Annotated in this window: 50 protein-coding genes and 2 riboswitches (2 of these 52 cut by a window edge); of the genes, 28 read left to right on the top strand and 22 right to left on the bottom strand. The window is 46.7% G+C overall.

Features of this window, described 5'->3' with window-relative positions:
* Nucleotides 1-675 carry the 3' portion of a Gfo/Idh/MocA family protein gene (locus tag ACHA8N_RS14290; RefSeq protein WP_393966107.1) on the top strand. 234 nt of this gene lie to the left of the window's left edge, so the window shows 675 of its 909 coding nt (coding positions 235-909); its start codon lies beyond the left edge, outside the window; the stop codon is at nucleotides 673-675.
* Nucleotides 676-754: 79 nt separating this feature from the next.
* On the opposite strand, the gene ACHA8N_RS14285 is transcribed toward ACHA8N_RS14290, so the two are convergent.
* Together ACHA8N_RS14285 and ACHA8N_RS14280 are read right to left on the bottom strand one after the other, a co-directional pair.
* Nucleotides 755-1,393 (bottom strand): hypothetical protein, encoded by a 639-nt coding sequence (locus ACHA8N_RS14285; RefSeq protein WP_147510348.1) that lies wholly within the window; start codon nucleotides 1,391-1,393, stop codon nucleotides 755-757.
* Nucleotides 1,390-2,079: a zinc ribbon domain-containing protein gene (locus ACHA8N_RS14280; protein ID WP_393966106.1), complete on the bottom strand. Its 690-nt coding sequence runs from the start codon at nucleotides 2,077-2,079 to the stop codon at nucleotides 1,390-1,392. Before ACHA8N_RS14280 ends, ACHA8N_RS14285 begins: the two co-directional genes overlap by 4 nt.
* A gap of 383 nt (nucleotides 2,080-2,462) precedes the next feature.
* Here ACHA8N_RS14280 and ACHA8N_RS14275 point away from each other — a divergent pair, with 383 nt between their 5' ends.
* A complete protein-coding gene (locus ACHA8N_RS14275) occupies nucleotides 2,463-3,032 on the top strand; it encodes a hypothetical protein (RefSeq protein ID WP_147510350.1) in 570 nt (189 codons plus the stop codon).
* A gap of 126 nt (nucleotides 3,033-3,158) precedes the next feature.
* On the opposite strand, the gene ACHA8N_RS14270 is transcribed toward ACHA8N_RS14275, so the two are convergent.
* Entirely contained in the window at nucleotides 3,159-3,638 is a 480-nt protein-coding gene (locus tag ACHA8N_RS14270; protein ID WP_393966105.1) for a glutathione peroxidase, read from the bottom strand.
* 169 nt (nucleotides 3,639-3,807) lie between these two features.
* Between ACHA8N_RS14270 and ACHA8N_RS14265 the strand changes: the two genes are divergently transcribed.
* From ACHA8N_RS14265 to ACHA8N_RS14245, 5 genes are all read left to right on the top strand, one after another.
* Entirely contained in the window at nucleotides 3,808-4,002 is a 195-nt protein-coding gene (locus ACHA8N_RS14265) for a hypothetical protein (protein ID WP_147510352.1), read from the top strand.
* 240 nt (nucleotides 4,003-4,242) lie between these two features.
* Nucleotides 4,243-4,394: riboswitch (cyclic di-AMP (ydaO/yuaA leader) on the top strand.
* Between the two features lie 321 nt (nucleotides 4,395-4,715).
* On the top strand, nucleotides 4,716-6,356 hold the full coding sequence (gene kdpA, locus ACHA8N_RS14260; protein WP_393966104.1) for a potassium-transporting ATPase subunit KdpA: 1,641 nt from the start codon (nucleotides 4,716-4,718) through the stop codon (nucleotides 6,354-6,356).
* A gap of 17 nt (nucleotides 6,357-6,373) precedes the next feature.
* Nucleotides 6,374-8,437, top strand: coding sequence for a potassium-transporting ATPase subunit KdpB (gene kdpB, locus ACHA8N_RS14255; protein ID WP_393966103.1), 2,064 nt, complete (start codon nucleotides 6,374-6,376; stop codon nucleotides 8,435-8,437).
* A gap of 14 nt (nucleotides 8,438-8,451) precedes the next feature.
* Nucleotides 8,452-8,973: a potassium-transporting ATPase subunit C gene (locus ACHA8N_RS14250; protein WP_147510355.1), complete on the top strand. Its 522-nt coding sequence runs from the start codon at nucleotides 8,452-8,454 to the stop codon at nucleotides 8,971-8,973.
* Nucleotides 8,970-10,055 (top strand): universal stress protein, encoded by a 1,086-nt coding sequence (locus tag ACHA8N_RS14245; RefSeq protein WP_393966102.1) that lies wholly within the window; start codon nucleotides 8,970-8,972, stop codon nucleotides 10,053-10,055. Before ACHA8N_RS14250 ends, ACHA8N_RS14245 begins: the two co-directional genes overlap by 4 nt.
* 114 nt (nucleotides 10,056-10,169) lie before the next feature.
* Here ACHA8N_RS14245 and ACHA8N_RS14240 read toward each other — a convergent pair whose 3' ends face one another.
* On the bottom strand, nucleotides 10,170-13,334 hold the full coding sequence (locus ACHA8N_RS14240) for an SH3 domain-containing protein (protein ID WP_393966101.1): 3,165 nt from the start codon (nucleotides 13,332-13,334) through the stop codon (nucleotides 10,170-10,172).
* 198 nt (nucleotides 13,335-13,532) lie between these two features.
* Complete coding sequence (locus ACHA8N_RS14235) at nucleotides 13,533-15,566, bottom strand: thioredoxin domain-containing protein (protein ID WP_393966100.1); 2,034 nt, start codon at nucleotides 15,564-15,566, stop codon at nucleotides 13,533-13,535.
* 746 nt (nucleotides 15,567-16,312) lie between these two features.
* On the opposite strand from ACHA8N_RS14235, the gene ACHA8N_RS14230 reads away from it, so the two are divergent.
* Nucleotides 16,313-19,060, top strand: a complete 2,748-nt coding sequence (locus tag ACHA8N_RS14230) for a chitobiase/beta-hexosaminidase C-terminal domain-containing protein (protein ID WP_393966099.1) — start codon at nucleotides 16,313-16,315, stop codon at nucleotides 19,058-19,060.
* Nucleotides 19,061-19,087: 27 nt separating this feature from the next.
* Here ACHA8N_RS14230 and ACHA8N_RS14225 read toward each other — a convergent pair whose 3' ends face one another.
* Nucleotides 19,088-19,462: a hypothetical protein gene (locus tag ACHA8N_RS14225; protein ID WP_393966098.1), complete on the bottom strand. Its 375-nt coding sequence runs from the start codon at nucleotides 19,460-19,462 to the stop codon at nucleotides 19,088-19,090.
* 340 nt (nucleotides 19,463-19,802) lie between these two features.
* On the opposite strand from ACHA8N_RS14225, the gene ACHA8N_RS14220 reads away from it, so the two are divergent.
* The gene (locus ACHA8N_RS14220; RefSeq protein ID WP_393966097.1) at nucleotides 19,803-20,681 is read left to right on the top strand and encodes a CAP domain-containing protein; all 879 of its coding nucleotides are present in this window, start codon (nucleotides 19,803-19,805) and stop codon (nucleotides 20,679-20,681) included.
* Between the two features lie 285 nt (nucleotides 20,682-20,966).
* On the opposite strand, the gene ACHA8N_RS14215 is transcribed toward ACHA8N_RS14220, so the two are convergent.
* From ACHA8N_RS14215 to ACHA8N_RS14200, 4 genes are all read right to left on the bottom strand, one after another.
* Complete coding sequence (locus ACHA8N_RS14215; RefSeq protein WP_393966096.1) at nucleotides 20,967-21,782, bottom strand: MetQ/NlpA family ABC transporter substrate-binding protein; 816 nt, start codon at nucleotides 21,780-21,782, stop codon at nucleotides 20,967-20,969.
* A gap of 35 nt (nucleotides 21,783-21,817) precedes the next feature.
* Nucleotides 21,818-22,483, bottom strand: coding sequence for a methionine ABC transporter permease (locus ACHA8N_RS14210; protein ID WP_393966095.1), 666 nt, complete (start codon nucleotides 22,481-22,483; stop codon nucleotides 21,818-21,820).
* Nucleotides 22,473-23,486 (bottom strand): methionine ABC transporter ATP-binding protein, encoded by a 1,014-nt coding sequence (locus tag ACHA8N_RS14205; RefSeq protein WP_393966094.1) that lies wholly within the window; start codon nucleotides 23,484-23,486, stop codon nucleotides 22,473-22,475. Before ACHA8N_RS14205 ends, ACHA8N_RS14210 begins: the two co-directional genes overlap by 11 nt.
* Nucleotides 23,487-23,569: 83 nt before the next feature.
* Nucleotides 23,570-23,674, bottom strand: a riboswitch (SAM riboswitch).
* 62 nt (nucleotides 23,675-23,736) lie between these two features.
* Nucleotides 23,737-24,924 (bottom strand): aminotransferase class I/II-fold pyridoxal phosphate-dependent enzyme, encoded by a 1,188-nt coding sequence (locus ACHA8N_RS14200; RefSeq protein ID WP_393966093.1) that lies wholly within the window; start codon nucleotides 24,922-24,924, stop codon nucleotides 23,737-23,739.
* Between the two features lie 164 nt (nucleotides 24,925-25,088).
* Here ACHA8N_RS14200 and ACHA8N_RS14195 point away from each other — a divergent pair, with 164 nt between their 5' ends.
* A complete protein-coding gene (locus ACHA8N_RS14195; RefSeq protein WP_393966092.1) occupies nucleotides 25,089-26,702 on the top strand; it encodes an alpha-glucosidase in 1,614 nt (537 codons plus the stop codon).
* Between the two features lie 95 nt (nucleotides 26,703-26,797).
* On the opposite strand, the gene ACHA8N_RS14190 is transcribed toward ACHA8N_RS14195, so the two are convergent.
* From ACHA8N_RS14190 to ACHA8N_RS14180, 3 genes are all read right to left on the bottom strand, one after another.
* The gene (locus ACHA8N_RS14190; RefSeq protein WP_393966091.1) at nucleotides 26,798-27,526 is read right to left on the bottom strand and encodes an MBL fold metallo-hydrolase; all 729 of its coding nucleotides are present in this window, start codon (nucleotides 27,524-27,526) and stop codon (nucleotides 26,798-26,800) included.
* A gap of 105 nt (nucleotides 27,527-27,631) precedes the next feature.
* Nucleotides 27,632-28,435, bottom strand: coding sequence for an SMP-30/gluconolactonase/LRE family protein (locus ACHA8N_RS14185; RefSeq protein ID WP_147510367.1), 804 nt, complete (start codon nucleotides 28,433-28,435; stop codon nucleotides 27,632-27,634).
* A gap of 34 nt (nucleotides 28,436-28,469) precedes the next feature.
* A complete protein-coding gene (locus tag ACHA8N_RS14180) occupies nucleotides 28,470-28,997 on the bottom strand; it encodes a YceI family protein (protein WP_147510368.1) in 528 nt (175 codons plus the stop codon).
* 152 nt (nucleotides 28,998-29,149) lie between these two features.
* On the opposite strand from ACHA8N_RS14180, the gene ACHA8N_RS14175 reads away from it, so the two are divergent.
* Nucleotides 29,150-31,351 carry a phosphodiester glycosidase family protein gene (locus tag ACHA8N_RS14175; protein ID WP_393966090.1) on the top strand — a complete coding sequence of 734 codons (2,202 nt, stop codon included), beginning with the start codon at nucleotides 29,150-29,152 and terminating at the stop codon, nucleotides 31,349-31,351.
* A 116-nt stretch (nucleotides 31,352-31,467) separates the two neighbouring features.
* Here ACHA8N_RS14175 and ACHA8N_RS14170 read toward each other — a convergent pair whose 3' ends face one another.
* Complete coding sequence (locus ACHA8N_RS14170; RefSeq protein ID WP_114595009.1) at nucleotides 31,468-31,731, bottom strand: metal-sensitive transcriptional regulator; 264 nt, start codon at nucleotides 31,729-31,731, stop codon at nucleotides 31,468-31,470.
* Between the two features lie 226 nt (nucleotides 31,732-31,957).
* On the opposite strand from ACHA8N_RS14170, the gene ACHA8N_RS14165 reads away from it, so the two are divergent.
* The 3 genes from ACHA8N_RS14165 to ACHA8N_RS14155 all read left to right on the top strand — a co-directional run bounded on the left by ACHA8N_RS14165 (nucleotide 31,958) and on the right by ACHA8N_RS14155 (nucleotide 35,504).
* A complete protein-coding gene (locus ACHA8N_RS14165; RefSeq protein ID WP_393966089.1) occupies nucleotides 31,958-32,503 on the top strand; it encodes an RNA polymerase sigma factor in 546 nt (181 codons plus the stop codon).
* Nucleotides 32,503-33,255 carry an anti-sigma factor gene (locus ACHA8N_RS14160; RefSeq protein WP_393966088.1) on the top strand — a complete coding sequence of 251 codons (753 nt, stop codon included), beginning with the start codon at nucleotides 32,503-32,505 and terminating at the stop codon, nucleotides 33,253-33,255. Before ACHA8N_RS14165 ends, ACHA8N_RS14160 begins: the two co-directional genes overlap by 1 nt.
* A gap of 206 nt (nucleotides 33,256-33,461) precedes the next feature.
* Nucleotides 33,462-35,504 (top strand): putative bifunctional diguanylate cyclase/phosphodiesterase, encoded by a 2,043-nt coding sequence (locus tag ACHA8N_RS14155; RefSeq protein ID WP_393966087.1) that lies wholly within the window; start codon nucleotides 33,462-33,464, stop codon nucleotides 35,502-35,504.
* Between the two features lie 252 nt (nucleotides 35,505-35,756).
* Here the strand turns inward: ACHA8N_RS14155 and ACHA8N_RS14150 are convergent, their stop codons facing one another.
* Genes ACHA8N_RS14150 through ACHA8N_RS14140 form a run of 3 tightly spaced genes read right to left on the bottom strand, consistent with a single transcriptional unit; the run spans nucleotide 35,757 to nucleotide 37,789 of the window.
* Nucleotides 35,757-36,104, bottom strand: coding sequence for an iron-sulfur cluster biosynthesis family protein (locus ACHA8N_RS14150; RefSeq protein WP_147510373.1), 348 nt, complete (start codon nucleotides 36,102-36,104; stop codon nucleotides 35,757-35,759).
* Between the two features lie 51 nt (nucleotides 36,105-36,155).
* Entirely contained in the window at nucleotides 36,156-36,884 is a 729-nt protein-coding gene (locus ACHA8N_RS14145) for a TspO/MBR family protein (protein WP_393966086.1), read from the bottom strand.
* A 59-nt stretch (nucleotides 36,885-36,943) separates the two neighbouring features.
* A complete protein-coding gene (locus ACHA8N_RS14140) occupies nucleotides 36,944-37,789 on the bottom strand; it encodes a DegV family protein (RefSeq protein WP_393966085.1) in 846 nt (281 codons plus the stop codon).
* A gap of 187 nt (nucleotides 37,790-37,976) precedes the next feature.
* Here ACHA8N_RS14140 and ACHA8N_RS14135 point away from each other — a divergent pair, with 187 nt between their 5' ends.
* The 6 genes from ACHA8N_RS14135 (at nucleotide 37,977) to ACHA8N_RS14110 (ending at nucleotide 42,955) form a co-directional block, all read left to right on the top strand.
* Nucleotides 37,977-38,522, top strand: a complete 546-nt coding sequence (locus ACHA8N_RS14135) for a helix-turn-helix domain-containing protein (protein ID WP_147510376.1) — start codon at nucleotides 37,977-37,979, stop codon at nucleotides 38,520-38,522.
* Nucleotides 38,523-38,535: 13 nt separating this feature from the next.
* On the top strand, nucleotides 38,536-39,630 hold the full coding sequence (locus tag ACHA8N_RS14130) for an ABC transporter ATP-binding protein (RefSeq protein ID WP_393966084.1): 1,095 nt from the start codon (nucleotides 38,536-38,538) through the stop codon (nucleotides 39,628-39,630).
* Nucleotides 39,630-40,439: an ABC transporter permease gene (locus ACHA8N_RS14125; protein WP_393966083.1), complete on the top strand. Its 810-nt coding sequence runs from the start codon at nucleotides 39,630-39,632 to the stop codon at nucleotides 40,437-40,439. Before ACHA8N_RS14130 ends, ACHA8N_RS14125 begins: the two co-directional genes overlap by 1 nt.
* The gene (locus ACHA8N_RS14120; RefSeq protein WP_147510379.1) at nucleotides 40,436-41,236 is read left to right on the top strand and encodes an ABC transporter permease; all 801 of its coding nucleotides are present in this window, start codon (nucleotides 40,436-40,438) and stop codon (nucleotides 41,234-41,236) included. Before ACHA8N_RS14125 ends, ACHA8N_RS14120 begins: the two co-directional genes overlap by 4 nt.
* A gap of 3 nt (nucleotides 41,237-41,239) precedes the next feature.
* Nucleotides 41,240-42,313, top strand: coding sequence for an ABC transporter substrate-binding protein (locus tag ACHA8N_RS14115; RefSeq protein WP_393966082.1), 1,074 nt, complete (start codon nucleotides 41,240-41,242; stop codon nucleotides 42,311-42,313).
* Nucleotides 42,314-42,445: 132 nt separating this feature from the next.
* On the top strand, nucleotides 42,446-42,955 hold the full coding sequence (locus ACHA8N_RS14110) for a hypothetical protein (protein WP_393966081.1): 510 nt from the start codon (nucleotides 42,446-42,448) through the stop codon (nucleotides 42,953-42,955).
* A gap of 31 nt (nucleotides 42,956-42,986) precedes the next feature.
* Here ACHA8N_RS14110 and ACHA8N_RS14105 read toward each other — a convergent pair whose 3' ends face one another.
* The gene (locus ACHA8N_RS14105; RefSeq protein WP_393966080.1) at nucleotides 42,987-43,595 is read right to left on the bottom strand and encodes a YktB family protein; all 609 of its coding nucleotides are present in this window, start codon (nucleotides 43,593-43,595) and stop codon (nucleotides 42,987-42,989) included.
* Between the two features lie 129 nt (nucleotides 43,596-43,724).
* Here ACHA8N_RS14105 and ACHA8N_RS14100 point away from each other — a divergent pair, with 129 nt between their 5' ends.
* Entirely contained in the window at nucleotides 43,725-45,422 is a 1,698-nt protein-coding gene (locus ACHA8N_RS14100) for a GGDEF domain-containing protein (protein ID WP_393966079.1), read from the top strand.
* A gap of 147 nt (nucleotides 45,423-45,569) precedes the next feature.
* On the opposite strand, the gene ACHA8N_RS14095 is transcribed toward ACHA8N_RS14100, so the two are convergent.
* The 4 genes from ACHA8N_RS14095 to ACHA8N_RS14080 all read right to left on the bottom strand — a co-directional run bounded on the left by ACHA8N_RS14095 (nucleotide 45,570) and on the right by ACHA8N_RS14080 (nucleotide 49,764).
* Nucleotides 45,570-46,214, bottom strand: coding sequence for a homing endonuclease associated repeat-containing protein (locus ACHA8N_RS14095; RefSeq protein WP_147510384.1), 645 nt, complete (start codon nucleotides 46,212-46,214; stop codon nucleotides 45,570-45,572).
* A 270-nt stretch (nucleotides 46,215-46,484) separates the two neighbouring features.
* A complete protein-coding gene (locus ACHA8N_RS14090) occupies nucleotides 46,485-48,134 on the bottom strand; it encodes a peptide ABC transporter substrate-binding protein (protein ID WP_147510385.1) in 1,650 nt (549 codons plus the stop codon).
* 325 nt (nucleotides 48,135-48,459) lie between these two features.
* Nucleotides 48,460-48,909 (bottom strand): thioredoxin-dependent thiol peroxidase, encoded by a 450-nt coding sequence (gene bcp, locus ACHA8N_RS14085; RefSeq protein ID WP_393966078.1) that lies wholly within the window; start codon nucleotides 48,907-48,909, stop codon nucleotides 48,460-48,462.
* 12 nt (nucleotides 48,910-48,921) lie between these two features.
* A complete protein-coding gene (locus ACHA8N_RS14080; RefSeq protein ID WP_393966077.1) occupies nucleotides 48,922-49,764 on the bottom strand; it encodes a hypothetical protein in 843 nt (280 codons plus the stop codon).
* Between the two features lie 112 nt (nucleotides 49,765-49,876).
* Between ACHA8N_RS14080 and ACHA8N_RS14075 the strand changes: the two genes are divergently transcribed.
* The 7 genes from ACHA8N_RS14075 to gatB all read left to right on the top strand — a co-directional run.
* Complete coding sequence (locus ACHA8N_RS14075; protein ID WP_147510388.1) at nucleotides 49,877-50,161, top strand: HesB/YadR/YfhF family protein; 285 nt, start codon at nucleotides 49,877-49,879, stop codon at nucleotides 50,159-50,161.
* Nucleotides 50,162-50,290: 129 nt separating this feature from the next.
* On the top strand, nucleotides 50,291-51,835 hold the full coding sequence (gene pruA / locus ACHA8N_RS14070; RefSeq protein ID WP_147510389.1) for an L-glutamate gamma-semialdehyde dehydrogenase: 1,545 nt from the start codon (nucleotides 50,291-50,293) through the stop codon (nucleotides 51,833-51,835).
* Nucleotides 51,836-51,914: 79 nt separating this feature from the next.
* A complete protein-coding gene (gene putP / locus ACHA8N_RS14065; RefSeq protein WP_393966076.1) occupies nucleotides 51,915-53,426 on the top strand; it encodes a sodium/proline symporter PutP in 1,512 nt (503 codons plus the stop codon).
* Nucleotides 53,427-53,580: 154 nt separating this feature from the next.
* Nucleotides 53,581-54,798 (top strand): Nramp family divalent metal transporter, encoded by a 1,218-nt coding sequence (locus ACHA8N_RS14060; RefSeq protein ID WP_393966075.1) that lies wholly within the window; start codon nucleotides 53,581-53,583, stop codon nucleotides 54,796-54,798.
* 201 nt (nucleotides 54,799-54,999) lie between these two features.
* Complete coding sequence (gatC, locus tag ACHA8N_RS14055) at nucleotides 55,000-55,290, top strand: Asp-tRNA(Asn)/Glu-tRNA(Gln) amidotransferase subunit GatC (protein ID WP_026827487.1); 291 nt, start codon at nucleotides 55,000-55,002, stop codon at nucleotides 55,288-55,290.
* Between the two features lie 16 nt (nucleotides 55,291-55,306).
* Nucleotides 55,307-56,749, top strand: a complete 1,443-nt coding sequence (gene gatA, locus ACHA8N_RS14050) for an Asp-tRNA(Asn)/Glu-tRNA(Gln) amidotransferase subunit GatA (RefSeq protein WP_147510392.1) — start codon at nucleotides 55,307-55,309, stop codon at nucleotides 56,747-56,749.
* 13 nt (nucleotides 56,750-56,762) lie between these two features.
* Nucleotides 56,763-57,671, top strand: the 5' portion of a protein-coding gene (gene gatB, locus ACHA8N_RS14045) for an Asp-tRNA(Asn)/Glu-tRNA(Gln) amidotransferase subunit GatB (protein WP_393966074.1). The gene runs 525 nt beyond the window's last position; 909 of the gene's 1,434 nt are visible here — the first part of the coding sequence; it begins with the start codon at nucleotides 56,763-56,765; its stop codon lies off the right edge, out of view.

Here is a 57,671-nt window from a genome sequence, read left to right as displayed (position 1 = left end):
AAACAGTTGCTCGAGGCAGGCATTCATGTCTATATCGATAAACCGGTCTCACTCGAAGTCGAGGAAGTCCGATCATTGACAGAACAAGCAGCTGTCAAAGGCTTACATTTCATCACCGGTTTCAACCGCCGGTTTGCATCGGCACATCGGAACTTACTCGAAGTCAAAAATCCGAACATGATTGTCATGCAAAAAAACCGGACATCGTTCATCGAAGATGCCAAAACATTTATCTTTGACGATTTTGTTCATGTGGCAGATACACTTCGTTTTCTAACAGGATGCGGAAAAATCGAGAATCTGCATGTACGCGGTAAAAAGACGGACGGACTGTTGCATCATGTCACGATTCAATTTGAATCAAATGGGATTTTGGCCATCGGGATCATGAACCGGAACAACGGTGTAACAGAAGAGCGGGTCGAAGTGATGGGACCTGATGAAAAGCGTGTGGCAACAGATGTCACATCCGTGGAACGGATGACGAAAGAAGGAACGTTGCGGATGCCGCTTGATAACTGGGAACCGACGTTGCAGCGCCGCGGTTTTGTAGAGATGCTTGATGCTTTCATCAAGACGGTTCAGGGTCAGCCTTCGGTATCAGTGACAGCGGAAGACAGTTTGGCGACGCACGAACTGTGCGCAGCAGTCGTAAAGCAGTTGGATGAACAGTAAAATGGCACTGAAGTAAGGACAATCAGATGGATGCTAAAAAAACGAACGCTCTTCCTTAATTGAGAAAAGCGTTCGTTTGCTATGCTTCGTTTCCTTTAATTTTTTTCAGTTGATACGTGCATTTACCGTCAGGACTTTCGACCGTTATGAATAAGCCGGATGGGTTGAAATTGTAATAGACGACTCCTTCGGGTAACGGAAGACGGGCAGACAAATCGGGTTCAAAACGAACGTACTCCGTTCCGTTTCGGGGTGCGTCGCGTCTTCCAAAATGTTGATAATCGATTGTTGCAATGAGTCCATCCTGTTTATCAAAGACGACATCGAGCTGACCTGCAGCCGGAAGCGAGCGTTCTTCAAGACCCTTTTCGAAAGTACTTCGTTCGATTTGGTACGTTCCTTCCGCCAGTTTCAGCTGATTCAAGACGGCTTCTGCACTCAACTGGATCGACTTTGCCTGAAGCCGGATCGGATTGTCTTGTGCCAAGCCCAGCTGTTCAATGGTTTTGGCGAGTGTGACAGCTTCTTTCAGACGATAACTCGCCAAAGCAGCTTCCAAGCGAACCATCAGCCGGGCAGGAGCATGCATCGCGTCTTCCGCCGTGGAACGATCGACCGCCTGCGTATACTGATTTCGTTCAAGCTCGGTCTGAACACTGGAAGACGTTGTCGTGCAACCTACACAGAAAAAAAGCAAAAGCAGAACCCCTTTTTTCATGCATTCACCTCCGTTCGGACGACACGGATGATCTGCAGGTGGTCCGTATGTAAACGAACGTTGTACCGGACATCATAAGTGACGAGCCGTTGCGAGGTTTCTAGATCCAATTGATAGGTTTCTGTTGCATCGATTTGAAAGGACGTTCCCTTTGAAATAAATCGTGTAAAGTCAATGGTATAGGGGCGTGTCGGCAGTCGCTTGTTGGAACGGGTCTTGATCGATTGTAATGACGTAACTTCCGAGCGGAAAACATCCAATGTGGAAAACTGGATGGCAGAGAACGTTTCTAGTATGTCTGTTGTTTTCGAGTAGTTGGCGGTCTCCGGAAGCGTCTTCGTATACTGACGGACGAATTTCAACACATCGTATGAGGCCGGCGGACGATCCGGCGAATAGGTTTGATTGTAAGCGCATGTCTCATCCGACCATTCGGATGTGGACCAGGGCTGAACAGGAGGAAGAACGGAATCTGTCGAATGAAACGGATCAAGCGTGTACCATAGTCCGATTCCAAGTACTGCCGAAAGAATCAGAGTGACAGGATGAAACAGTGGATGTGATTTCGAAGACTGGACAGATTTAGTTTCTTCCGTTTGTTTTTTCATAAGGACAGGATGCTTACAATAAGAGCATGCCGTCTCATCTGGTTGTAAAGGTGTCCCGCAAAGTGAACAACGTGCCATTCGAAAATCCTCCTGTTCCGATCGTATCGATCATTTTAGTAAAAACATGGCTTTTTAAAATTTACATCAATAATAACATTAATTGGAAATCGAATCAAAAGTCTCCAAAACCAATCAATGTTCGATCCTCACGAGAATCTAACGGAAGACAGAAAGGAAGATCCCGATGCATCATTTTATCAAAATTAGGCGAGAATACGCCCACTTCTACACGAAGTGAAAGTGGGAGATGAATCGCCAGCCTACCTTTCGGGTATATTCCCTTTGAACCCGTCATGACTTTTCTAGTTTAGGGGAATGGTTAACCGGAACAGGAATGAAGCGATAGAGCTTAGGGTAAAAGAAACTATATTACTCTATCAATCGAAAGGCAGGCTGTGAACATGATCAACCAATCGATCCAACTATCGTTTCGGCAAGTCCGTGCACTCGTCGAACATACCTTATTGTTATTTAAAGAACTTGACCAACAACTCGCTAATCGGGGGTATGAACCGATCTTGCCGGACGTCGTCCAAACGGAACACGGCATCAGTATCCATCAGACGAAGGATAGTGCAGAATCACTTGTTCCGCATTTTTTGACCCGGTCATACACACGTCAAAATGAGAAAGTCTTGAATCATGCGCTGATTGTCTCAGTCCAATATACTCATCCGTTGCATGAACGGTTTGACCCGGTCGTCTTAGTCGGGGATGTTATGTTCAAACATCCGAAACAGACGACAAAATTGTTGCTTGATAAACCGTGGTTGCTGAAATATGCCGCGTTTGAATCGACGGCTGCCGGATCATTTGAGCCGACCGGCAAACGTTTTCGGACTCAACCGATTGAAGAAATAGAATGGCTTGATGTGTGGGGTCATCCGTTTACTGACATGCGCGATGTCGAAGATGTGAAAGTGTTGGCGGAAGAAATGATTAAAGGGCATTTGGATCCGGGTACACCGTGAGTATCCGAAGGTAGGAGTTGCATGAAGCGGGTGATCGTATCAAGAATCGAAAACGGGGGAACGGATCTTTGGTATCCGTTCCCCCGTTTGTATGATCAAACTACTTGATTCCCGTACTGACTGCCGTCAGACCGGAACGACGATCCGTTCGATGGCTGCGACGAGATCCGTCGGATTTGTTTTTGGAGCAAAACGTGTCACTTCACCGTCACGCGTTACTAAAAACTTCGTGAAGTTCCATTCGACCTCCTGTTCGCCCGTCGTGTTTGGTGCAAGTGCCTTCAGTTCTGCGAACAACGGGTGTGTTTCTTCCCCATTCACTTCGATTTTTGAGAACACCGGGAAGGTCACCCCATAGTTCATCTGGCAAAAACTTTGGATTTCTTCGTCCGTTCCCGGATCCTGCCCCGCGAACTGATTACACGGAAAACCGAGGACAACGAGTCCTTGTTTCCGGTAGTCCTGATGGAGTTGTTCGAGGCCTTCGAATTGTGGTGTCAAGCCACATTTACTTGCAGTATTGACAATCAGCCAAGCTTGTCCCGGATAATCTGAAAGCGTTGCGTCTGTTCCGTCAATCCGTTGAAAAGTATGTTCCTGTAACATATGAATTCCCCCTTATCGTCTTAGAACCAGTGTATCAAATGGAGTTGCTTTTCGCCTGAAATAGGGGGTGTCAGATGACAATCCGTTCACAATCGGGTGTCAAGACATCCAAATCTCTGAAAGTTTTGGTAGACTACAAAAGACTTTGGAAGGAAAGGAGAGATGCCACATGAGAAAGATGCTGAAACAATCGCGTTTAGTCATGATCACGACGCTTTATCTCGTCTTGGCTGCAAGTATCATTACATTGCTGACCCTTGGATTCGAACGTGATATTGTGATTCTTGTTTCTGGAGTGGTCGCCCTTTGGGTGACGATGCTAGCTCCTTTGACGGTCCAGACCAAACTGAATGAACAATCCTAAACGATGTTTGTTCAAAAAAACCGCAGCCCGATTTCCTGCTGAAGGATGTTTTCCATTCAGATGAAGGAATCGGTTCCTGCGGTTTTTTTTCTTCTATAGCATATGTTCCAAAAACACTATTTTTATAAAATAAGTCATCAAAAAGTCTGATTATATTTTTTTTAGAAATTCGCTTTACAACCGCAAATAATCGGAGTAATATCCATCTCATCAACGAACACTAACATGTTAATGCTTCGATCTCAAAGTACGCCGAATTCATGATTGAAGCGGGGGACCCAACCGTCACGATATGTGACACGGGGTGAATCTTCTCCAAAAGAGAAGTAGGGCGAAATCCTAGGTATGCCCGAATCCGACAGCTAACCCCGCAGGCGTTTTAGGAGGGAACGACTCTTTTTCAGTGCTGCCAATTTTTAAAGGCGATGCTGGGGCCGTTACTGCCTCACATCGTCTTTTTGTCGTGTTTAATTGTAAAAATATTGAATAATATGGAGGTAATTGTATCATGGGTGAACTGTGGGTGCTTCTTGTACTGGGATCATTTTTTGCCGTCTCATTTGGTCTGATCCGACTGATTGAACGCGTACAGTGGAAAGCTGGTGATCGGAAATGACTTGGTTTTTACTCGCTACCGGTTGTATCGTCTTTTTATATTTAAGTTATTGTCTGATGTATCCTGAAAAATTCTAACAGCATAGGAGAAACAAATCATGTGGACTCAATTCATCGTACAATTTTGGATTTTACTCGTCATTGCGCTCATTTCTGCGGTACTGCTCGGACGCTACATCGGCACATACTTCGCACCGGTTCATCTGCGGAAAAGTGATTCGCTCGGACGAGTCGAAAAACGTTTCCTGCGCATGCTGGGCGTTGATGAACGAAAACAAGAACAGTCGTGGGTCGGTTATGCGAAAAGCTTGCTGCTTGTCAATCTGCTGTTTTTCATCGGAGGGTATCTGTTGCTCCGTTTTCAAGGAATGTTACCTTTCAACCCGAACGGTGCAGCGAACCTTGATTGGTCGACGGCGATGCATACGACGATCAGCTTTATGACCAATACCGATCAGCAACACTACTCAGGCGAAGCACTGTCTTACTTGTCACAGACCTTTGTCCTTGGAACGATGTTGTTCGTTGCACCGACGATGGCATTTACAGTCTGTATGGCCGTCATTCGTGGACTTGCGAATCAGCCGCTCGGTAATTTTTATGCTGATTTCGTCCGCTTCATCGTCCGGATCTTGTTTCCGATTGCGTTTGTATTCGGATTAATCATGATTCTACTTGGTGTACCACAGACATTTGGTGGTGCGGTCACGGTCACGACGCTTGAGGGGGCAAAACAATTAATCTACCGTGGTCCCGTTGCTGCATTTGAAGTCATCAAGCAGCTCGGGAACAACGGCGGTGGATTCTTCGGAGCCAATGGCGCGCATCCGTTTGAAAATCCAAACGGACCTGTTAATTTCATTCATATGTTCTTGATGTTGCTCATTCCAATGTCATTGCCGATTGCCTACGGAAAAATGATCAACTCGGCGAAACAAGGACGTTTGTTCCTTGGTGTGATGACGATCCTGTTCATCATGATGACCTTCGGAACGGCGGGCAGTCTCCTCGCAAATCCGACCGCTCATGGTCAGGAGCTTCGATTCGGACAAATTGGGACAGCATTATACAGTTCGATTACGACGGCCGCTGAGACGGGTGCTGTCAATGCGATGCACGATTCGCTCCATCCGCTCGCCGGATTAATTCAACTCGGCAATATGATGTTAAACGTCGTCTACGGCGGAACGGGTGCCGGCTTCCTGAACGTCTTACTCTACGCGTTCGTCGCTGTATTCTTGACAGGTCTCCTGATTGGTCGGACACCCACCTTCCTCGGGAAAAAATTGGAAACGTTCGAAGTCAAACTGATTGCGAGTACGTTACTCGTTCCACCGTTCTTGATCCTTGTCGGGACAGCCATCTCGATGTCTGTCGCTCCGGGACTCGGTGCGATTTCAAACCCTGGTTATCACGGTTTATCGCAAGTGTTGTACGAATTCACATCAGCAACGGCGAATAATGGATCTGGTTTTGAAGGACTGGGGGATGCGAATGTTTATTGGAACGTCTCGACCTCGTTTGCGCTGTTCTTCGGTCGCTACATTCCGTTGATTTTAATGCTGGCGATTGCGGGATCGTTAAAAGCAAAACCGTCCGTCCCACAAGATGAATTTTCGTTTAAGACAGATACACCACTTTTCGGGACAGTCTTCCTCGGTACGGTCGTACTCGTCGGTGCGCTGACATTCTTGCCAGTGCTCGTACTTGGACCGGTCGCGGATTGGCTGACGATGTGAACAGGAGCTAATGAGAAATGATGGAACAAATACAACACCAACCAACTGAGCAGGAACCGAACATTCCTGAAAGAGAAACAAAATCTGCCGTCAATCCATCGATTGCGAAACAAGCGACGCTCGATGCCTTTAAAAAGTTAAATCCGGTGCATATGGTGAAGCAGCCGATCATGTTCGTCGTTTGGATTGGGTGCCTGCTGGCAATCGGTTATACGATTTTCATCGATGAGATGCGCGGTTTCAACTTAGCCGTCAGCATCATCCTGTTCTTGACCGTCTTGTTTGCGAATTTCGCCGAGTCAATTGCCGAGGGGCGGGGGAAAGCGCAAGCAGACTCCTTGAAAGCATCCAAAGCGGATGTCATGGCCCGAAAACGTGTCGGACAGATGATTGAAAATGTTTCATCGGCGACACTACGAAAAGGCGATATCGTCTACGTCCGGACCGGCGAGTATGTACCGGGTGACGGAGAAATTATTAAAGGGCTGGCCTCGATTGATGAATCGGCGATCACGGGCGAGTCAGCTCCTGTCATCAAAGAAGCGGGCGGTGATTTTTCATCGGTCATCGGTGGAACACTCATCGTCAGTGATGAGATTGAAGTCCGGATTACGAGTAATCCCGGAGAATCGTTCCTCGATCAAATGATTGCCTTGGTCGAAGGGGCGAGTCGTCAAAAGACGCCGAACGAATTGGCGTTGTCGACATTGCTGACGAGTTTGACACTGATTTTTTTACTCGTCGTCATGACGTTACCTGTCTTCACGAGTTATTTGGGATTTGAATTATCCGGTCCGATTTTGATTGCCTTGCTCGTCTGTTTGATTCCGACAACGATCGGCGGATTGTTGTCTGCGATCGGAATTGCCGGAATGGACCGGGTAACCCGCTTCAACGTCATCGCGATGAGCGGGAAAGCGGTTGAAGCAGCAGGGGATATTCAAACGATCATCCTTGATAAAACCGGGACGATCACGTTCGGGAACCGGATGGCGTCCGATATCACGCCGGTCGGTGATGTGACGCAAGAAGCGGCGTTTGAAGGCGCGATCCTCTCCTCGCTCGCGGACGAGACGCCAGAAGGACGTTCGGTCCTGGAACTGGCTGGACTGCGAAACATGCCGATTGATCAGGATAAGTTACAAGGAGCGGAGATCATTCCGTTCCGGGCTGAAACCCGGATGTCGGGACTCGATTTAACAGATGGACGACGCGTCCGCAAAGGGGCAGGACAAGCGATTCAACAATGGGTCATGGAACAAGGTGGTGTGATTCCGGATAACCTTCAAACGACGGTCGATCAGATTGCCCGTCTCGGCGGCACACCGCTCGTCGTCGCCATCGATCAGACGATCTTAGGTGTCATCTATTTGAAGGATACCGTGAAACCGGGAATGCGGGAACGGTTCGACCGACTGCGTGAGATGGGCATCAAAACAGTCATGTGTACGGGGGACAATCCTCTGACGGCAGCGACGATTGCCCGGGAAGCGGGGGTCGATGACTTTGTCGCCGAATGTACACCAGAAGATAAAATTCGTGTCATCAAGCAGGAGCAGGCGGCAGGACATCTGGTCGCAATGACCGGAGACGGTACGAATGACGCACCGGCATTGGCGCAAGCGGACGTGGGTCTTGCGATGAACAGCGGGACCCAAGCGGCGAAAGAAGCGGCGAACATGATTGATCTCGATTCCAATCCGACAAAAATCATCGAGGTCGTCGAAATCGGCAAGCAGTTGTTGATGACGCGTGGCGCCTTGACGACGTTCTCGATTGCCAATGATGTCGCGAAGTATTTTGCAATCATCCCGGCGATGTTCATGGTAGCGATTCCGGAGATGGAGTTGCTCAATATCATGCGACTTGATTCACCGACGACCGCGATCCTGTCGGCCTTGATCTTCAACGCCATCATCATCCCGATGCTGATTCCGCTTGCGATGAAGGGTGTTTCCTATAAACCGATGACGGCGGATCAGCTGCTTGGACGGAACTTATTGATCTACGGTCTTGGTGGGGTTATCGTCCCGTTCATCGGCATTAAAATCATCGATGTCTTGCTCGCAAGCATCCTATAAGGAGAAAAAGGACAATGAAACAAGCCATACGTGTGACAGTTTTCATCACGGCATTATGCGGGATCGTCTTTCCCGCATTACTGACCCTGTTTGGTCAGCTGCTCGTGCCCGATAAGGCAGAAGGTTCACTCTTGCAACAAAACGGAAAATTCATTGGATCGGAATTGATCGCCCAACCTTTCACGTCGAAGCAGTATTTCCACGGACGTCCATCGGCAGTCGATCAATTAGCGGGAGCATCTGCTGGGGATAACCTAGCAGCATCCAACCCGGAGCTCACTACGAAGATCAACGAGCAACAGGAACAGTCCAAAGAGGACGGACGTTCGCTTCCGGACGATGCCCTCGTGACATCCGGCTCTGGCTTCGATCCGCACATCTCGCTCGACTATGCACGGGCACAAGTGAATCGTATTGCAACCGAACGGGAGCTCTCGCGTGACGAAGTCCGGCAGTTGATTGATCAAGAAGCAGGAAATCATGAGTACGTGAATGTGTTGCTGTTGAATTTAGCGCTTGATCGGAGTCAATCATGACACGCGGGAAGCTGAAGCTGTATATCGGCTCAGCTCCTGGTGTCGGAAAGACGTATAAGATGCTCGCCGACGCCCGAATGCTCGTTGAGGAAGGACGGGACGTCGTTCTCGGACTGATTGAAACCCACGGGCGGCGCGATACGGCGGAAATGATTGGAACGCTGGAGCAAGTGCCTTTACTGAAAGTATTGTACAAGGACAAAGTGTTTCTGGAAGTGAACGTCGAGGCGATCATCGCCCGGCAACCGGATATCGTTCTGATTGACGAATTGGCGCATACGAATGCGCCGGGATCCGTCCGTAAAAAACGTTATCAAGATGTCTCAGCGCTGCTTGACGCCGGCATCAATGTCTACTCAGCCGTCAATATCCAGCATTTCGAGAGTCTGTTGTTTAAAGTCAAGGAAGTGACGGGGGTCGAGGTCCGGGAACGGATTCCGGACCCGTTCCTCGGTGAAGCGGACGAAATTTTACTGGTCGATGTCACACCGCAGACGTTGCGCGAACGGCTCGAGCAAGGGAAAATCTATAAAAAGGAAAAAATTGAACAAAGCTTAAACTCGTTTTTCTCATTGCAAAATTTGGCGAGTCTGCGTGAACTGTCACTCCGGCAGGTCGCCGACGAGGTCGACGACCAAGTCTATCAGACACGATTGTTGATTGAAAAAGATCCAAAACTGTTGCAAGAACGGATTCTTGTTTGTGTTCAACTGAATGAGAATGCCCGGAAGTTAATTTACCGGGGGTTTCGGATGGCGAGCCGGCTGAAGGCGGACCTCTATATCCTGACGATTTTACCCGGGCCGGAAAACAAACTTTCCGCCAATCAAAAAGAAGTCCTCGCCATGTTGCGCGAGAGCGGTTCGTTATTTGATGCTGATGTCCTGATCCGGATCCAAGGAGAGCGTTCCATCGCTGCGACCATCACGGCAGCTGCGAAGCACCACCGCATCACCCAAATCGTACTCGGTCAATCCGCACGGACCCGTTGGCAGGAAATCCGGCGCGGTTCGATCGTCAATCAGATCATGCGTCAAAATCGGGGTATCGATCTGCAAATCGTCGCTGACGATCAAGTCTGACAGGATGTCTCTTCCGCGTAAATGCAGGAGATGTCTTCCGTCAAAAAAACGAGTGCTTCCTCTCGATCAGGAGAAGGAGCACTCGTTTTTTGTGTGTTCTGATCATTCAATCATTCAGCGAACGAAAACAGGAATATCAAAAACAGCGGTATAACTGTCCATTTGCTGATACAGATCGTATATGCGTGTCGTTTGTTTAGAAGCCCAGCCCATGTCTGTCGCGTATTGATGACGCCCTGGATTCATTGGATTCCAACGCATTTTATACAGCGTATTTTGATTGTAGGCATGGTGGATATACTGTGTTCCGATAAATTCTGCTCCGCCCATGATGGCAGCTTCCGGTGTAAACCATCCTTTTTCATAGGCCGTTCGGGCTCCACCATTGATTGGATCGGAATCGATTGCTCCAATCCCATACATGTTGTAGACCATCCGTCCGTTCCAGATGACACCGTTCGCCAGTTTCGAGGTTCCGTTTCCGGTCTCGAGTAAGGCGTGGGAAATCAAGTATACTTCATTGACCGAGTAGTTTTTTCCGGCATCAATGAAGGCCTGCCCACAACTTCCCGTTGTACATTTTCCGAAGATTCCTTTTGTACTGATGAGTTTATCGAGCGTCTCAGGTGTAGCGCCTGTCGTTTTCGAGAGATCCAAAAATTGATAGAACGCTTTAGAAGACCGACTTACGGTAGACGGATCAGAAGCATTTCTGACATCGGACTCGAGTGCATTCAACCAACCGATCGTCGAGTAACTGGTTGCTGAATAATGAACACGTGGATACGTCGTATAAAATCCGTTAATGTTCTGATAGACCTTGATCAATGTGTTCGGTTTAAACTGACCATAAATGTGACTGGATGTCGTAGCACCCGATCGAATATTTAACGGTGTGGAAGAAGTAACGGTTGCGAGTGTTCCGTTGATCGGATCGATACTGCTGCCGAACCGAAGATAACTATCACTCACATACATTGGTTTAGTTGCATACAAGTCTGTTTGTGGCGACGGATTCAAACGCATTTGTGCTGCGATGAAATCATCAAATGTATACGGGGTCGAGATGGAATTGTATACATTCAGTTTAGAAGATGTCGTCACGAAGGAAGCGCTATACAAATAACCGGATGTTCCCTCATAGCTTGTTTGATACCAAAGACCGATCTGTCCTTTCACGGACAGAACCGTGTTGGCCGGAATTCGTTTCAAGACAGCATAACCATCGCCTACATAAGAGCGGAGATAAGCGTCTGAAGAAGATCGGACGAACAGGGAATCTTTAGAACGGTAGGGAATGGATGTCAGGTTTTTTGTTAGTTTGATATAACCGGATTTTCCGTCAATCGTGACTTTATGCCACTGTTCGTTGGAAGAAGTCGTGATGAGTGAAGTCGTGTAATACACATTGCCTGCGTTCAGTGTAGAAACCGTTTGGGCAGTTTCTGCCGGTTGGCTTTTAATTCCTGTTTTTTCGCCCAAGATAAAACGACTGCCTGGAATTTTTTTAGTTTCTTGATATTCTTTCACAGAAGATGAGGCCACATAGCCGACTTTTCCGTTTTGGGAAACACGGAACCACTCTCCGATTTGACCTGAAATCGAAAGAACAGTTCCTTTTTCAAAAGGCGCCAACGCCTTGTACGAAGGACCGGCATAAGAACGGAGTGATGTAGGATCGGTCGTTATGTATCGTGTAAGCGGTAAGCTTTGATACGATGTCGAGCGGATTGAACCGACACGGACATAACCTGTGATGCCGTCCTTTGTCACACGGTGCCACTTTTCTGATTTTTCATTTGTCACGAGCTGTGTCGTGTAATAAATGTCTCCACCTTTAAAGGAAGCGACAGTTGCCGCACGTGCAGTGGGTTGCACTTTAATATCAGCTGATGCCGATAAAAGATAACGGGAACCGTTGATGGATTGTTTTGTGATGAACGGTTCGATCGCATCTGCAAGCACATAACCTGTTTTTCCGTCATACGTCATACGATACCAAGAGCCGATTTGACCCGTCACGCGTGAAGATGTGTTGGCAGGAATGGATTTGACGGTTGCATAGTCCTGTCCAGCATAAGAACGTAAAGCGGTTTTTGTCCGAATTTTGACGGCATAGCTGTCTGATACATAAGATACCGGTTGACCTTGATTGATGCGCACATATCCGGTCACAGTATCTTTTTTAATTTTGTGCCATTTGACTCCGAGTGAATCTGCATACAATTCTGTTGTGTAGTAGACGTTGTCTTTTTTTAACGTACCGATGGTTTTCGCAGTTTCGGAAGGACTGTTTTTAACGTCGGCTGTTTGCGTCAGTAAAATACGTGTAGAAGCGATAGCGCTTTTACTTGTGTATAACGTTAAGGTCGAGCTTGAAACAAAACCGACTCGATTGTTGTAAGTCACACGGTAGTAATTTCCAAGTTTTAAAGTGGACGTCAAAATCGTGTTGTTCGGAATGCTCAGCATGCCTTTTTTAGTCGAGAGTGTCGTATCATACATCGTCGTTGCCTTCGTTTTGAACGTAGTTTTCGGGATAGTTACACCCGTCAATGTCTGTTTTGAAGACGTGGCAAAAGCTGTTTTGTGCATGTATCCTGATTTGCCCGCATACGAGATGTTATACCAATCACCGATTCGTCCCGTAGTAGAAAGCGTCGTTCCGGTCGGAATAACAAGCTGGCGCGGGTATGCTGTTCCGGCATATTGACGCAGGATAAAGCTGTCTGTTGTTTTCAGTGTCGTTTTGGACAGCTTCGTGTAAGAGACGGATTTTGTGTTCAGAAAACGGGCATACGCTGTTTTTCCGTCATAGTTGACACGATACCAGACTTCTCCAATGGAGTTCGTGATTTTTTGCGAACTGTAATACACATCCTGTCCATTGAGTGTCGCGATCACAGAAGATTTTGATGAAGCGGATTGATGTAACGCTGTTTTCTGTGAAACGAGAAAACGTTGTCCTGTAATCGTTTGTTTCTTGTCGTATGCGACTAATTTTTTGGACGCGACATATCCCGTTTTTCCGTTATATGAGACTTTTTTGAAAGAAGACGACTCATATGTGGATGAAACGATAGTTCCGGTCTTGATCGTCAACAAGCGTTTCCGTGAAGATGTCGTTTTATCATACAGATCAGCATCAGCAGATAAACGGTAGGTCGTTGCTTTTGTCGTTGCAGCACTGGACGAAGGGCTATAAGAAATAAATAGACCGAGGACCAAGCAGAAACTGACCAGCATCTTCAAGGTTTTCGTGAATAGTGTCGTGTTCAAAGATCATATCCTCCTAGTTGGAATTCGTCCGAAGACGTATCGGGCTCTAGGATGTCGATTCTAAGGTGTGAAAGTAAATTGCCTACCCTTACTATCGACAATAAAATATTTATCTACAGTATATTTAGAGTTTTTTCAAAAAAAGGGGTTTTGTTTTTTAAAAAACCCTTCTACTTTAGAAAATAGAAGGGGAAGGAATTAGATATGAAGGGTGCGAAGAAGTAATTCGAGATTCGTTGTCGGTCGGTCACATTGAAAATCATGACAAAGATAAGCGGTCGGTACCCCGTCCATCTGTTCATAATCGGTCAAAAAAGGAGCGATTGGAAGAAGATCCGCCTTCGGACCAACGAGGAGTGACAATTCCGGTAGACGTTGTTTCAGAATGGATGATACGTAAGGTTCAACCGATTCGAGCGTATCGGTTAGAAGAATCAACTCTTTTGGCTGCATCAACGTCCGGACATACGCACTTACTAAACTGGCGAACCCCGTTGGTTGTGTTTTTACTTCTGCCGCAATCGATGAAAAGATTTGTTGTGCCCATTCGCGGTAACTTGTCCGACCGGTCAATTGAGACAGGCGGAGCAGATTCGAGACGGCTGTACTGTTTCCGGCTGGCGTGACACCGTCATAAAGGTCTTTCGGCCGGATCAGTAAGGGTTCGCCTTGTACGGATGTAAAGAAGAAACTGCCGGCCGGATCTCCGAAATCTTGAATCATCCGTTCTGTCAGACGCATGGCAGTCTGGAGATAGATCCCTTTTTGTGTCGTCCGATGTAACTCCAGGCAGGCTTCTGCCAAAAAGCTGTATTCATCAAGAAATCCGTTCCCTTGGACATGTCCCTCGCGGTAGCGGACGTTGACCGTATCCCCATCCATGAGGTGTGTCTCAACGAATGTCAGAGCACGTTCAGCAACATGTGTGTAGTGTGGGTCGGCAAAAGCACGTCCGGCCTTGGCAAAAGCTGAAATCATCAAGGCATTCCAAGAGGTCAATACCTTATCATCCCGAAACGGTCGGATTCGCTCGTTACGGATCCGGAGTAACGCCTGTCGCTCCTGTTCGAGCTGTGTCACGACGTCACGGACCGGCATCTTCTGTTCATCGGCAAAGGTTTGCAGGGACTGATCCGTCCGCCGAAAGATATTTCGTCCCTCAAAATTACCGGCAGGAGTGACTTGATAATACAGGGGGAATAATGCGGATTCACCAAGCTGATCGATGAGTTCTTCATAAGTGAAGGTATAGAACCATCCTTCACGCCCCTCACTGTCGGCATCTTCCGCCGAGTAGAAAGCTCCGTCCGGCGATAACATGTCCCGTTCGATGTATGACAATACTTCTTCCGCATACTGTTTAAACCGTTCCCTTCCCGACACTTGAAACGTTTCGATACAAACTGTTGCGAACAGTGCATTGTCATATAACATCTTTTCAAAATGCGGTGTTTTCCAACCGGCGTCGACGGTATAACGGTAAAGACCAAAGCCGATTTGATCGGTGATTCCACCGTCCCGCATTGCGGTCAACGTCCGCATGACCATCTGTAAAGCCGTCTCGTCTTCTGCATAACGATAGTAATCGAGCAAGAAAATCAACAGGGAGGGGGAAGGGAACTTCGGTGCTTCACCAAATCCGCCGTGTTGAACATCAAATTGCCGCATCGCTTGATCAAAAGTATCGTGAACGAGCGCATCATCAAATGGACTAACGGTATCATTTTGAAGAATATCGGTCAGCGCATGATTGATTTCAGTTCCGACACGTTTGATTTTTTCAGGATCCGTCCGGTAATGCTCACTGAGTTGCAACACGACCTGCCGGAAGCTGGGACGATTGAATTGCGGTGTTTTCGGAAAATAGGTCCCGATGTAAAACGGGGTTTGATCAGGAGACATAAAGACACTGAGCGGCCAGCCTCCTTGACCGTTCATCAGTTGGGCCGCCGTCATATAAATCTGGTCGATGTCCGGGCGTTCTTCCCGGTCGACTTTGATCGCGATGAAACGGTCGTTCAGCAGACGGGCGGTATCTTCATCCTCAAAGCTTTCGTGCGCCAAGACGTGGCACCAATGACACGTCGAGTAGCCGATTGACAGGAAAATCGGTTTATTGTTCGCCCGGGCCATCGCGAACGCTTCTTCTCCCCACGGATACCAGTCGACAGGATTCTCGGCATGTTGCAATAAATAAGGACTCTTTTCGTGGATCAATCGATTCGTAGCCATCTCTTTTGACCTCGTTTCTTCTATAGTAATGTCATCTCTCTAAAGATACCGATTTTTAAAGGGTGAATCAACGGTTCGTTCAGTCCGGTAAAAATAGGACGATGAAAAAAAGATTGACTTTATAAAATAAAATGTGTTATATTAATTTTTGTCATGAATCGGGGATGATCACTCATGTGAGAATCTTTCACTTAAATACACAATTTAATAATCAGGTCAGGATTTTTAGACCTTACTGACAAATGAGTCAGACATAAGTCATCGCTTTTATTTTGTCCTTCTTCTGTTCATCTAGAAGAAGTTGACCCAGCAAGATAAACCTTCCATTCGATACTTTTCAGCTCATTCCGAGCGAAACTCTAAAAATCCCAGTAAATACGCAACCCAACGCGTAACTTGATTCTTGCTAAAACGCTTGATTCAGCTGGCGCGGCCAAGGAGCCGTAACAACGAAAGAGAGGTAGGGCTTTCGTCGTTTCAGGTGTTTTGATCACCTGTATCCTCGATTCTCATGACACCTAAAAAACAGACACGCTGAAAAGGCGTTTTTTTTTATGTCTTTTTTTAAGAGATTATATGTTTTTAAAGTTTCTTTTTAACATAAAGGCGAACGATATGTATTTGTAAGCGTTAACAATTTATTCTTTTACGAATATTGTGGTCTTTTTTTACATAATAATCACACGATTTACGAAATAATCTGATAATATAAAGAAGTGTCAGAAAATTCATAGGGGGTTAACATCATGAAGAACGTCAGTACGTTTGGGAAGTGGGCATTGGTCGGCGCATTAACTGCGGGAATTCTTCCACAAGCAGGAATCACGGTCGGGGCAGAAGGCGAAGGCGTCATCTTGTCTGAGTACATAGAAGGGTCAAGCAACAATAAAGCGATTGAGATTTATAATGGTTCGGGGCAGATCATTAATTTAGCGGATTATACACTCGTACAATATACGAATGGTGGACCTTCGGAAGCGAAAATCACATTGTCCGGTACGATTGAACCGGGAAAAACGTTTGTGATCGCCAACTCAGGTGCGAACGCAGACATCAAAGGAAAAGCGCAACAAACAACCGGTTCACTGAACTTTAACGGAAATGATCCCGTTGCCCTGAAAAAAGGGGAAGAAGTTCTTGATATCATCGGGCCGGTCGGATTGAGCACGGACTTTGCGAAAGATACGACACTTGTTCGTAAGACAAACGTCATAGCAGGGTCGAAAACGTATGAACCGTCACAATGGACAAGTTTCCCGGTCGATACGTTGACAGATCTCGGTACACATGCTGCTGAAGCGGGAGACATCTTAGCTGCGCCAACAGCATCACCCGTCGGAGAAGTCGAACGCGGCGATCAAGTCACACTGACGGGTGAAGGAACGATCCACTTTACAGTCGACGGCTCGACACCGACGGCAGAAAGTCCGGTCTATTCTGAACCGATTACAATCAACGACGAAGTCACGATCCAAGCGATCGTTGTTAAAGACGGTAAAACATCTGCCGTGTCGACGTTCAAGTATTATATCGCACCTCCGATCACGAAAATCAGCGCCATTCAAGGTGTCGCGCATACTTCACCATACGCGGATCAACTCGTCCGGACGACCGGTGTCGTCACCTATATCGTCGATGCGAACAATTTCTACATGCAGGATCCAAATCCGGATAACAACAGCAAGACATCAGAAGGTGTGTTGGTGTACGCGAAAAACCACGGAGCAGCAGTCGGACAGACAGTTGCAACGACGGGGTACGTCAAGGAATGGTTGCTTGGCGGATACAGTGATAAGTTTGACACGGATCTTGCCGTCACGGAAATCAGTACAGTCAACCTTGTTAAAGGCGCATTGAACACAGGATTACCGGCAAGCGTCGTGCTTGGGGAGAAGGGTGTCTTGATTCCGACACAAGTCGTTGACAACGATTCGTTCGCGGCATTCGATCCGGCGGAAGATGCCATCGATTTATACGAGAGTGTCGAAGGAATGCGCGTCGCGCTTCCGAACGCCATCGTCACAGGTCCACAGGCCAACCGGACAATTCCAGTGCGGACACAAACAGCGAACAAAGTGTATACGAAGCGCGGGACGCCAATCTTAACGGCTGATAACGTCAATCCGGAGCGTCTGTTCGTTGAGATGGGCAGTAGCTCCTACCGGGCGAAATCAGGCGACCGTTTTGACGGAACGATTGAAGGGGTCATGAGTTATAACTACTCGGCGTATAAAGTTCTTGCAAAAGCAGCTGATTTACCAACGCTGATTACAAGTGAAGTCGATCGTCAGCCGACGAACATCGAAACAGGAGATTCACGTCTGACAGTCGCTTCTTACAACGTCGAGAACTTTGCGTCGACAGCGGATGCCGGTAAGATCGACCGGGTTTCAGAAGGAATCGCGACATTCCTGAAAACACCGGATATCGTCGGTTTGACAGAGATGCAGGATAATGACGGTGCGACAGACAGCGGTACGGTCGATGCGTCAAAATCGTTTGAGACATTGATTGCTGCGATTGAAGCAAAAACAGGTGTCCGTTATGCGTATACCGATATCGCACCGGAAGATAAAAAAGACGGCGGACAGCCGGGTGGAAACATCCGTGTCGGTTTCTTGTACAATCCGGCCCGTGTTTCGCTTGCGTCTGGTGAGAAAGGTGCGGCAACAGAAGCGGTTGCTGTCGAGAACGGCAAATTGACGAAAAACCCGGGTCGGATTCAGCCGACGGATCCAAACTTCGCCAGCTCACGGAAACCACTCGTTGGAGAGTTCATCTTCAAAGGGGAGTCGTATCATGTGATCGCCAACCACTTTAATTCGAAAGGCGGCGACGGGGCAGACTTTGGTAAAAATCAACCGGCCGTTCGTAAAAGTGAAGTCCAGCGTCATGCGATTGCTCAAATCGTCCAGAATTTCGTGAACGAATTGGAAACAGAAGTTAAAGATGCCAACGTCGTCGTACTGGGTGACTTGAATGACTTCCAGTTCTCAAAAACACTGGATATCCTAAAAGGGAAAAACCTTTGGAACACGGTGGACGATCTTCCGAAATCAGAGCGCTATTCTTACGTGTATAACGGAAATGCACAAGTCCTCGACCATGTCTTGATTTCGAAAAACCTGAAGTCATATACGTCTTCTGATATCGTCAATATTAACTCGGATTATATGGAAGCAGACGGCAGTGCGAGTGACCACGATCCGGCCATTATCTCGATTCAAGGAGCGCAAAGTGCTGTTCCAGTCAAAGGGAAAGCGGAAATCGGAAAATGGCGTGCTGTTCAAAAAGGGAAACACGTGACCGTCGAACGGAAAATCGCACATCATTGGTTTAAAGTTAGCGAGACACATGGTCACCAACAAGGCGAACTTTTGGAACTTCGTGTGACAAAAGGTCTTCCGTATCTACTCGTGCAAACTAAGAAAGACGGCAAAACATGGTTAGAACTTTCGAAAAGATATAAGCTCGTGGAGTCGGATAAATTTTAATGTTTTGGTAAATCAGTGAAAGCGGACTTAATCGTCCGCTTTTTTGTATGTTCGGATAAAAAGAGAGAAAAAGGACAGCAGACTGATGGAGAGCGTGAGCAGTAACGCGAGGTAAAGCGGGATAACGCGGAACATATACGTAAAATGAATGAGGATCAGCAATACAATGATGGCTAAGCCAGGTATGAATTGTTTACGTAACAGATGACCGACGCCGGGTACGAGAAGCTCAAAACCAAACCGTTGACCGATATGGACGTCTTCATGTGCATTGGCGAGACTAAATGAGACGGTTAACAATACTAAGATCAACCAGCCTGAAAACAAATACTGTTGGATGGGTAAAAACGTAATCGATTCGTAAATAAAATAAAGTAGAATCATGGCATACTCCTTTGACATAATGATATATATCGATGTTTCTTCGTTTTTTCCTTACGATTCATAATGATAACGAGCGTTTTCGGTAACGGCAATAACAATCGAATGAAAACGAAATAAAAGAATCTTCACACATTTTAACAAGAGGGAAAGAATAGTTCATTTTATGTAGAATAAAGTAAGGAGAAATGTGATGGATAAAGACGTCAGACTTCTTTTGTCCGAAAAAGCAGAAATGTGTCAAAAGTGTGAATCGAAATGGTGAATCATGTGATTTCCGTTGAAACGAAAGCTTAGACTGTTCGAACGGACGGCTTTCTTTTAAGATTAGGGTAATGGTAGACACAAGGAGGGAAAATACGTGAAAAAGTGGTTAATGCTCGGAGTAGCAGCAGTCGCTTTCTTCAGTTACGAGAACACTCCAATGGAACAGGCGGAGGCGGACTATCCGAAAAGCGGAGGAACGCTGATTGATCGATATACGAGTGAATATCCGGGTTACGACTGGGAAGTGAGACGGACGTCGACTGAAGAATTTGTGGCGTTGACAAAGGAGGGAAAAGACTACGGGAAGTATCGTTCAAAAAACGGTGTGACGACGCAAGGAGCCGTCTTGAACAAAGATACGGAAGCGACGCTTGCGAAAAAAGGCTGGAAAGCCGTCAAATCGTACCGGAAAGGCAATACGAATTATTTGCTGAACCTCGATCATGCAGCCGTTTATGAGAAAAAAGATCAGTACGTCACGTATTTCTTTGATCAGCATGACGGCAATAAAGTGAAAGCGACACTGGCGATACCAAAAGAGATCGAAGCGAAGAAAAGCGGATTTTATGGAAAAGCGTCTAGTGCATTACGGACAACCGATGAGAAACTGATGTTACGTTTAATGAACTGGGACCGGGCAGATTATAAGCGGAGTGCACTAACACCTTACAGCGCGCTTAAACCGGTCACGCGGGCACACAGTGAGAACATGGGGAAAAATAATTTCTTCTCGCATACGGATCCACAAGGGCGTGACCCATTCGACCGGATGAAAGAAAAAGGAATCCGTTTCTCGACAGCCGGAGAAAACCTGTCGATGGGATACCCGAACGTCTTTGCGGCACACTGGGGCCTGATGAACTCAAAAGGACACCGCGACAATATCATGAATAAAGACTTCAAACAGGCGGATACGGGTGTGGCATTCCGGGATAACGCCCCGTACTTTACGATTAATTTCCGGACACCTTGAAGCAACATTTAAAACGAAAGTTTATGTATCACCCCGATTTTGCGAAAGCAGAGTTGGGGTTCTTTTGTGTGGGTCAATCTGTAGATGGATGACAGTCTGTCTTCTTCACTCGCTTGTTCCTGACGGAAGCAGACGTAGAAGTCGAGCGGAAGACGTGACATCTCCAGGAGTCATCATTCAATGAAAAACCCCTGAAACCGTTCCACCTCCTGTTTGTAAGGGGAGGGAGCTGTTTCAAGGGTTTTATATCATCTTTAGATGAATTAATCGACAAAAGGAGTTATATCAGTTTGCCCACTCGGGTTTACTGAAACCTTTAAAGGACTTTTCGATGACAGCGTTAAAGTCGTCTGACTCAACGACAGCGGTCAAGTCTTTTGCGAGCTGTTTCTTTTCATCTGCTGTTTTGACAGCGACTAAGTTCCGGTACTGCTCGTCCATTTTCTCCAGTGCCAACGCATCAAGTAAATCAAATTTCGCAGCAAGCGCAAAGTTTCCAGGGACGGCAGAAATATCAACACTCTCGATGGCGCGTGGTAACTGTGCTGCTTCCAGAGGTTTGATGACGAGTTTTTTTGGATTCTTGACGATGTCTTTTTCAGAAACCGTCAACGGGTCAGCGTCCGGTTTCAATTCAATCCAGCCTTGTTCAGCGAGTAAGTTTAACGCGCGGGCTTGGTTGGTCGGATCGTTTGGTGTTGCGACTTCCGCGCCTGTCTTGACGTCATCAAGCGACTTATAGGATTTACTGTATAAGCCCATCGGTGCCGTCGGAACAGTGATCAGCCCTTTAAGATCGAGATTCTTTTCCTTCGCGAACGTCTTCAGATAGATCGAGTGTTGGAACAAGTTCGCGTCGATGTCGCCGCTGCCGAGCGCGATGTTCGGCTGGATATAATCGCTGAATTCAACGATTTCGATTTTGTAGCCTTTCTTTTCAAGACCAGGCTGAATCGCTTCTTTGACCATGTCGCTGTAAGGTCCGCTCGTCGCACCGATCTTGATCGACTTGGTTTCTTCTTTCGCGCTGCTGTCGCCACAGCCGGCAAGAATCCCGGCTCCCAGTAATCCTGTTGCTAAAAAGGCATATCGTTTTTTCATAGTCATTCTCTCCCTTAATGGTCTCTATTTTGGATTTAACGTTTATCAGCACGACGGGCAAGTTGATTGCCGAGTCCTTGAATACTTTGAACGATGACGACGAGCACGATGATCGTCACGATCATGATGACGTTATCGTACCGGTAATAGCCGAAGCGGATGGCGAGGTCGCCGACACCACCGCCGCCGACGATACCGGCCATGGCAGAAAAGCCGATCAAGCTGATTGTCGTCAATGTCACCGCTTGAATGATCCCGGGAAGAGCTTCGGGTAACAGGGCGCTGATGATGATACGAAATGGTGTTGCGCCGCACGCCTCAGCGGCTTCGATCAAGCCCGGTGGGATCTCACGTAGTGAGGTCTCGACAAGTCGGGCGAGGAACGGAATAGCGGCAACACTTAAGCTGACAGAAGCGGCCGTCGGGCCGATCGTATTGTCGAGCAACAATTGCGTCAGTGGAATCAGCGCGACGAGCAAGATGATGAACGGTAACGAACGAACGATATTGACGAAAAAGTCCAAGATACTGCGAACGAAGACGTTTTGGAAAAACAATCCACGGTCGGTGATGAATAAAAGAATTCCCAGCGGAATCCCGACGACGAGGGCAAAGCCGAGGGAAATTCCGACCATTAAGGCCGTTTCGCCTAAGGCTTTTGCTAGCTCCGGTAACATCGTTTGAATTCGATCAAGCCACATCCTGAATCACCTCAAGCGTATGGAGTTGCTCCTCCAGCCAAGTCAGAGACCGGTTGACGTGAAGCGTTGGACCGGTCAGGCTGACGATCAACACCCCAAAGGCGACGTCTTGAATATAATCGACCTTGCCGTGCAGGATGCTGACCGAGATATCAAATTGTTTGATCGCTTCTGACAGCGTACTCTCGCCGGTCTTTTCTCCCGTGAATTGGAGACGAATGATTTTTCCAGGTGTCGTTCGCAAAATCCGTTCCGGCAACTCGATTTGCAGTGCTGTATCGACGTAATGTTTCGTGACGTCATGGGTCGGCTGACTGAATATGTTGTATGTACTCGCGACTTCGACGACTTCGCCTTGTGACATGACAGCAACGCGGTGGCAAATTTGTTTGACGACATCGATTTCGTGGGTGATCAGAATGATCGTCAAGCCGAGTCGTTTATTTAAGTCTTTCAGCAATTCCAGAATTTGCAGGGTCGTGACCGGATCGAGCGCTGATGTTGCTTCGTCACATAACAGGACACTCGGATTATTCGCAAGGGCGCGGGCAATCCCGACCCGTTGTTTTTGGCCGCCGCTGAGTTGGCTCGGGAAATTCGTCTCAAATCCTTCCAGTCCGACCAAAGCGACGAGTTCTTTGATCCGGCTTGGGAAATCACTGCGTTTGACGCCGGCTGCTTTTAAGGCGAACGCAATGTTGTCGGAAACGTTCCGCGATTGAATCAATTGAAAATGTTGAAAGATCATTCCGATCTTCAGACGCAATTCTCTTAGACTGCCTTTGGATAGATCGGACAGTTTGACACCAGATACTTTGACCGTTCCTTGGGTCGGTGTTTCAAGTCCGTTGATCAAGCGCAGCAATGTACTTTTTCCGGCACCGGATTCACCGATGATGCCAAAAATTTCTCCTTGATGAATCGTTAAGTTGACGTCGCGCAGGGCGAAAATCGGTGTCCGGTCACGTACGAACCGTTTGGTGATGCCTTTAAATTCAATCATCTGTTGTTTCCTCCCTATACAAAAAAATCGCCTTTTTCCAGTTAAGAGCAACCAGAAAAAAGCGACGAAATGTAAGAATTCGTAACTTATCTCTCAGAATGAAAACATTCTGTAGGATGTGGCACCGTTCCTAAAAGGTGGTTGCCGGACGTCGTTGGGCCTAATCCCTCGGTCGCTCGCGATAAGTAGATATGCTGTTGGGACTTACTGTAACGGAAATCATTCCCACCTGTCAAATGTTTTTTCAGAATTATTCCGCAACGGCTTGCTGAAACAGATTGAGCTGACCGATCCGTTCGGCGGCCTCCACCAATCGATCGACGTCGGCAATCAAACTGATCCGGACATAGCCTTCACCATATTCACCAAAGAAATGTCCCGGTGTGACAGCGACATGTGCTTCATCCAGCAAGTGGTCGGTAAAGCTTTGTGACGTAAAGCCGGACGGGACCGGCAACCAGACGAAGAACGAACCACCAGGGATCGGTCCGTCCCATCCGATGTCCTGTAATTTGCCGAACAAGGCATCACGACGGGCTTCGTACAGTGCACTCAGCTCACGGACACACGTCTGGTCGCTTGAGAGAGCAACAGTCGCCGCATGTTGGATCGGTGTGAAGGCACTGACGTATAAGTGTTCCTGGTACGTTTCGATACTCGAGATGACGGATGGATTTCCGATTGCAAAGGCGATGCGGAAGCCGGACATGTTGAAGCGTTTCGATAACGAAAACAGTTCGATTCCGACGTCTTTCGCCCCTTCGGTCTGGAGGAAACTTCGGGTCGGACCATCAAAACTAATGCCGCCGTACGCCAGGTCATGAACGACACAAATGTCGTTTGCGTCAGCGAAAGCGACCGTCTGTTCAAAGGCTTCCGCTGTCGCCGTCGCGCCGGTCGGATTGCTTGGGTAGTTGAGGAACAACATCCGGGCTCGTTCGACATCCGTCGGATCGAGCAATGTGTAGTCAGGTAAAAAAGCATTTTCCGCAAGGAGAGGTAGCGTGATCGGGTAAGCACCTGCTAATGCTGCGCCAGACAGGTAGTCGGGGTAACCGGGATCGGGAACAATGACACCTTCACCCGGATTGACGATCGTTTGCGGCAAGGCGACGATACCGGCTTTACTGCCGAGCAAAATGGCGACCTCAGAAGCAGGATCAATCGTCACACCGAATTCGGACTGATAAAAATCGGCGACGGCCTGTTTGAGAAAATCATGTCCGCGAAACGGAGGATATTGCAGATTAGCGGCGTCGCCGATGGCCTCTTTTAAGGCGTCCAAAATATGTACGGGCGTAGTTTGGTCCGGCGTTCCTTGACCAAGCGTGATGACGTCGTGACCGGCTGCTTTGACGGCACCAATCCGCTGAGCGAGTTCAGCAAAGACCGGAGCGGGCAGCCGATCAATCGCAATCGATGGGGCGAAATGTTTCATCTGTGTTCCTCCTTGTTAGGTATTGTCGTCAAGGATAACGAATTTTCAGAAAAAAGAAAAGTGTTTTTTAAGAATTGCTTATAATTGGTAAAAAGAACCGATGCCTTTCGTGTTTTTGATACACTGGATGAGAAGACGATTGAATACATAAAGGAGATGATGGGATGAATCGAGCCTGGTGGAAAGAAGCCGTTGTCTATCAAGTGTACTGGCGCAGTTTTAAGGACTCGAACGGAGACGGAATGGGCGATTTACGGGGTGTAATTGAAAAGTTGGATTACATCGCGTCGCTCGGTGTGGATGTCATCTGGTTGAACCCCTGTTATACATCACCTGATATCGATAACGGATATGATATTTCCGACTATTATACGATCATGGAAAAGGCGGGAACGCTGTCCGATTTGGAGGAATTGATTGCGGCAGCCCATGAGCGGGGCTTAAAACTGATTCTTGATCTCGTCGTCAACCATACGAGTGACCAACACGCTTGGTTCGGGGAGTCGCGACGTGGCAAAACGGGCGAAAAGGCGGACTGGTACATTTGGCAGGACGGGGAAAAAGGAACACCTCCGAATAACTGGCGTTCCTATTTTGCACCGAGTCCGTGGACATGGGATGAGACACGCGAGCAGTATTATTTCCACTCGTTTGCATCGGAGCAACCGGACTTGAACTGGGAACATCCAGCCGTCCGCCAAGCCGTTTATACGATGATGCGGTGGTGGGCGGACAAAGGCATCGACGGATTCCGGATGGATGTCATCAATTTGATTAAAAAACGCGCCTCGTTTGCGGATGTTGCCGATCCTTTTGATCTGTCCTATCTCGGGAATCAACCGGGCATCCATTCCTTTTTACAAGAAATGCATGACGAGGTGCTCGCGGGAACTGATTTATTTACGGTCGGAGAAATTCCGTTCGTCGGTCCGGAAGATGGTTTGCTGTACGTCGGGGAAGAACGGAATGAATTACGGACGCTGTTTCACTTTGAAGTAGCGGATGACATGGAGACGATGGACTTACCGCGGTTCAAGCAGATTCAAAAACAGTGGTATGAAGCACTCTATCCAAGCGGTATCGCGTCCCAGTTCTTAAACAACCACGACCATACACGCCAAGTGACCCGGTTCGGAAGCGAACGGTACCGGGTCGAAAGTGCGAAATTACTTGGTTTGATGTTACACACGTTACCGGGTATCCCGTATATCTATCAAGGCGAAGAAATCGGCATGACCGGGATTCGTTTTTCTGATCCGGAAGCCTATCAAGACGTCGCGTTCCGGAATCAATACGCAGAACGGGTGGCAGCGGGTGAATCACCGGGGACTGTCCTGTCATCGATGCAGATGCGGGCACGGGACAATTCCCGGACACCGATGCAGTGGGATGCCGGTCCTTCAGCGGGATTCACAACGTCTGCGACACCTTGGATGACGGTGAATCCAAACTATTCCGAGATCAACGTGGAAACAGCAGAACAAGACCCGGATTCTGCTCTTCATTTTTACCGGAAATTGATTGCGCTTCGAAAACAACATCCGGTCATGGTATACGGCCTTTATCGGGATTTGGCCATTCAAGATCCGTATCTGTACGTCTATGAACGGGTACTGGATGGGACGACGTGGCGGATTGTACTGAACGTACACGATGAACCGATCACGATGACGTTCGGGTTGCCGGAAGACCAGTTGATGCTGATAAATTATGAGACGCATGACAGGAATCTTTTGGCTCCGTATGAAGCCCGATTGTATCAATATCAGGTGCGGTAAACGACAGGAATTATATCACTAAAAAATCCGGAAATCGTTTACTCTTCATCAAAAAATGAGGAGCAGACAGATTGCCGGATTTTTTTCGAATGACTTCAAGGATATCCATTTCGTTTTTTTGCGGACAAGACCTGTTCAAACCGATCGACTGCTTGACGCATGTCGAAACTTGGTGCGACCACGAGTGGACCGTGACCGACTGCGAGCACGTCCGGTGTCAGTTCTGTTAATTGATGGGCTGACTGAAGCGCCACTTCCTTATCCCATGTCGCAAGCGACGGAAAAGGAAACTGCCACCGGGTATCGCCCGAAACAGCCAAACCACCTTGTGTTTGAAAGGCATCACCGGCAATCAAGGTCCGGCTGCCCTCGTGCCAGAGCGAAATTGAGCCTGGGGTATGTCCGGGAGAGGCGATGACACTTAAGCTGCCGACCTGCTGACCACTTTCGAGCAACCGATCAGGACGGGTTTTAATGTTTTTCGGAATCCCGCCTTTGAGCGGTGTCGTTTCGCCTTCCCGTAATGATTCATCCCCGCTGAGCAATGCGGCGTCCCGGTAACTGATCGAGACTTCGGCAAGTGGGAAAGCACTTGCCAAAAAGTCGAGTGAACCGACATGGTCCGCATGCGCATGGGTTAAGACGATGGACTGTAACGGTTTATCAAATGATTTGATGACGGAATAGATAGCTCTGGCGTTCAGTGAAATCCCGGTATCAATTAAAGTAAGGCTGTCTGCTTCTTCAAATAAGTAACAGTTGACCGGAAAAAAAGACGGGGTCGTTTGCAGTTGATGAAGTCGTTCGATGGTTGATAGATGCATCTAGATACACTCCCTCGTCAAAGTATTCACTTTTCTTTTAGTATCGCCTGTTTTAGAACAGACGTCCATCAAAAAACTCCCTCTAAAAAAGAGGGAGTCCATCGATTAATAAGTTACTTCGAAAACAGCACCGGCATGTTCGGAATCGTCACCGTCTGCTGCCGTCGTGACAAGTAAACGGTCCTCGTACAAAATGGGACAAGTCGGATTGGATACAGGGAAGTCGACGTGAGCCAATTTTTCGCCTGTCTCAAGATTCCAGCGTGTCACGCAAGATCCGGCGTAATGGGCGATGAACACATGACCCTCCCGATCTTTTGTCATCCCGTCCGGAAAACCTTCTTCTTTTTCCAAATCGATGGCGACACGACGATTGGTCAACGGTTGGTCCGCAGCATAATCAAACGCATACACTTTTTTCGTTGGTGTATCGATGTGGTAAAGCGTTTTACCGTCTTCTGACCAGACCAATCCGTTTGAGTTCGTCAAATTTTCGAGCAGGACATCAACGGAACCATCATGACGCAAGCGATAAAGAGAAGCCGTCTCACCTTCTTCTTCATTAATGCTGCCGGCGACATATTGACCGGAAGGATCCAGTTTACCGTCATTCATTCGGTCTGAAGCAGGCAGTGTCAATTGCGTTTCAAGCGAGAGATGCCCTTCCTTTACATCAAATGTTCCGAAGCCGTGTGCCGATGTGACACGAAGAAAGTCCGGCGCGTCCGTCAAGGCAATCGAAGTGATGGCACTTGGCAGTTGATACGGTTTTAAGGCCTCTGTCGTCAAATCATATACGAAAAAAAGCTGATTCGGGATATCGACGAAATAAAAGCGTTTTGTTTTAGCGTCGTACACCGGAGATTCACCGGTCTTACATGCAACATCGATAAAAAGTGAAACTGTCATCTGTTTTCCCCCTACACATTGTATGATCTCTCTATTATTTTGCGTGAATGAACTCAAGATGAAGTTGGAACTTCACGTCACTGCCGACTAAGACACCACCGGCCTCAAGTGCGACGTTCCACGTCAAGTTATAGTCCTCGCGTTTAACTTTACCGTCCACTTCAAAACCGGACCGTGTATTTCCCCAAGGATCGACCCCGCTACCTTCATACTCGACCTGAAACGTTTCCGTCCGCGTGACATCCTTAATCGTCAAAGCGCCTGTCACTTCATATTCGTCACCGGACAGTTTTTTAAATGATGTCACTTGGTAAGTGATGTTTGGATACTGCTCGACATCAAAAAAATCGGCGGATTTCAAATGTGTATCGCGGTCTTTACTGCGCGTATCGATTGAAGCAACGGGAATCGTTACGACAGCGGAAGCATTCTCCAAATCGTTTGCCTCTCCGTTGACATCAAATGTAAAATCACGAAATTCTCCTTTAACTTTTGAAATCATCATATGCTTCACCGAAAATGTGATCGAGCTGTGGTCCTGATCGAGTTGATAAGTAGTCATGGTTCATTCCTCCTCATCTTCACTTCATTTTTTGGCATGCAATGTATTGTTCCTTTTTCTTTTGATTCTAAAACCTTGAAATAGTTATGTCATTTTTTACCTTAAAAAGGCATAATGTATGGTGGAGGTGCTTTATGAGAAGGAAATTATGTATGATATTGATTTTATTAGGTGCATCATATACCCCGCTAACAGTGGGAGCCGAAACGATTTCGAAAGGAATCGACTATACAAGCAAACAAGATCATTCGAGCGGTGTGCCGCAGACGATTCAACAAATCACTGTACAACCGGATCCGGGGAACTACTGGATGACGGGAAAAGGAAGGGATCATGTACTTGCGACGGAATCAGTTCCTTCGCAGGTCAATCGTTCGATGGCTGCCGGGAATCGTGTGGTAGCTGCCGTCAATGCGGATATGTACAAAGTCGCAAGCGGCTTGCCGATTGGTTTGCAAATTCAACAAAATGCCGTATTGGTCAGCCATAGTGTCAAGGAATCAGCGTTAAAATTTCCGTCATTTGTCACCAATGGTCAAGGGAAGCCGGAAATCGGATCATATGGTGTCATCGGAACGTTGAAATCCGCTGCGCGCTCGATGACGATCCATTCTGTCAATCGGAATGAAAATCTAGATAACCGTGTTGGTATTTTTACGAATGCACATCACGTATCTAAAACGATTAATTTTAGCGGGCTTTCGGATGCCATGAAAAAAGAAGCAGCCATTGTCACGTTAAAAGGAAATTCAATCAAAGCATTCAAACTGGGTCAATCCTATGATTGGACGGTACATCAGGTAGATACGACTTTCCGGTCAAACATTCCGATTCCGACAGACGGAGTCGTAGTAGTAGCGTTTGGAAAACAAAAGAAGCCGTTGCTTGACTTAGTCAAAGAAAATAAATTGACTACTCAAATCAATTTAATTCAGATGTCAAATTTACAAGTCAGAAATGATATCCAAGAAGCCGCTTCTGGATACAATTGGCTCGTGAAGGACGGGATTGGACTGGACTTAAATGCATTATCGGAAAATCACGACCGTTTCTTAATGATTGTGCGAAAAGCACGGACATTAATTGGTATAACAGCCAATCAAACGGTTCATATCATGACAGTCGATCAAGGAAGAACGACATCAAAAGGATTTACGATGCTTGAAGCCGTTGCGCAAATGAAACGATTGGGCGCAGTTTCCGCATTAGCCTTTGATGGAGGCGGTTCGACCGAGATGATGGTCCGCCGGGCGGGCGAGTCCCCGGTTCGTACGGTGAATGTACCGGCTGATGGAAGAAGCCGTGCGGTAACGAACAGCTTGATGATTGCGACACGCTACGTTCCGGAAACATCCGTTGCATATATGATTCTTCCGGAACAACCGGAACTATACGTAGGTGAGACACGTCAATTAACCGTCAAACTGACAGATCGAAACAGTCAACCGATTAACGCGAGTCAAAAGAAAATAAAATTGACGGGTCTTGGTGTAAGTGGCATGCAGGTGAAAGCACCGCTACAGCCCGGCAAATGGACAGGGCAGCTGTCTGTGGATCAGGCGAAGCGGTCGGTGACGATCAATGTGACGAACCGTTTATCAGGCATGACGTTTAATGGAGGAAAACCCTTCGCGCTTAAAGTGGGACAAACCGTGAAATTAACAAGTGATGGCTGGTTGAATGGAAGAAAAGTAATCATTCCATCATCAGAAAAAAAATATGGCATGCAGCAACCGATTGCTTCCATCACAAAAGATGTACTGACAGCTAAAAAAGCCGGCAAGACGATGCTGACATTATCAGCTGGCGGACAAACCGTTTCGCTTCCGTTAACTGTGACGGGATCGCAACCGGCATCAAAACCAGTGCCGAAGCCTTCAAACAAATCAATCGTTCTCGACTCGTTCGAAAGCGGGACGTATACGTCAACATCTCCTTACGTTTCAAGCTATACGACGACAGTGAGTACAGAACAAAAAACAGCAGGTCGTTCTTCGCTGAAGCTGACGTATGATTATTCAGGCTGGACGAAACAAAATGGAGCAATGTATATCACGAATCCGAAGTGGAACATCACTGTTCCGGCGACGAAGTTATCACTGGATCTCTATGGTGACCGCAAAGCACCTTGGTTGCGGGCACAGCTGAAGGACGCAAAAGGAAAAGTGCATACGGTCGATTTCGTCAAACGTGTTGACTGGACAGGATTTAAAACCGTTGAGGCGAAAGTGGATCCGGCTTGGCCCGTGCCGGTGCAAGTGCAATCGCTTTATTTCGTGGAAACAGACATGAAGAAAAAGGGACAAGTTCAAAAAAGTAAAGTCTATCTCGATCAATTCAAGGTATGGTACTAAACGACAGGGCAGACTGATAGAATGTGGACGCACCTCCTGTTCCTGTAAAGACTATTTGAATTTTAGATGAAGGCAGGGAGAGGATTTAAAAAATCCTCTTCCTGCCTTTTATAGGATCAGCGGCTTTTCACGAGAAGGTTAACCGCTTCCTTGACTAATTCTTCAGTTTGACCTTCACCTGTTTGTTCTGCTTCTTTCACACATTCGATAAGATTGGAACTCACGACAACACCGATCGTCCGGTCAATCGCGGAACGGGCGGCCGAGAGCTGCGTAATGACATCCCGACAATCCTGACCTTCTTCCATCATCCGTAAAATGCCGCGAAGTTGTCCTTCGATTCGGCTTACCCGATTCTTCATCTTTCGATCATAATCCATTTATTTTCCTCCATTCCAAGATACAATCCGTCTGTTCAATACCTTTATGCTATGCCCATCACGGTATTGCTGTCAATTGAGTCGCTTTTTGAGCTATATTTTTAGAGAGAACAGGGAATATGGATGTGGTGGACAAAAAAATGAAAAAATATCAAAAATTAAATCGATTTCGCGTCAGCTTGCGTATACTATATGATAAGGCTGACTGATCACAAGGAGGAGAAGGATGCATACTCAATCCGATGAATCGCTTTATCATGAGATGCGCAGTGGAGATGAACAAGCCCTCGAAGTACTGTATGACAAGTATGAAAGGCTATTGTTCTCGTTCGCTCATCGCTTTACGAATAACGATCGTTTATCTGAGGAAGTCATTCAAGAAGTGTGGATGAAAATATGGAATGGCCGCGTTGATTTTAATACCGACAAAGGAAAGTTTTCTTCGTGGATTTTAACGATTACCCGTAATGCCGCGCTTGACTGTCTCAGACGGGAAAAACGGCAACCGACGATTGAAGTCGAAGAACGGGACGGTGGATACGACGAACCTGTCGAGCGAACCGTCATCCAGCGTGAAACGGCAACTGAAGTCCGGGACGCTGTCAATGAGCTGAAACCTGATCAACAAGAGTTAATCGAACTTGTTTATTTTAAAGGACTTACCCAGCAACAAATTTCCGATCAATTAAATATGCCGCTCGGAACGGTAAAAACAAGAATCAGGAGCGCCATTCAGGCTCTTCGTAAATTATTAGATGGGAGGGAACGTTGATGGAAGAACGTTGTCATAACTTAATCGACTATTTCAACAACACATTATCAGCCGGAGACCGCGACGCGTTCGAAGCACATTTGGCGACTTGTGATGATTGCAAACAGGCGCTTCAAGACATGCAAGACCTGATGTTGCCCATCGCGGAGTCACTTCCAGCACGACCAGTACCGACAGGCATGAAATCAAGAATTCTTGGAGAAGTTCTCGGTTCGGCGAATGAACCGGTGGAATCGGCTCCGATGAAGGAGACGATTCAAGAAACTTTGCGTCCGTCCGACATGGAAGCCATGCGCGAAAAGAAAAATCAAAAACGTTCGGTTCCACTCGGTTGGCTGATGAGTATTGCAGCTGCGCTGATTTTATCCCTCGGGGCAAATGCCTATTTCTTGTCGCAAGACGATCCGTCTCCGGCGGACGAATTTGCGATGGATGAAGTGAAAGGAATCGGCAATTTTGAAAGTACCGCGTCCATTAAAGGGTCGAGTATGATTTTTACAAAAGATAAAAAAGAGTACATGCTTGTACAATTAAAAGATTTACCGCCGCTTCAGGAAGGTGAACTTTATCAGATGTGGACGATCCAAGGAGACACACCACGTGCGAACGGAATCATTGAAAAAGATGGAGAGGCAGCCGCAGTCTTCCCGTTAAAAGGGGACGGTACCATTGATGCAGTAGCCATTACGGTTGAGCCGGAACCGGATCTTGAGAAACCGACCGGTGAAGTTGTCGCTTCAGCCGTCCTATAAATTTCAGATTTTAAATAATCGAATAAACCGCAGCAAAAAAGAACGTAATCGTGGATTGCGTTCTTTTTTATCGGACTTTTTTAGGCTTGAATCTCTTTTTTATAAAAAAACTGTTCATTTTGGTGAAATTTGATGAGAAGACTGAAGAAATGAGGACAAGCAGACGATACTAATAAGAATGTCAGTCAAAAAGAGAGGCACTTATCATGAAGGAATGGATCATTTTAACGAAACATTATGAAGAGACACTGGTCATCCTGTCGGTCATCGTCGCCATCGTCGGATCCTATGCCTCACTTGAACTAAATCGTCGTCTGGCAAAAGCCGTATCTTTAAAAAAACGCGCCTTGTTTTTATCTTCTTTGACAATGGGATTGTCCATTTGGGGTATGCATTTTATTGGGATGGGTGCATTTGAACTTGCCGTACCGGTCCGTTATGACTGGGGGTTAATGTTTTTATCCATCATTCCCGCTGTGACAGCGGCATGGATTGCTTTTTATCTTTTATATTATTCTGAACTTACCCGCAGGAAGGTCATCGTAGCCGGAACCTTGATGGGAATCGGGATTGCGATGATGCACTATCTTGGAATGGCCGCAATGCGGTTTGAAGGGGATATCCGTTACGACATGCCGTTATTCCTGCTGTCTGTATTGATTGCGATAACCGTCGCGTATGTCGCCTTGTTGTTATTGTATATGACACGACACGTGAATAAAAAACGGATTTTGATTCCGGTTGCGATTTTAATGGGGTTCGGCATTTCGACGATGCATTATGTCGGCATGCTCGGTACGACATTTTGTGTCCCGGGCACTTCCGGGCCCGATAGTACGGCCAGTCCTGTCACATCAAACGTCCTCAGTGACGTCGCTATACCGGTCTTCATCTTCATGATTGTCATTGTTGGTCTTTATGTTCATTTGGAGCGGCGGGCCTTGCAGATGATGGCTTATGCCGATCACCTGACCGGTTTACACAACCGGCGTTGGCTCGATCACCATATGGCGAAGGTCGATGGACAATACAGTCGTACTAAAAAACAGATGACGATGGCGTTGCTTGATTTAGACGGATACAAATGGATCAATGATACGTTTGGTTTTGATCAAGGTGATGCTGTGATTTGTCAGTTTGCAGAGCGGGTGAAGGGGCTGCTCCGGGAAGATGAAGTATGCATCCGCTATAACGGGACCCAGTTTTTCTTAATTCAGGACATTGCCCCCGACGAATTAGAAGATGCTTTCATCGATGTACTCGAAGTAATCCGCCAACCGATTTTGCTGGACGGTCAGGAAATTCACTTAACGGCGACAGTTGGTATCATTGTCCCGAATCCAAATGATACGCTGGAAATGCGGATTGGTCAGATGGAAAGTGCTTTACGGGCCGGGAAAAACGAGGGACGTGACCGCTTCGTCATTTATGATGAGGCACTTCACTCGGATCGCCGGGAGCAACAAATCGTCGGTTCTTTACGCCGTGCCATGACGGATTTCAAGGAATTTAATCTCGTCTACCAACCGAAAATCGCATTAGCGACAGGGAAAGTCGAACAGGCGGAAGTGTTGATTCGCTGGAATCATCCGAAATTCGGTTTTATTTCACCGGCTGAATTCATTCCGCTTGCTGAAAAATACAGTTTGATCCACCGTCTGACACAATGGGTATTGCAGGAAACCGTAAATCAGATGGAAATCTGGCGGGAAGAAGACCACTTCATCCGGCAGGTTTCCGTTAACTTATCAGCGATGCATTTTCGATCGGAATCGCATAATTTGATGATTAAGGAGATTGTTCAACATTCTTTGAGAAACGGCGGTGAATTGCAGCTCCAACTTGAAATCACGGAAACGTCTGTCATGGAAAATCTGGAACGGGCCTTACAGATGCTCGGTGAATTGAAACAGTTGAGCTTGACGATTGCTCTCGATGACTTTGGGACCGGGCTTTCTTCCTTGACCCACTTAAAACACTTACCGATTGATATATTAAAAATTGATAAGTCTTTTATTGACGAGGTACCACATGACGAACGAGGGACGGCCATCACAGAAATGATCATTCAACTGGCGAAGAGTCTTGGCATCGAAGTCGTCGCAGAAGGCGTCGAGACGCTTGAGCAACATGAGTTTTTGAAGCGGCTTGGATGTGATTATGGTCAAGGTTATTATTACAGCCGTCCTGTTCATGTGAAGGACTTAAATCAACAAACGATTGAGCGAACCGTATTGAATGTGGTGTAAGAGCACATCCTATCAATCCAATAACCGATTTTTTACGTATACTGGATAAGCACACGAGGAATATGTGTGCGATGGGGGACGCAACGGCTTCATGAACAGATTCCGGGGAGGAATTTGTTCGACTTGTGCAAGATGCAGACAGAATCGCAGTACATTTAGATAGTCGTCTCTGCCTTCTACTCAATCCAACACCTGTCTGTCCATCACATTACAAAGGCAGCTTCCGCTGAGGGAGCTGCCTTTTTTGTGGAATCATCGATTGGCGGTTAACTGACAACCGGTTTGATCTGTCACAAGGACATTTGTATTAAAGTATTGACCATCACTTTTTAAAATCAATGATTTTTTCTCGGCATTGTAGTCAAGTGTCATTTCTTGATCGAGAAAATGACTCGACCACCGTTTAACGAGAACGGGACCGACATTTGAATCGATCGTCATATCTTCTTCGGTCGCAGCGGAAACGAGCCGGATGCTAAAAATACCGGAATTCCCGCAACCACAGCCTTCCGTATCGTAGTAAAGGTGTAATTGACCGGTTGTCTCACCGCGTAATTGATCGATTCGATGAAGCGCAGCTTCTGTAAATGTGATGTGCATGACATTCACTCCTTTAGTCTGATTATACGACGAATGGAGCCAAAAATAACGTTACTTGCTCACATGGACTTGACGACGCATCCGGACGAGCAAGAAGACATATCCTGCGAGGAGGACGACGACACTACCTAAAACGACGGTGTCGACAAGCCCGTTGTCCGACTGGAAATTGATCGCGATATAAGCCCAAACGAAGACGAGCGGATAAATAGGATCACGGTTCGCAAACATGAATAACAGGGCGACCACTACACCGACACCGAGCATAATCATCGTCCAACCGGCATCTCCGATTCCGAGCCATGAATTGATGTTTTCTGTGTCGATTGTCAAGAAGATATTGGCGATCGTCGCGACCGATACCCATCCGAGATAAAGTGAGAACGGTAACTTAAACCGCAATGCTTTTGTCTCACGGTCGATTTTTGAATAGATGACGATCAGCGAAAGCAGAAGACCGACGATAACGACGACCGACAACGGGAATAATTTGTAGGAGAAGGTAACAATCCATCCGGCGTTGAACAGACAGCTGATTAAAAACCAAGGACCGATTTTTTTAGCGATTTCATGTTCTTTGAATTTCGGGATCGTTTGCATGATGAGCCAAACGAATAATACAAGATAGATAAGTCCCCAAATCGAAAAAGCATAACCTGCAGGTTTAAAATATGTCGTGATTGTATCGGAAATTCGTCCTGTCTTTCCGCCGTCAAGTGCATTGATGGCAATCGTAAAGACGAATCCGAGCCAGTTGAGCCAAATCCATTTGTTTTTCAAAACAAAAACCTCCTTTAATCTCTAAAGGAGGTTTACCCGGATTGTTAAGTCTTTAGACATCAAAGTCGGCTCGTCGGATTTAAAAAGGACATGCCGATGGCCGGGTTTCCGGTATGAGAACCGAGAACAGGTGTTAAATCATCGATTCGGACCGTGACGTCAAATCGTTTTTCGAGGCTTGATTTCCATTCGAGCGCCAAGTCGTAGGCTGTCGCATGGAATAGGGAGACATCGGTCACTGCACCGCTCTCAAGCATTTCAACGAGGTGGTCATAAATCTTGGCATGGGCTTTCTTGAATGTTCGAACCGTTTGATACGGAACGATTTTGCCCTCTTCAAAATGAAACATCGGGCGTAACTGCAGTAAATTACCAACAAAAGCTTTCGTCGAGGAAATGCGTCCGCCTGCCTGCAATTGATTGAGATTTTCGACAGTAAACTCGATGTGGTGGTCGAAGCGGCGATCTAAAATGTACTGCTCGATATCTTCGATTGACATACCGTCTGCTGCCAGTTGCATTGCTTCCGCAAGCAATTGACCTGCCGGATAGATGCCGCAACGGGAATCGATGGCGATCAAGCGGAAACCGGCTATTTCAGCACCTTGAACGGAAGCATTATACGTCCCGCTCAGTTCACTCGATAAATGAATCGCAAAACCGACATCATACTTTTCCTTCAATCGTTCGTAGTGTTCCGTGAACGTACCGATGGATGGCTGGCTGGTCGTGACCTTATGTTTCGCGCCAATCCATTGATAGACGGTTTCCGCCTGCACATCGACGCCGTCCGTGAAGCTTTCCCCGTCCTTCATGACGAGAAGAGGAACGACGGTTAAATCGTCGTGCTGAGAAATCGAATCAGGTAAAATCGTTGTGCTGTCCGTAATCCACGCAATGTTCATACTGTTTCCTCCTTATTTTAGTACCTGATATTAATTGTAGGTGCAAGCATTATCGCTGTCAAATGAACCTTTAATTTTTTTGAACATTTTAGTTGATTAACTGAAGGAATACGCTATAATCGGTACGTGATTAGTAAACTTAAAGTCATCTTATACTAAACTGGACGTAGGGAATGGAGGGAACGGATTGCGGACGATTGGGAATAAGATTAAAAACCTGCGTCTTCAAAAAGGCTTGACGCAAGAAGAGCTTGGAGAAAGAACGGACTTAAGTAAAGGATACATCTCGCAAATTGAACGTGAAATCAGTTCGCCTTCGATTGAAACCCTGTTCAGTCTTCTTGAAGTACTCGGCATATCAGCGAAAGACTTTTTTGACGAAGGGACATTAAATCAGAAAGTCGTATATTCCGAAAAGGATGTTACGCGTTATGAAGACAGCGAGCAGGGATACCATGTCACCTGGTTGATTCCGGAATCAAACGAAAAAGAAATGGAGCCGGTTTTATTGCATCTGACACCAGGCGGGCATTTTAAGGAATATGAACCATCCGGTGCAGAAACTTTTGTTTATGTACTCGAAGGGACGGTTACGTTACGGCTTGGTCGCGAATCGTTTATGGCGACACAAGGTGAAACCTTGTATTATAAAGCTTCTGAAATTCATCAACTAAACAATGAATCGGATTCCGACACGAAACTACTTGTGACAGCAACGGATTCTTACTTATAAGGAGGAAAAACACTTGGCAGATCATACTATCATTCAATTCAACGATGTAACGAAACGGTTTGACGATCAAACGGTTCTAGAGCGGGTCAGTTTTGAAATCGAGCGTGGAAAATTCTATACGTTGCTTGGTCCGTCGGGCTGCGGGAAAACGACGATCTTACGACTGATTGCCGGTTTCACGGAAGCGACGGAAGGCGATATTCTGTTTAATGGAAAACGCATCAACGATGTTCCAGCCAACAAACGGCAGGTCAACACCGTCTTTCAAGATTATGCATTGTTCCCCCATCTAAACGTATTTGAAAATATTGCATTCGGTTTGCGGATTAAGAAGATGAAGGAAGCGGAAATCAAAACGCGTGTTCTCGATGCGTTAAAATTCGTCAACTTATCCGGCTACGAAAAGCGGGAAATCACGGAGATGTCGGGTGGACAACGTCAACGTGTCGCGATCGCCCGTGCCATCGTCAACGAACCGGAAGTCATCTTACTGGATGAGCCGTTATCGGCACTGGATTTAAAACTCCGGACAGAAATGCAGTATGAGCTCCGGGATTTGCAACGGCGCCTCGGGATCACATTCATCTTCGTCACCCACGATCAGGAAGAAGCACTTGCGATGTCCGACGAAATTTTTGTCCTCAATCACGGTTTGATTCAGCAGTCGGGTACACCGACGGATATTTATGACGAACCGATCAACCGCTTTGTTGCTGACTTCATCGGTGAATCAAATATCATTCCGGGAAAAATGTTGACGGATTACCGGGTCTCATTTGCTGAAAAGGAATTTGAGTGTGTTGACCGTGGTCTCGAATTGAATGAACCGGTCGAAATTGTGATCCGTCCTGAAGATTTGGAAATCACGAGTGTCGCCCATGGGAAGTTACGTGTGACGGTCGATTCGCAGTTATTCCGCGGTGTTCACTATGAGATTGCCTGCATGGATGAAGTCGGAAACGAATGGCTCGTCCACAGTACGAAAAAAGCGACGGTCGGTGAGCAGATTGGCCTGACGTTTGATCCGGAAGCGATTCATGTCATGCGTCTGAATGAGACGGAAGAGGAATTTGATAAACGACTTGAATCATATGATGGGGTGTTGTGATGCAAAAGACACGCAACTGGTATCTGATTCCGTATAGTTTTTGGATTGCGTTGTTCGTCATCGCACCAATCGTTCTGGTCGTCTATTATTCATTCCTTGACCTGGAAGGACAGTTCTCACTCGTCAACTATCAGAAATTCTTTACATCCACGTATTTGACGATGACGTTAAGTTCGTTTTGGTATGCGTTTTTGATTACAGTCTTTTCGCTCGCCATCGGTTATCCGACAGCTTACCTGTTGACGAAAACAAAGCATAAACAGTTATGGCTGTTGTTGATCATTCTCCCGACCTGGATCAACTTACTGTTGAAGGCATACGCCTTCATCGGTTTATTCAGCACATACGGGTGGGCGAACCAGACACTCGAAGCGATCGGAATCGGCCGGAAACAGATTTTATTCACCGATTTCAGTTTTGTGTTCGTATCCGTCTATATCTTTATCCCGTTTATGATTTTGCCGATTTTCAATGCGATTGAGAAACTGAATCCGTCGCTCGTTTTTGCAGCACGGGATCTCGGTGCTTCGAACTTCATGACGTTCCGCCGGATTGTCTTTCCGTTGACGCTTGATGGTGTGAAGTCGGGTTGTCAGCTCGTATTCATTCCGGCCCTGTCACTGTTCATGATTACACGTCTGATTGCCGGTAACCGGGTCATCACACTCGGAACAGCAATTGAACAACAATTTCTTGTCACGCAGAACTGGGGAATGGGCGCGACGATCGCCGTCTTCCTGATTATTGCGATGGCCATCATTTTAGCGTTGACGAGTACGAAGCGGAAGAAAGGAGCGACAACAGGATGAAACGATTAAAATTAGCGAATCTTTACTTGATCGGTGTGTTCATCATCTTGTATGCACCGATTCTTTATCTGGCTTTCTACTCGTTCAACAGTGCCGATAACATGACGAATTTTGATTCCTTCACGTGGGATTGGTATAAGGAAGTCTTTCAGGACTCCCGTCTTTTGATTATCGTTTTAAACACATTGGTCATCGCACTGCTCTCCGCTGCGATTTCGACGATTATCGGTGTACTCGGGGCGATCGGGATTCAAGCGGTCCGGAAAAAACGGATCGAAACTTCTCTTTTGACGCTCAACAGTATTTTAATCGTTAGTCCGGACGTCATCATCGGCGCATCGTTCTTGATTTTCTTTACGATGCTTGGGATTCAACTTGGTTTTACATCCGTCCTGTTGTCACACATCGCGTTTTCGGTACCGATTGTCGTCATTTTAGTCCTGCCGAAACTGCAGGAGATGAGTCCGACGCTCGTCGATGCGGCGCGTGATTTAGGCGCAAGCCGATTAGATGTTTTGACGAAAGTTATCCTGCCGTACATCACACCCGGTATCTTTGCCGGCTTCTTCACGGCATTGACGTATTCGCTGGATGATTTCGCAGTGACATTTTTCGTCACGGGAAATGGATTTACGACGTTGTCGGTTGAAATCTATTCCCTCGCGCGACAAGGGATTTCGATGAAAATCAACGCCTTGTCGACCGTGATTTTCCTGTTTACGTTTTTGCTTGTCATCGGCTATTACTTCCTGAACCAACGTTCTGCGATGAAGTTGTCCCGACCGGAGGTGAAATAAGCGATGAAAAAACTCATTCAGTTATTTGCAGCGATCTTCCTCATATCCGGTGTCATCTTATTTTCTTTGAACCGGTTAAATGAAACACAAGGGTACTCGGGAAAAAATGTCTTGAATATCTATAACTGGGGCGATTACATTGATCCGGAACTGATTGATCAGTTCGAGAAGGAATCCGGCATCAAAGTCGTCTATCAGACGTTTGATTCAAATGAAGCGATGTTGACTAAAATCGAGCAGGGGGGAACGACATACGATATCGCTGTCCCGTCCGATTACGCGATTGCGAAAATGATCGAGGAAGATCTCGTGTTGCCGATTGATCAGGCAAAAGTACCGAATCTGAAGAATATCGATTCGCGCTTTTTGAATCTATCGTTTGATCCGGGTAACCGTTACTCGATTCCTTACTTTTGGGGCACCGTCGGAATCGTCTACAATCAAAAATTGATTGGTGACAAAAAGCCGACGAGTTGGAAGGATCTTTGGGATCCATCACTGAAGAATCAGATTCTACTTGCCGACGGGGCACGTGAAGTGATGGGGATGAGCCTGAACAGTCTCGGTTATTCGCTAAACGAAACGGATGAACCGAAATTGCAGGCGGCGAAAGCCAATTTGATGAAGCTGACACCGAACATCAAGGCGATTGTCGGCGATGAAATCAAATTGTTGCTAGCAAACGAAGAAGCCGGTCTTGGCGTCGTCTGGTCCGGTGATGCGAATGAAATCATGAGTGAAAATGAAAACTTGAACTACGTGATTCCAAAGGAAGGATCAAACGTTTGGTTCGATAACGTCGTCATTCCAAAAACAGCTAAAAATGTTGACGGCGCACATGAGTTCATCAACTTTATGTTAGACCCGAAAAATGCTGCCAAAAATGCAGACTATGTCGGATATTCCACGCCGAACGAAGCGGCATTGAAGTTACTGGATCGTGATGTGCGGGAAGATAAGCGATTTTATCCGGACAAACAGGTGACAGACACACTCGAAGTATATGAAAATTTAGGTAAGGAAATGCTCGCACATTATAATGAGCTGTTTTTAGAGTTCAAAATGCATAAGAAATAACAGAAAAGTTGTTGCCCAGGCGGGTAACAACTTTTTTTGAACTATTTTTTAAAGAAATATATGTAAAGTGAATATTATTTTTAAAATAGGGGAATGAGATACTTATCAAAGTATTTCAAGGGGGAACATACCATGAAACAAATTTTTGGACTTATTTTAACTGCTGCACTGACGATGAGCTTGGTCTCAGGTCCTTCATATAACACATCTGTAGAGGCGGCTACACCGACAGACGTTGACTGGTTAAAACAAGTCAAGACAAGTGCAGTGACAGCCAAATCCATCGATGGTAAAGTAAAACTAGAGCAAACCACATTGGCGCAAGTACATAAAGCGTACAAAGGGGAAAAAAATTCAACATGGTGTCAAAGTGGCAAAGGATTGACCGTACCGAATCAAGCTGTCCATTACTGTTCGACATTCGGCGTCCCGGATCGTAAAGCAAAAGTATCTGCCGTCGTCTATAATCCCAAAAATATCAAGCGGACGATTTCTGTTCAAGAAGTAAAAAAAGCATATCCAACTGTAAAATTCGATAAAACTTTCAATTTGGCGACTGTTTCTGCAAAAGAGGTCAACATTTATCTAAATTTAAATTCTGACCGTACACAAGTCATGTCAATTCTAGTAAAATATAACTAATGAACAAAGGATGACCTTTTGGCCATCCTTTTTATTGAACCTTTTTATAGATCGGTACGAGTTGTTCGTAGGTATTTCGAATCAATTTTACTAAATCGTCGTGCGACATCGTAATGACTTGATCAGCAGAGACATGGCGACCGACTAAAAATTCAGCTTTTTTAACATCACGGAACCGGATCAATCCACGTTCAAGACTTGATTGTTCAATGGGTGCTGCTTCTTTCTTCATATGATCATAAGAAATGACGAAGTCAGATGGTAGCGCATGTAACAGTTCTTGTTGATGCAACAGCTTTGCCGCGTACTGCGGTTTATTCGGGAGTTCGTAAATATAGGCAAGCCAGATGAACAGATGGTCGTCAAACAAGCCGACTTGAAAATGGGGATGCTTTTTGTAGCCGCGCTTATTCGGCGAAAAGGCCATCCAAGTGTCGTTCGGTGGATTTACTTTACGACGTGCATGTTGTGCAATGTGGACGTACATATCCTCTTCTGCATGAACAGTTAAATCCGGAGATACTTCGAGTCCGATTTGAGAAAATACCGGTTGAATCCGTTTGCGAATGGCTTCCATCCGTTTTTCCAGTCCATCAATTTGAAACGTATCGAATGCTTCTTGTGTAAATTGTGTATTCATTGATTCATCACCTCAATCACTAGTGTAACAAATCAAAGCGTTAAAAATAGACCTCAGTGCTCAAATGAATGATAATTAAATTGTGTTTTCCATATATATACAAAAGTGTTTTGGGAAGGGGAAGTCAACGTGCGTCGTTTTCAACAATATCTCCTTCGGAGCTGGATTGTATTTTTCGTTGTCGTCATTGTAATCGATTTACTGGCGAAATCAAAAGATTACATGATTAGCATCGAGTTCTTTACCTTTGCGCTTGTAGTAGCGCTCGCCACGATTTTTGTGATTGATCCAGTTCGGAGACGGCATATGAGTTTTACATTCCATTTTGGATTTGTTCTTTTTACTTTTTTAACGTATGGATTACTTTCTGCTGTGTGTGTCGGACAAGTAACGATGTTGATTTACCAGTTACGGAGTGTTCATACGGCAATTGGTCGAAGACGCATGTTACATAATTATCCGTTCAACGTGACGCTCGAATTACTATTGATTTTACCAGCGGGGCTTGCTTACAATGCGTTGGGTGGAACGCATGGTCCATCGTTCACCTTGTTTGAAAATATTGGACCGCTTCTCGTAATGGTCTTCATTCTGTGGGCGGTCTTGCTTTTCCAATATAAATTATCGAATTTTCTGTTGGGTGAAAATATTCCAAACAGTGTCATGCTTCCCTTGTTACGGTTTGAAGCAGTCGTCATTGCGGCAGAATTATTATTTGGAATCTTCAGTACGTTGATGGTCCAAAATAACGGAAACAGCGGTCTAGTCATGACAGCGTTTGCGCTCTTCATCATCAAACGTTCACTTGGAAGTTCCGTACAAGCAACCGATCGAATTGAGCACTGGGAACAAATCGAACGTCTGAAAGAAGCTGCCTGGAAAGACGGGGATGCTCAGTTCATCATCGAGCGGTATCTCCGGCAATTGAATCATTTTGTGCGTCCTGATATTGCCTGGATCAAATTTGATTACGGTGACGACCATACGGTCTACTATTCGCTGAAAGATGGACGGAAATTAAAAGCCGATCATGTTCAAGGAATTATCATCGAAGAAATCATTGAAGAAAAAGAAGAAGTGTTATTGTATGGAATGCAACAGGAGTGGGATATCCGTTTATATGATTGTGTGCCGGAAGAGACGCAGTCCATTTTGTTCATCCGACCGGAAGCGACAGAAAAAATTAACTGTTCGTTATTCTTAGCTTCGGAAGCAAGCGGTGAATTCACAAAAGATTTTGGCTATGAGCTCTACCGGGCACTTCGTGTTCTCTCATGGGCAGTCGAACGGGCACAGGAACGTGAACGCCTGCTTACAGACAGCCGGACCGACGCAATGACCAAACTGCCGAACTATCGTGCCCTGCAAGAGTGGGGGGATCGCAGGATCCGCCAACGTGATTTGTATCCTTTCTCGGCGCTGATGATTGATTTGGATCATTTTAAACAGATTAATGATACGTATGGACACGAAGTCGGGGATGTCGTCTTGTTTGAAGTCGCCAAATTATTGATGCAGGCAACACGGATCACCGATCTCGTCGCACGGTATGGAGGAGAAGAATTTGTTGTCTTACTGCCGAATACGGATCTCGAGGCGGCGCAAATCGTCGCAGAGCGTATTCGTGAAACGTTACATGCAAACCCGATTCAAGTGGAACAGGCGACGCTGCGCATTACAGCCAGTATCGGAATCGACACATTAAATGAGCTGGGTGATCTAGCAAGCCTGATCCGTAACGCGGACCGTGCGATGTATATCGGCGCGAAGTTCCAAGGGCGGGATCGTGTCGCCTCCTATAAGGAATGGAAAGAACGGGTGGTTTAAGTCGGAAGAACTGTCGAGACAATCGACGGTTCTTTTTTAGTTGGAGAGAAAGGACGTTTTGAAAACGTAAAAAAAAGCCTCATTCGAGAAGAATCGAGGCTTTCTAAATATTCCTATATTTTAAAATAAAAAATAAGTTCTCGATGATTACGCTTGTTTACTTAGACGAATTTCACTTTCGATCGCATGGATGGCTGCCGACCAAGAGCCGTAACGATGTAATAAGGCTTTTGTCGAAGGTTTGTTGTTACGTTTTGCCCATTCCCGGTAAGCTTCGAATGAGAGAGAGAAGCCGACTTCTTCAATCGCTTGACGAAGTGAAGCTGCGAGTTCTGCTTTGGAATAGGTGACACTTGCTTCTAATCCAGCAGCCGTACAGGCATCGTGCCAAGATCCGAACATCTTCACGATATGATAATGACTCGGAGCATGATGAACCGATTTACGCCAGATTTGATATTTCTTTAATGTAATCGTCGAACCGACATCTTGGGCATACCGGTGGAACGACTTTAAAATTTCGTCTTTTGTATATTTTGGAGCACGCTCCAATTCTTCCGGCTGTTGGTCAATATGCCATTCGTATCCGGCTGCAGAGAGAGCTTCCGGCCAAGAACCGAATTGACGAATAATCGTCTCCGGTTGGGGCCAACCGTGTTCGATGGCATAACGACGGTAAATCGTCCGACGGGGACGATCTTGAATCAGCTCGCCTAATGCTTGGATGGCTTGAATCATTTCAAGCTGTTCTTCTGTCCATAGTTGCTGACTCGTGAGTACACGTTGTTTCAAGAGTGAGTCCTCCTTCCTAGTCCATTCATGATAGTTTGAGGCAAAAGTCCTCTGTATAGAATATATCGGCACATTTCCATTAATTATGAGTATTTAACGTGAAATATTGTAAATAAAGTAGAAATTTATCTTCAGCTAAGTATAAATAAAAGTAATTCAAATGAAAACAGAATGTTACCAATTTTTAATGATCTACCAAAAAACAGTACATTTGTCTCATATGGAAAAAAAGACCAGACGCGCACTTGGCGGTCTGGTCTGAAGTCCTGCTTATTTACCTTCGATGTATGTCCATTTGAATGATGTATCTGCACCGACTTTGTGGTTAACGATTCCTTTAACGTAAGGTTTACGTAGGAGAGAAGCACCACGTTGATACATGACAGAGATCGCTTGATCGTCTTCAAGCAAGACTTTCTCCGCATCTTTCAGTGACTGCCAACGTTTTGCGGCATCTGTTTCTTTCATCGCCGATTTGATGAGTGAATCGTACTTGTCGCTTGAGTACTTACCACGGTTGTAAGGTCCATCCGTCATCCACATGTCGAGGAAAGTCATCGGATCCTGGTAGTCAGGTCCCCAGCCGGCGAATGAAAGCTCAAACTGACCTTTAGACTCGAGGTCCAATTTGTTTTTGAACGGTTGCTGCTTGATTGTGACTTCGAGACCCGGTAGGTTTTTCTCCCACTCGCCTTTGAGGAACTCGGAGATTTTCTTCGAGTTGTCGTCATCATACGAGAGCAGTTCAAGTTTGACTGTTTTCTTGCCGACGTCTTTCAGACCTTTCTCGAACGAAGCTTTTGCTGATGAAGCGTCGAATGAGCCGAATCCTTCGTTGCCGTCACGGAAGTCTTTTCCGTCCGGACCTTTTGCGAATTCTTTAGGTACATAGTAGTACGCAGGGATTGATCCGTTGTTCAAAAGGACTGCTGCCATCTGCTCTTTGTCGTAACCAGAATCGATTGCTTTTCGGATGTCTTTGTTTTTGAGCAATTCATTTTTGAAGTTCATTTGGATGTAGTACATCGAAGCATCAAGACGTGTGTCGAACTCATCACTGTCTTTGTATTGATCGACGAACTCACTTGTCAGACCGACTGTGTCGATGTCGCCTTTTTCATAGAGGTTGACTGAAGTCGAGACTTCTTTGACGACCTTGTAGTTCACTTCTTCGAGTTTAACCGTGTCGGCATCCCAGTACTGATCGTTTTTCTTGTAGCTCCAGCCGACTTCCGTTTTCCAGTCCGTGAGTTGGAACGGTCCGTTGTAGAGGAAGTTTTCCGGGTTTGTCGCAAAGTCTTTTCCTTTTTCTTCGACGAATTCTTGTTTAAGCGGCATGAATGAACCAAAGCCTGTCAATGCTTTGAAATACTCGGCAGGTTGTGTCAATTTGACTTCAAGTGTTTTGTCGTCAACTGCTTTGACGCCGACATCATCCGCTTTTCCTTTTCCTGTGTTATATCCTTCCGCTCCATCGATGATATACATGATGTACGCATATTGTGATCCGCTTTTCGGATCAAGAACGCGTTTCCACGCATATTCGAAGTCTTTTGCCGTGACGTCGCTGCCGTCCGACCATTTTGAATCACGTAATTTGAATGTGTATGTAAGACCATCTTCAGAGACGTCTACACTCTCCGCAACACCTGGTGTCGGCTCTTGTTTTTCGTCAAGACGGAACAGACCTTCCTGCACGTTGTTTAATACGGTGAACGAAACGGAGTCCGTTGCGACAGTCGGGCTGAGTGCCGGGATGTCTGAACCACTCGTCAGGTTGAGGACCTGTTTGTCCGACGCCTTTTTCGTGTCTTTCGAACCTGAAGTATCTTTTGAATCATCTGTAGAAGAACAAGCAGCAAGACTTGATCCGGCGATAGCTAGAGCACCAACGAGTGCAAGTGTTTTTTTCTTTTTCATAATAATAAGTTCCCTCCCAAGAATGAATATATATGATAAAAAAATGAGTACCGATTAGAATAGCGATCCGGTGTCCTATAAAAAATAAGAGGGGTCATCGCCTTTTATTTGTTGAAGGAAAGCACCGGATCAACTTGTTACCAATAATAAATACAATATTCAGAAAAATCAATAGCTTATTTTCAGATTATTTCAAAATCATTAAATTTTTGTGTGTTATCAACGTTTTTTTTGTAAAAATATTTTTTTAGGAGAGGATAATACTGGGAGGTCAACCTGATAATCAAACAAAGACACGCTGCGTTAGCGGCGTGTCTTTGTTTGATTAATCGATCGAGTCGAGGAAGGAAAGGGCTTCTGCGACGTGGTCTTTGACTTTAACGGAACGCCACTCATGCATCAATTCACCGGATTCATTGATTAAAAAAGTAGAACGAACGATTCCATAATATTCCTTACCATAATTCTTTTTCAGTTGCCACACGCCATACTGTTCACAAACGGTATGGTCAACATCGGATAATAATTCGAAGGGTAGTTCATATTTTGAAATAAAATTCTGGTGCCGTTTTTGACTGTCGGCCGAAATGCCGAGGATTACAGTATTTTTTGCTGCAAAGGCTTCTGTTGCATCCCGGAAGTCACAGGCTTCCGTCGTACAACCCGGTGTCGAGTCTTTCGGGTAAAAGTAGACGACCACTTTTTTCCCACGGAAATCACTTAGTGAAATCATCTCTCCCTGCGCATTGGGCAGTGTAAAATCAAGCGTACTCATGTGTAGTCCTCCTCAACCGAGTTCCATATTTAACTGATCGGCGTATTTTTCAAGTTTCTTCTGTAAACTTTCTTTTAAAGGATCAAGGGCAATCAAATATTTTTTATAATCCGTACCAGCCTCAGCTGTTTTCGTCAGCAGAGCCTGTTCCTCCCGATACCAGTCGGCATAATCTTTATAATAGTCGACGAGCGTCTCCGGATTGCCCTTATTCCCAAGAGCAGGACCGTAAATCATCAAGATGTTACTGTTCATCTCAAGCGCCATGTAGTCCGTTTGGGCATTGACCCGCGTGAAGACCTCATCTTGCTCGTCTTCCTTCGTATTCCCGACTGCTTCCGCTGCTTTGGCATTGACGCCGTATTCATCGGCATTAAAGGAATCAAACAACGAAGCAAGTGTCGTGAAGACTTTCGGTTCAAATGTCGTCGGAACAATGACAATCTTCCATTCGCCGTTCTGTTTCAAGAACAGTTTTGACGCCCGATTCGGGAGGGGAGAGCCGTCCTTGCCGTTAAATTCATGGATGACGTAAGCGACATCACCTTCTTGAAAACTTTTAATGACCTTCCCCGGCTGGATGTTTAAATTTTTAGCACCCAGCATGGCAGGACGCAACAATTTCTCATCGCCTGAGTATTCGATTTCAGCGAGGTCCTTCGCATCCGCTGTTCCGGATTGTCCAACGGTCTGCTGATAGGTCTTGTACACCTTCAGAACATCTTGGTCCGCCTGCTTCGATTGTTTCGTTTCCGTTGACTTCGGGGATTCAGTATCAGTAGACGGAGCAGAATCGTTTCCACATCCGACGAGGATGATACTCGTTGACGCGAGTACCGTCAATAATCGTTTCATGTTTCAATTCCTCCTATATGAACAACATCAAGCATCTATGTCTTCACCATACAGGAAATTCGCTTTTTTGAGTAGGGAATAGGTACACTAACGTAAAGGAGAGTGGTTCAAGATGAAAATTCACGTAACAGACGAGGCATTACAATACTTCAAAGAAGAGATGGAAGCAAAAGAAGGTGATACGATCCGCTTTTTCGCCAAATACGGCGGATCAACTGATCTGACACAAGGATTCTCAGTCGGAGTCCACATGGAAGCCGTTGACCGGGCGGCGGTCGAGGAAGTCGTCGACGGGATTCATTTCGTCGTTTCCGATCAGGACGACTGGCTGTTTCAAGGGCAGGACGTTGAAGTATCTGTCCAAAATGAGGAAATCGTCTTTTCCCAAGCGAAGTAAAAACAGAGGATGAAGAGGACCGAAGTGGTCTTCTTCATTTTTTTGTCTAGAATAATTGTAAGCGGCGACATGCTTCTGTACAATGGAGAATGTAAGCGATTAAAAGCAAGTATAAAAGGGGGAATAGAGATGATTCCGTACAAACACGAACCATTCACGGACTTCTCACAGGAAGCAAACAAGAAAGCGTTCGAAGAGGCGTTAACTCTTGTATCGAAAGAGCTTGGGAAAGATTATCCACTCGTCATCGGGGGAGAACGTGTGACGACAGAGGACAAAATCGTTTCTGTCAATCCGGCAAACAAAGAAGAAATCGTCGGACGCGTTTCGAAAGCGACACAAGCACACGCTGAAGATGCGATGCAGGCAGCAGTCAAAGCATTTGAGACGTGGAAATTCGTCAATCCGAGTGTTCGTGCGGACGTCTTATTCAAAGCGGCGAACATCATCCGGAAACGGAAACATGAATTCTCGGCTTATCTCGTCAAAGAAGCGGGCAAACCATGGAACGAAGCGGATGCAGATACAGCAGAAGCGATTGATTTCCTGGAGTACTATGCGCGTCAGATGCTTGTCTTGAAAGAAGGTAAAAAAGTCGAGAGCCGTCCGGGTGAATACAACCGGTACGACTACATTCCACTCGGTGTCGGTGTCATCATCTCACCATGGAACTTCCCGCTTGCCATCATGGCAGGAACAGCGGTTGCTGCGATCGTGGCAGGTAACCCCATCCTCTTGAAACCAGCATCGACGACACCGGTTGTCGCTGCGAAATTCGTTGAAGTCATGGAACAGGCAGGTCTTCCAGCTGGCGTCTTGAACTTCATTCCGGGACCAGGCGCAGAAGTCGGAGATTACCTCGTGGATCATCCGAAAACACGTTTCATCAGCTTCACGGGTTCACGTGATGTCGGACTCCGCATCAACGAACGTGCTTCGAAATTGAACGACGGTCAAATCTGGCTCAAACGTGTCATCGCGGAAATGGGCGGAAAAGACACGATGGTCATCGATGAGTCAGCAGACCTCGATTATGCAGCAGACATGATCACGAAAGCTGCATTTGGCTTCTCCGGTCAAAAATGTTCAGCATGTTCACGTGTCGTCGCACTCGATTCGGTTTACGACGAATTGCTCGCGAAAGTCGTCGAGAACACGAACAAACTCAGTATCGGGAACCCGGTCGACGTGACGAACAACGTTGGACCTGTCATCGATGCAGCAGCTTTCAAGAAAATCACATCGTACTTCGATGTCGCAAAACAAGAAGGCCGGATCGCAGCGGGTGGTACGGCGGATGATTCTACAGGATACTTCGTATCGCCGACAATCGTTGCTGACGTGCAACCAACTGACCGTCTGATGCAAGAAGAAATCTTCGGACCAGTCGTTGCCTTCACGAAAGCAAAAGACTTCAAAGAAGCGATCGATATCGCCAACAACACGGAGTACGGTTTGACAGGTGCTGTCATCACTCAAGATCGTACGAACCAAGAATACGCGCGTGCGAACTTCCACGTCGGTAACTTGTACTTCAACCGTGGTTGCACAGGCGCAATCGTTGGATACCAACCGTTTGGCGGATTCAACATGTCAGGAACGGATTCAAAAGCGGGCGGACCGGATTACTTGACTTTACACCTTCAAGCAAAAACTACTTCTGAAATGTTCTAAAATGATGTTTAATAGATGAAACGGGTATGCAACCTGCATACCCGTTTTCTTTTTACACCATAGAAAAGGGGGAGCAAGGATGAATGGAATGTGGTTTGCGATTTTGTTGTATCTCGGCCTGATGGTCGCGCTTGGTATCATCGCGTATTATCGGACGAAAAACATGAATGATTATATGCTGGGAGGTCGTACGATTGGTCCCGTCGTCACTGCGCTCTCGGCCGGAGCAAGTGATATGAGTGGTTGGTTGTTGATGGGATTGCCGGGCGCGATGTTTGCAACTGGTCTGTCCAGTGGGTGGATTGTCATTGGTTTACTGGCTGGTGCTTATGCCAACTGGCTGCTCGTCGCACCGCGTTTACGTGCATATACGGCGCACGCGGGAGATGCAATCACGATTCCGGATTATTTTGAAAAACGGTTCCATGACAAAAGTGGAGTCCTGCGTACAGTTTCAGCTGGAGTTATCTTAATATTCTTTATAATGTACGCATCAAGCGGTTTTGTCGCCGGGGGTCGTTTGTTTGAATCGGTCTTCGGGCTCGAGTATACAACCGGCTTATGGATTTTGGCAGGTGTCGTCATTGCTTATGTCTTTCTCGGAGGATTCCTCGCAGTCAGTTGGACGGATGTCGTTCAAGGGATGATCATGGTCATCGCGTTACTGATTGTTCCTGGCGTTACCTTAGCGCTTAGCGGTGGTATCAATGAGACGCTTGAGACAATCCGTTCAACGGACGGTTCGAAACTCGAACTGTTCAAAGGAACGACTGTGATTGGAATCGTATCCCTGCTCGCTTGGGGTCTTGGTTACTTTGGTCAACCGCACATCATCGTCCGTTTTATGGCGATTCGAAATCTGCATGAGATGAAAGCGGCTCGCCGGGTCGGGATGATTTGGATGACGTTCTCGATTGTCGGCGCAATGGTAACAGGATTATTCGGATACGCTTATTTCACGCAACAAGGCGGAACGCTTGAAAATCCAGAGAACGTCTTCATTCAACTGTCACGTGATTTATTCCCAGGGTTCATCACGGGATTATTACTAGCAGCATTGCTCGCTGCTATCATGTCGACGATTTCGACGCAACTGCTCGTCTCGTCAAGTGCGGCAACGAATGATTTTTACCAACGTTTCTTTAAACGACACGCATCGGATAAAGAGTTGATGGTCATGGGTCGAATCATGGTACTCGTTGTGGCGCTTCTCGCGATCCTTTTGTCATTCGGAGCGCAGAAATCGATTTTGACACTTGTCGGATACGCATGGGCCGGATTTGGAGCGGCCTTTGGACCGGTCGTGTTATTCAGTCTGTTATGGCGCCGGATGAACAAAACTGGAGCACTTGCTTCGATGATTACAGGATCGGTAGTTGTCATCGGTTGGATCTTGATGGTCCAAAACGTCAGTGGTCTGCCATCGTACATCGCTGATCTGTATGAAATGATTCCAGCGTTTCTGGCCTCCACGATTGCGCTTGTCGCAGGGAGTTTGTTGACGAAGGCTCCGAGTCAAGCAATCTATGATGAATTTGATGAAGTGCGGTCTCAACTCAAAGGAGCGGAGCAACAACGCAAAGTCGTTTAATAGCCTCTCGGAAATGTCCGGTGCCTGGTGTACCGGGCATTTTTTTCTTCTATAGAAGAAACTAACTGACTGAACATATCTTTACATAAAACATATATGTTGCCCAAGTGCAAAAAAAGCGTATACTAACAACTAAAGAGAGGTGAGGCAAATGATGAGTCAACCTGTCGTTCCAGTGGAACGGTTGAAAAAAAGACAGTATATTGGACCGGCTTTCGTCGCAGCCGTTGCTTATCTCGATCCGGGGAATTTCGCGACGAACATGACAGCAGGGGCGCAATACGGCTTTTTGCTGTTGTGGGTGATTGTCGGGGCCAACTTAATGGCAGTGATGATTCAGACGCTGTCAGCGAAACTGGGGCTGATCAGCAATATGAGTCTTGCCGAAGTGATTCGGGATGAATTGTCACCGGTCATGCGCGTCTTTTACTGGGCACAGGCCGAACTCGTCGCGATGGCGACAGACTTGGCGGAGTTTGTCGGTGCCGCACTCGGCTTTAATTTGTTATTCGGAATCGATTTGAAAATCGCAGCGTTGCTGACGGCACTCGCCTCGTTCATCATCCTTGGGTTTGAACGGAAAGGGTTACGGCATTTTGAAGCCGTTATCGGGGCATTGGTGCTCGTCATCGCACTCGCGTTTGCGATCCAAGTCATCGAAGTCAAACCGGTTCTGCGGGATGTCGCCGGCGGACTGATTCCCGGATTTTCCGGGACAACGAGCATTGTTCTTGCAGCAGGGATGTTAGGGGCGACCGTCATGCCGCACGCGATTTATCTTCATTCCGATTTAACGAAACGACGGATGGGAACGATTGCTGATAAAAAAGGTTTGTTGCAGATTCAGAAACTGGATATTTGGGCGGCAATGTTGATTGCGGGGGCGGTCAACGGAGCCATGCTCGTCATTGCGGCAACCGTTTTTTACGGTACGAGCCAACAGGCCGAGACACTCGAAAGTATTTTTCATGGACTTGGAACGTCACTCGGGGGGGCAGCACCTTATCTGTTCGGCGGAGCCCTGTTGATTTCCGGACTTGCCTCGTCAAGTGTCGGGACGATGTCTGGTGATGCGATCATGCGCGGTTTCTTGAAGATGGAGATTCCGATCTTCCTCAGACGCAGTATCACGATGTTACCGGCCATTATCCTGCTGTTATCCGGATTTGATCCGACACGTGCCTTAATCTGGAGTCAAGTCGCGTTATCGTTTGGTATTCCGTTTGCGTTGATTCCGTTGATTCGTGCGACATCAAGTGAACGGATCATGGGGAACTATAAAAATCGGGCGCTGACAAAAGGTGTTGCCTGGACAATCGTCAGTATCGTCATCGTCTTTAATCTTTACTTGCTGAGCGACCTTTTATTTTGAATAATCAGATTTCTTGTTTTGCTTGTCGACAGCTTGGGTAATTCATAACTAGAAGCTTTCTGCCCGGAAGCTTTGCTACCCCTATAAGGACGATGGTGCGGACCTCCCCCCGATGCACCATCGTCTTTTTTGTCTGGACAAAAAGTGCTATGATTAGAAATAGTGTAAAATATATTGAAAAAGTTCCGGAGGTGGAATCAGATGGCAAAGATTAATGAAGAACAAGTCCGCCATGTGGCGCATTTAGCACGTCTCGCCGTAACAGATGAAGAGGTTCAACAATTTACCGTTCAACTCGAGAAGATTCTTGGGTTTGCTGAACAATTAAATGAGCTCGATACGACAGGAGTCGAACCGACGACACACGTCCTCGATCTTAAAAACGTCTTGCGTAAAGATGAAGTACGTCCGTCGCTTCCGCGCACGGAAGTAGAACGACTCTCACCTGATTGGGAAGACGGACAAGTCCGCGTCCCGGCAGTATTCGAATAAGGAGGAGACCACCGATATGTCACTTTTTGAACATGGTGTAAAGAACTTACACACACTCGTTAAAGATGGGGAAGTCAAAGTATCCGAACTTGTCCAGGAATCGTTTGACCGGATTGACCGCGTTGACGAAAAAATCGGAGCCTTTCTGTCTCTGAATGAAGAGGCTTTCGAACAAGCAAAACGAATGGACGAACTTGCAAAACATGAGGCAAATCCATTATTCGGTTTACCGATTGGTGTTAAAGACAATATCGTCACGAAAGGAATGACGACGACATGTGGTTCGAAGTTCCTTGAAAACTTTGTACCGGCACATGATGCGACGGTCGTCGAACGGTTGCATGAAGCAGGCGCCGTTACAATCGGGAAGTTGAACATGGATGAGTTTGCGATGGGATCATCCAACGAAAACTCGGCCTATAAACCGGTTCGCAACCCGTGGAACACGAAACACGTGCCAGGCGGCTCGTCAGGCGGCTCAGCGGCAGCTGTCGCAGCCGGAGAAGTCTTGTTCAGCCTTGGTTCTGATACGGGTGGTTCGATCCGTCAGCCGGCTGCTTACTGTGGTGTCGTCGGTTTAAAACCGACATACGGTCTTGTTTCGCGTTACGGTCTCGTTGCCTTCGCCTCATCACTTGACCAAATTGGTCCATTGACACGGACGGTCGAAGACAATGCCTACTTGTTGAGCGCAATTGCCGGACATTGTGACATGGATTCGACGTCAGCCAACGTCAATCCGACTGATTACACACAAGCGTTAACAGGTGATATCAAAGGCTTGAAGATTGCCGTTCCGAAAGAATACTTCGGTGAAGGAATCAGTGAAGGCGTCAAGGACAACATCCGGACGGCAATCAAGAAACTTGAGTCGCTTGGTGCGACGGTTGATGAAGTCTCACTTCCGAACTCGAAATATGCACTTGCGACGTATTATTTGCTCGCTTCTTCAGAAGCGTCATCGAACTTGGCACGTTTCGACGGAATCCGTTATGGTGTCCGCGCGGAAGCTGATGCACTCGAAGACGTCTTCAAGTATTCACGGGCCCAAGGTTTCGGTGACGAAGTCAAACGCCGGATCATGCTCGGCACATATGCTCTCAGCTCAGGTTACTATGATGCGTACTATAAAAAAGCACAACAAGCCCGGACGTTGATCAAACAAGATTTTGACCAAGTCCTTGCAAAATACGATGTCATTATCGGACCAACCGCTCCGACACCAGCCTTCGAACTCGGGGCACAGAACGACGATCCGGTCACGATGTATGCCAACGATATCCTGACGATTCCGATCAACTTGGCAGGGGTACCGGCGATTTCGGTTCCAGCTGGTCTCGTCGACGGATTACCGGTCGGTTTGCAAATCATCGGAAAACACTTTGACGAGGCGACGATTTATCGTGCGGCGCATGCATTTGAGCTTGCGACCGGTGGATTCGCGCTTCCGAAGTTATAAAGGAGAATGCCTTATGAACTTTGAAACAGTCATCGGTATTGAGGTCCATGCCGAATTAAATACGAATACGAAGATGTTTTGCGGGTGTGCCCGGGAATACGGGGCAGAAACGAACACGAAGACATGCCCGATCTGTCTCGGACATCCCGGCGTTCTGCCGAAAATCAATGAAAAAGCGGTCGAACTCGCCGTTCGTGCCGCCATGGCGTTGAACTGTCACGTTGCCGATCAAACGAAATTCGACCGGAAAAACTATTTTTATCCGGATACGCCAAAAGCCTATCAAATTTCGCAGTTTGATCAGCCAATCGGTTTTGACGGCTACATCGATGCTGAAGTGGACGGCGAAACAAAACGTTTCCGGATCGAACGCGTCCACCTCGAAGAAGATGCCGGGAAGATGAACCACACCGGTGCCAACCATTCGGTCGTCGACTTCAACCGGACCGGCGCACCGTTGATCGAGATCGTCAGTGAAGCAGACATGCGCTCACCAAAAGAAGCGGTCGCGTATCTCGAACGTCTCAAAGAAGTGTTGCAGTATGCCGGCGTCTCGGACGTTAAGATGGAAGAGGGATCGTTACGGTGCGACTGTAACATCTCCGTCCGTCCCTACGGACAAGAGAAATTCGGAACAAAAACCGAGCTGAAGAACTTAAACTCGTTCGGAAACGTCTTAAAAGGTCTTGAGTTTGAAGAAGACCGCCACCGTAAGCTGTTGTTATCCGGCGGTGTCATGCGCCAGGAGACACTTCGTTTTGACGAAGCGAAAAAACAAACGGTCTTGATGCGGGTCAAAGAAGGCGCGTCTGATTACCGCTATTTCCCGGAACCGGATCTCGTTAAGTTGGTCCTTGATCACGACTGGAAAGAAGCGATTCGTGCCGGTATCCCGGAATTACCGGATGCCCGCCGTATCCGG

The sequence above is a fragment of the Exiguobacterium sp. S22-S28 genome, from assembly GCF_043359615.1.
Taxonomy (GTDB): Bacteria; Bacillota; Bacilli; order Exiguobacteriales; family Exiguobacteriaceae; genus Exiguobacterium_A.
Note: the sequence above shows the minus strand (reverse complement) of the source record. Positions and strands in the feature narration are given on the sequence as shown.

What these genes read in the sequence shown, in the direction of transcription:
- ACHA8N_RS14285 (WP_147510348.1), bottom strand. Translation starts at nt 1,393, where the DNA reads ATGAAAAAAGGGGTTCTGCTTTTGCTTTTTTTCTGTGTAGGTTGCACG.
- ACHA8N_RS14280 (WP_393966106.1), bottom strand. Translation starts at nt 2,079, where the DNA reads ATGGCACGTTGTTCACTTTGCGGGACACCTTTACAACCAGATGAGACG.
- ACHA8N_RS14275 (WP_147510350.1), top strand. Translation starts at nt 2,463, where the DNA reads ATGATCAACCAATCGATCCAACTATCGTTTCGGCAAGTCCGTGCACTC.
- ACHA8N_RS14270 (WP_393966105.1), bottom strand. Translation starts at nt 3,638, where the DNA reads ATGTTACAGGAACATACTTTTCAACGGATTGACGGAACAGACGCAACG.
- ACHA8N_RS14265 (WP_147510352.1), top strand. Translation starts at nt 3,808, where the DNA reads ATGAGAAAGATGCTGAAACAATCGCGTTTAGTCATGATCACGACGCTT.
- kdpA (WP_393966104.1), top strand. Translation starts at nt 4,716, where the DNA reads ATGTGGACTCAATTCATCGTACAATTTTGGATTTTACTCGTCATTGCG.
- kdpB (WP_393966103.1), top strand. Translation starts at nt 6,374, where the DNA reads ATGATGGAACAAATACAACACCAACCAACTGAGCAGGAACCGAACATT.
- ACHA8N_RS14250 (WP_147510355.1), top strand. Translation starts at nt 8,452, where the DNA reads ATGAAACAAGCCATACGTGTGACAGTTTTCATCACGGCATTATGCGGG.
- ACHA8N_RS14245 (WP_393966102.1), top strand. Translation starts at nt 8,970, where the DNA reads ATGACACGCGGGAAGCTGAAGCTGTATATCGGCTCAGCTCCTGGTGTC.
- ACHA8N_RS14235 (WP_393966100.1), bottom strand. Translation starts at nt 15,566, where the DNA reads ATGGCTACGAATCGATTGATCCACGAAAAGAGTCCTTATTTATTGCAA.
- ACHA8N_RS14230 (WP_393966099.1), top strand. Translation starts at nt 16,313, where the DNA reads ATGAAGAACGTCAGTACGTTTGGGAAGTGGGCATTGGTCGGCGCATTA.
- ACHA8N_RS14225 (WP_393966098.1), bottom strand. Translation starts at nt 19,462, where the DNA reads ATGTCAAAGGAGTATGCCATGATTCTACTTTATTTTATTTACGAATCG.
- ACHA8N_RS14215 (WP_393966096.1), bottom strand. Translation starts at nt 21,782, where the DNA reads ATGAAAAAACGATATGCCTTTTTAGCAACAGGATTACTGGGAGCCGGG.
- ACHA8N_RS14210 (WP_393966095.1), bottom strand. Translation starts at nt 22,483, where the DNA reads ATGTGGCTTGATCGAATTCAAACGATGTTACCGGAGCTAGCAAAAGCC.
- ACHA8N_RS14205 (WP_393966094.1), bottom strand. Translation starts at nt 23,486, where the DNA reads ATGATTGAATTTAAAGGCATCACCAAACGGTTCGTACGTGACCGGACA.
- ACHA8N_RS14200 (WP_393966093.1), bottom strand. Translation starts at nt 24,924, where the DNA reads ATGAAACATTTCGCCCCATCGATTGCGATTGATCGGCTGCCCGCTCCG.
- ACHA8N_RS14195 (WP_393966092.1), top strand. Translation starts at nt 25,089, where the DNA reads ATGAATCGAGCCTGGTGGAAAGAAGCCGTTGTCTATCAAGTGTACTGG.
- ACHA8N_RS14190 (WP_393966091.1), bottom strand. Translation starts at nt 27,526, where the DNA reads ATGCATCTATCAACCATCGAACGACTTCATCAACTGCAAACGACCCCG.
- ACHA8N_RS14185 (WP_147510367.1), bottom strand. Translation starts at nt 28,435, where the DNA reads ATGACAGTTTCACTTTTTATCGATGTTGCATGTAAGACCGGTGAATCT.
- ACHA8N_RS14180 (WP_147510368.1), bottom strand. Translation starts at nt 28,997, where the DNA reads ATGACTACTTATCAACTCGATCAGGACCACAGCTCGATCACATTTTCG.
- ACHA8N_RS14175 (WP_393966090.1), top strand. Translation starts at nt 29,150, where the DNA reads ATGATATTGATTTTATTAGGTGCATCATATACCCCGCTAACAGTGGGA.
- ACHA8N_RS14170 (WP_114595009.1), bottom strand. Translation starts at nt 31,731, where the DNA reads ATGGATTATGATCGAAAGATGAAGAATCGGGTAAGCCGAATCGAAGGA.
- ACHA8N_RS14165 (WP_393966089.1), top strand. Translation starts at nt 31,958, where the DNA reads ATGCATACTCAATCCGATGAATCGCTTTATCATGAGATGCGCAGTGGA.
- ACHA8N_RS14160 (WP_393966088.1), top strand. Translation starts at nt 32,503, where the DNA reads ATGGAAGAACGTTGTCATAACTTAATCGACTATTTCAACAACACATTA.
- ACHA8N_RS14155 (WP_393966087.1), top strand. Translation starts at nt 33,462, where the DNA reads ATGAAGGAATGGATCATTTTAACGAAACATTATGAAGAGACACTGGTC.
- ACHA8N_RS14150 (WP_147510373.1), bottom strand. Translation starts at nt 36,104, where the DNA reads ATGCACATCACATTTACAGAAGCTGCGCTTCATCGAATCGATCAATTA.
- ACHA8N_RS14140 (WP_393966085.1), bottom strand. Translation starts at nt 37,789, where the DNA reads ATGAACATTGCGTGGATTACGGACAGCACAACGATTTTACCTGATTCG.
- ACHA8N_RS14125 (WP_393966083.1), top strand. Translation starts at nt 39,630, where the DNA reads ATGCAAAAGACACGCAACTGGTATCTGATTCCGTATAGTTTTTGGATT.
- ACHA8N_RS14120 (WP_147510379.1), top strand. Translation starts at nt 40,436, where the DNA reads ATGAAACGATTAAAATTAGCGAATCTTTACTTGATCGGTGTGTTCATC.
- ACHA8N_RS14115 (WP_393966082.1), top strand. Translation starts at nt 41,240, where the DNA reads ATGAAAAAACTCATTCAGTTATTTGCAGCGATCTTCCTCATATCCGGT.
- ACHA8N_RS14110 (WP_393966081.1), top strand. Translation starts at nt 42,446, where the DNA reads ATGAAACAAATTTTTGGACTTATTTTAACTGCTGCACTGACGATGAGC.
- ACHA8N_RS14105 (WP_393966080.1), bottom strand. Translation starts at nt 43,595, where the DNA reads ATGAATACACAATTTACACAAGAAGCATTCGATACGTTTCAAATTGAT.
- ACHA8N_RS14090 (WP_147510385.1), bottom strand. Translation starts at nt 48,134, where the DNA reads ATGAAAAAGAAAAAAACACTTGCACTCGTTGGTGCTCTAGCTATCGCC.
- bcp (WP_393966078.1), bottom strand. Translation starts at nt 48,909, where the DNA reads ATGAGTACGCTTGATTTTACACTGCCCAATGCGCAGGGAGAGATGATT.
- ACHA8N_RS14080 (WP_393966077.1), bottom strand. Translation starts at nt 49,764, where the DNA reads ATGAAACGATTATTGACGGTACTCGCGTCAACGAGTATCATCCTCGTC.
- ACHA8N_RS14075 (WP_147510388.1), top strand. Translation starts at nt 49,877, where the DNA reads ATGAAAATTCACGTAACAGACGAGGCATTACAATACTTCAAAGAAGAG.
- pruA (WP_147510389.1), top strand. Translation starts at nt 50,291, where the DNA reads ATGATTCCGTACAAACACGAACCATTCACGGACTTCTCACAGGAAGCA.
- putP (WP_393966076.1), top strand. Translation starts at nt 51,915, where the DNA reads ATGAATGGAATGTGGTTTGCGATTTTGTTGTATCTCGGCCTGATGGTC.
- ACHA8N_RS14060 (WP_393966075.1), top strand. Translation starts at nt 53,581, where the DNA reads ATGAGTCAACCTGTCGTTCCAGTGGAACGGTTGAAAAAAAGACAGTAT.
- gatC (WP_026827487.1), top strand. Translation starts at nt 55,000, where the DNA reads ATGGCAAAGATTAATGAAGAACAAGTCCGCCATGTGGCGCATTTAGCA.
- gatA (WP_147510392.1), top strand. Translation starts at nt 55,307, where the DNA reads ATGTCACTTTTTGAACATGGTGTAAAGAACTTACACACACTCGTTAAA.